Source organism: Aromatoleum tolulyticum (assembly GCF_900156155.1).
GTDB classification, from domain to species: Bacteria; Pseudomonadota; Gammaproteobacteria; order Burkholderiales; family Rhodocyclaceae; genus Aromatoleum; species Aromatoleum tolulyticum.
In genome coordinates this window covers 1-50,032 of the sequence record NZ_FTMD01000025.1, presented here as the reverse complement: position 1 = coordinate 50,032, position 50,032 = coordinate 1, and the positions used below count along the sequence as shown (strand labels likewise).

At 67.2% G+C, this 50,032-nt stretch carries 53 protein-coding genes; 26 read left to right on the top strand and 27 right to left on the bottom strand.

Translation table 11 applies throughout. The features are described 5' to 3' along the window. Both BW991_RS23065 and leuA read right to left on the bottom strand, forming a co-directional pair. A partial coding sequence (locus BW991_RS23065; RefSeq protein WP_139335883.1) for a transposase occupies window positions 1–265 on the bottom strand: 265 nt, incomplete at its 3' end. Window positions 266–852: 587 nt separating this feature from the next. Continuing rightward, window positions 853–2,550: a 2-isopropylmalate synthase gene (leuA, locus tag BW991_RS23060; RefSeq protein ID WP_076604460.1), complete on the bottom strand. Its 1,698-nt coding sequence runs from the start codon at window positions 2,548–2,550 to the stop codon at window positions 853–855. 169 nt (window positions 2,551–2,719) lie between these two features. On the opposite strand from leuA, the gene BW991_RS23055 reads away from it, so the two are divergent. The 3 genes from BW991_RS23055 (at window position 2,720) to BW991_RS23045 (ending at window position 4,430) form a co-directional block, all read left to right on the top strand. After that, a complete protein-coding gene (locus BW991_RS23055; protein ID WP_018992720.1) occupies window positions 2,720–3,190 on the top strand; it encodes an Lrp/AsnC family transcriptional regulator in 471 nt (156 codons plus the stop codon). A 180-nt stretch (window positions 3,191–3,370) separates the two neighbouring features. Then, the gene (locus BW991_RS23050) at window positions 3,371–4,006 is read left to right on the top strand and encodes a response regulator (protein WP_076604459.1); all 636 of its coding nucleotides are present in this window, start codon (window positions 3,371–3,373) and stop codon (window positions 4,004–4,006) included. A gap of 13 nt (window positions 4,007–4,019) precedes the next feature. Beyond that, window positions 4,020–4,430, top strand: a complete 411-nt coding sequence (locus BW991_RS23045) for a response regulator (RefSeq protein WP_076604458.1) — start codon at window positions 4,020–4,022, stop codon at window positions 4,428–4,430. Here BW991_RS23045 and BW991_RS23040 read toward each other — a convergent pair. Then, window positions 4,424–5,848 carry a CHASE3 domain-containing protein gene (locus BW991_RS23040; RefSeq protein ID WP_076604457.1) on the bottom strand — a complete coding sequence of 475 codons (1,425 nt, stop codon included), beginning with the start codon at window positions 5,846–5,848 and terminating at the stop codon, window positions 4,424–4,426. The genes BW991_RS23045 and BW991_RS23040 overlap by 7 nt on opposite strands. 202 nt (window positions 5,849–6,050) lie before the next feature. Here BW991_RS23040 and BW991_RS23035 point away from each other — a divergent pair, with 202 nt between their 5' ends. From BW991_RS23035 to BW991_RS22975, 13 genes are all read left to right on the top strand, one after another. After that, window positions 6,051–6,470, top strand: coding sequence for an EF-hand domain-containing protein (locus tag BW991_RS23035; RefSeq protein WP_076604456.1), 420 nt, complete (start codon window positions 6,051–6,053; stop codon window positions 6,468–6,470). A 132-nt stretch (window positions 6,471–6,602) separates the two neighbouring features. Beyond that, a complete protein-coding gene (locus BW991_RS23030; protein ID WP_076604455.1) occupies window positions 6,603–7,241 on the top strand; it encodes an MlaC/ttg2D family ABC transporter substrate-binding protein in 639 nt (212 codons plus the stop codon). Window positions 7,242–7,266: 25 nt separating this feature from the next. After that, window positions 7,267–7,575, top strand: coding sequence for a BON domain-containing protein (locus tag BW991_RS23025; protein ID WP_076604454.1), 309 nt, complete (start codon window positions 7,267–7,269; stop codon window positions 7,573–7,575). A gap of 23 nt (window positions 7,576–7,598) precedes the next feature. Further along, window positions 7,599–7,871, top strand: coding sequence for a hypothetical protein (locus tag BW991_RS23020; RefSeq protein ID WP_076604453.1), 273 nt, complete (start codon window positions 7,599–7,601; stop codon window positions 7,869–7,871). A gap of 61 nt (window positions 7,872–7,932) precedes the next feature. Continuing rightward, window positions 7,933–8,130 (top strand): glycine zipper 2TM domain-containing protein, encoded by a 198-nt coding sequence (locus BW991_RS23015; RefSeq protein ID WP_076604452.1) that lies wholly within the window; start codon window positions 7,933–7,935, stop codon window positions 8,128–8,130. A gap of 250 nt (window positions 8,131–8,380) precedes the next feature. Next, window positions 8,381–10,156 carry a glyoxylate carboligase gene (gene gcl / locus BW991_RS23010; protein ID WP_076604451.1) on the top strand — a complete coding sequence of 592 codons (1,776 nt, stop codon included), beginning with the start codon at window positions 8,381–8,383 and terminating at the stop codon, window positions 10,154–10,156. 112 nt (window positions 10,157–10,268) lie between these two features. Further along, complete coding sequence (gene hyi / locus BW991_RS23005) at window positions 10,269–11,048, top strand: hydroxypyruvate isomerase (RefSeq protein ID WP_076604450.1); 780 nt, start codon at window positions 10,269–10,271, stop codon at window positions 11,046–11,048. A 169-nt stretch (window positions 11,049–11,217) separates the two neighbouring features. Further along, window positions 11,218–12,102: a 2-hydroxy-3-oxopropionate reductase gene (gene glxR / locus BW991_RS23000; protein ID WP_076604449.1), complete on the top strand. Its 885-nt coding sequence runs from the start codon at window positions 11,218–11,220 to the stop codon at window positions 12,100–12,102. Between the two features lie 283 nt (window positions 12,103–12,385). Further along, entirely contained in the window at window positions 12,386–13,654 is a 1,269-nt protein-coding gene (locus tag BW991_RS22995) for a glycerate kinase type-2 family protein (protein ID WP_076604448.1), read from the top strand. A gap of 39 nt (window positions 13,655–13,693) precedes the next feature. Continuing rightward, a complete protein-coding gene (locus BW991_RS22990; protein WP_076604447.1) occupies window positions 13,694–14,095 on the top strand; it encodes a GlcG/HbpS family heme-binding protein in 402 nt (133 codons plus the stop codon). A gap of 197 nt (window positions 14,096–14,292) precedes the next feature. Beyond that, the gene (pyk, locus tag BW991_RS22985; protein ID WP_076604446.1) at window positions 14,293–15,711 is read left to right on the top strand and encodes a pyruvate kinase; all 1,419 of its coding nucleotides are present in this window, start codon (window positions 14,293–14,295) and stop codon (window positions 15,709–15,711) included. Window positions 15,712–15,824: 113 nt separating this feature from the next. Continuing rightward, entirely contained in the window at window positions 15,825–16,214 is a 390-nt protein-coding gene (locus BW991_RS22980) for a DoxX family protein (protein ID WP_076604445.1), read from the top strand. Between the two features lie 72 nt (window positions 16,215–16,286). Then, window positions 16,287–16,877, top strand: coding sequence for an NADPH-dependent FMN reductase (locus BW991_RS22975; protein ID WP_076604444.1), 591 nt, complete (start codon window positions 16,287–16,289; stop codon window positions 16,875–16,877). 37 nt (window positions 16,878–16,914) lie between these two features. Here BW991_RS22975 and BW991_RS22970 read toward each other — a convergent pair whose 3' ends face one another. From BW991_RS22970 to hyfB, 6 genes are all read right to left on the bottom strand, one after another. Further along, a complete protein-coding gene (locus tag BW991_RS22970; RefSeq protein WP_076604443.1) occupies window positions 16,915–17,478 on the bottom strand; it encodes an NADH-quinone oxidoreductase subunit B family protein in 564 nt (187 codons plus the stop codon). Further along, a complete protein-coding gene (locus BW991_RS22965; RefSeq protein ID WP_076604442.1) occupies window positions 17,478–19,022 on the bottom strand; it encodes a hydrogenase large subunit in 1,545 nt (514 codons plus the stop codon). Before BW991_RS22965 ends, BW991_RS22970 begins: the two co-directional genes overlap by 1 nt. Window positions 19,023–19,107: 85 nt before the next feature. Further along, window positions 19,108–20,562, bottom strand: coding sequence for a hydrogenase 4 subunit F (locus BW991_RS22960; RefSeq protein ID WP_076604441.1), 1,455 nt, complete (start codon window positions 20,560–20,562; stop codon window positions 19,108–19,110). Further along, on the bottom strand, window positions 20,562–21,221 hold the full coding sequence (locus BW991_RS22955; protein ID WP_170879164.1) for a formate hydrogenlyase: 660 nt from the start codon (window positions 21,219–21,221) through the stop codon (window positions 20,562–20,564). Before BW991_RS22955 ends, BW991_RS22960 begins: the two co-directional genes overlap by 1 nt. 1 nt (window position 21,222) lies before the next feature. Then, the gene (locus BW991_RS22950; protein WP_076604439.1) at window positions 21,223–22,170 is read right to left on the bottom strand and encodes a respiratory chain complex I subunit 1 family protein; all 948 of its coding nucleotides are present in this window, start codon (window positions 22,168–22,170) and stop codon (window positions 21,223–21,225) included. Continuing rightward, window positions 22,167–24,167: a hydrogenase 4 subunit B gene (gene hyfB, locus BW991_RS22945; protein ID WP_212566945.1), complete on the bottom strand. Its 2,001-nt coding sequence runs from the start codon at window positions 24,165–24,167 to the stop codon at window positions 22,167–22,169. The genes BW991_RS22950 and hyfB overlap by 4 nt, the downstream gene beginning before the upstream one ends. Before the next feature lie 113 nt (window positions 24,168–24,280). On the opposite strand from hyfB, the gene BW991_RS22940 reads away from it, so the two are divergent. Continuing rightward, on the top strand, window positions 24,281–24,466 hold the full coding sequence (locus BW991_RS22940) for a CopG family transcriptional regulator (RefSeq protein WP_076604437.1): 186 nt from the start codon (window positions 24,281–24,283) through the stop codon (window positions 24,464–24,466). Window positions 24,467–24,670: 204 nt separating this feature from the next. On the opposite strand, the gene BW991_RS22935 is transcribed toward BW991_RS22940, so the two are convergent. Together BW991_RS22935 and BW991_RS22930 are read right to left on the bottom strand one after the other, a co-directional pair. Beyond that, window positions 24,671–25,519: a UDP-2,3-diacylglucosamine diphosphatase gene (locus BW991_RS22935; RefSeq protein WP_076604436.1), complete on the bottom strand. Its 849-nt coding sequence runs from the start codon at window positions 25,517–25,519 to the stop codon at window positions 24,671–24,673. Between the two features lie 2 nt (window positions 25,520–25,521). Beyond that, entirely contained in the window at window positions 25,522–26,748 is a 1,227-nt protein-coding gene (locus BW991_RS22930; protein ID WP_076604435.1) for a glycosyltransferase family 4 protein, read from the bottom strand. 95 nt (window positions 26,749–26,843) lie between these two features. On the opposite strand from BW991_RS22930, the gene BW991_RS22925 reads away from it, so the two are divergent. The 4 genes from BW991_RS22925 to BW991_RS22910 all read left to right on the top strand — a co-directional run bounded on the left by BW991_RS22925 (window position 26,844) and on the right by BW991_RS22910 (window position 30,396). Then, window positions 26,844–27,101, top strand: coding sequence for a DUF3862 domain-containing protein (locus tag BW991_RS22925; protein WP_076604462.1), 258 nt, complete (start codon window positions 26,844–26,846; stop codon window positions 27,099–27,101). A gap of 189 nt (window positions 27,102–27,290) precedes the next feature. After that, window positions 27,291–28,493 (top strand): cation:proton antiporter, encoded by a 1,203-nt coding sequence (locus BW991_RS22920; protein WP_076604434.1) that lies wholly within the window; start codon window positions 27,291–27,293, stop codon window positions 28,491–28,493. Beyond that, complete coding sequence (locus BW991_RS22915) at window positions 28,490–29,617, top strand: YbdK family carboxylate-amine ligase (protein WP_076604433.1); 1,128 nt, start codon at window positions 28,490–28,492, stop codon at window positions 29,615–29,617. The genes BW991_RS22920 and BW991_RS22915 overlap by 4 nt, the downstream gene beginning before the upstream one ends. After that, complete coding sequence (locus tag BW991_RS22910; RefSeq protein ID WP_076604432.1) at window positions 29,614–30,396, top strand: gamma-glutamyl-gamma-aminobutyrate hydrolase family protein; 783 nt, start codon at window positions 29,614–29,616, stop codon at window positions 30,394–30,396. Before BW991_RS22915 ends, BW991_RS22910 begins: the two co-directional genes overlap by 4 nt. On the opposite strand, the gene BW991_RS22905 is transcribed toward BW991_RS22910, so the two are convergent. Then, window positions 30,393–31,373: a DMT family transporter gene (locus BW991_RS22905; RefSeq protein WP_084205211.1), complete on the bottom strand. Its 981-nt coding sequence runs from the start codon at window positions 31,371–31,373 to the stop codon at window positions 30,393–30,395. The genes BW991_RS22910 and BW991_RS22905 overlap by 4 nt on opposite strands. A gap of 307 nt (window positions 31,374–31,680) precedes the next feature. Here BW991_RS22905 and BW991_RS22900 point away from each other — a divergent pair, with 307 nt between their 5' ends. Both BW991_RS22900 and BW991_RS22895 read left to right on the top strand, forming a co-directional pair. Then, entirely contained in the window at window positions 31,681–32,883 is a 1,203-nt protein-coding gene (locus tag BW991_RS22900) for an ammonium transporter (RefSeq protein ID WP_076604431.1), read from the top strand. A gap of 269 nt (window positions 32,884–33,152) precedes the next feature. Continuing rightward, window positions 33,153–33,599: an SRPBCC family protein gene (locus BW991_RS22895; protein WP_076604430.1), complete on the top strand. Its 447-nt coding sequence runs from the start codon at window positions 33,153–33,155 to the stop codon at window positions 33,597–33,599. A 55-nt stretch (window positions 33,600–33,654) separates the two neighbouring features. On the opposite strand, the gene BW991_RS22890 is transcribed toward BW991_RS22895, so the two are convergent. After that, a complete protein-coding gene (locus tag BW991_RS22890) occupies window positions 33,655–34,230 on the bottom strand; it encodes a CHRD domain-containing protein (protein WP_139335992.1) in 576 nt (191 codons plus the stop codon). 594 nt (window positions 34,231–34,824) lie between these two features. On the opposite strand from BW991_RS22890, the gene BW991_RS22885 reads away from it, so the two are divergent. Next, on the top strand, window positions 34,825–35,577 hold the full coding sequence (locus tag BW991_RS22885) for a gamma-glutamylcyclotransferase (RefSeq protein ID WP_076604428.1): 753 nt from the start codon (window positions 34,825–34,827) through the stop codon (window positions 35,575–35,577). Here BW991_RS22885 and BW991_RS22880 read toward each other — a convergent pair. Then, window positions 35,570–36,664, bottom strand: coding sequence for an FUSC family protein (locus BW991_RS22880; RefSeq protein ID WP_076604427.1), 1,095 nt, complete (start codon window positions 36,662–36,664; stop codon window positions 35,570–35,572). The genes BW991_RS22885 and BW991_RS22880 overlap by 8 nt on opposite strands. A gap of 180 nt (window positions 36,665–36,844) precedes the next feature. On the opposite strand from BW991_RS22880, the gene BW991_RS22875 reads away from it, so the two are divergent. Then, window positions 36,845–37,522 (top strand): hypothetical protein, encoded by a 678-nt coding sequence (locus BW991_RS22875; RefSeq protein WP_076604426.1) that lies wholly within the window; start codon window positions 36,845–36,847, stop codon window positions 37,520–37,522. A 26-nt stretch (window positions 37,523–37,548) separates the two neighbouring features. Here the strand turns inward: BW991_RS22875 and BW991_RS22870 are convergent, their stop codons facing one another. Together BW991_RS22870 and BW991_RS22865 are read right to left on the bottom strand one after the other, a co-directional pair. Further along, window positions 37,549–38,628 (bottom strand): hypothetical protein, encoded by a 1,080-nt coding sequence (locus tag BW991_RS22870; protein WP_076604425.1) that lies wholly within the window; start codon window positions 38,626–38,628, stop codon window positions 37,549–37,551. Window positions 38,629–38,817: 189 nt separating this feature from the next. Further along, complete coding sequence (locus BW991_RS22865; RefSeq protein WP_076604424.1) at window positions 38,818–39,459, bottom strand: LysE/ArgO family amino acid transporter; 642 nt, start codon at window positions 39,457–39,459, stop codon at window positions 38,818–38,820. 96 nt (window positions 39,460–39,555) lie between these two features. On the opposite strand from BW991_RS22865, the gene BW991_RS22860 reads away from it, so the two are divergent. Beyond that, a complete protein-coding gene (locus BW991_RS22860) occupies window positions 39,556–40,458 on the top strand; it encodes a LysR family transcriptional regulator ArgP (RefSeq protein ID WP_076604423.1) in 903 nt (300 codons plus the stop codon). 41 nt (window positions 40,459–40,499) lie between these two features. Here the strand turns inward: BW991_RS22860 and BW991_RS22855 are convergent, their stop codons facing one another. The 11 genes from BW991_RS22855 to BW991_RS22805 all read right to left on the bottom strand — a co-directional run. Continuing rightward, window positions 40,500–40,895 (bottom strand): hypothetical protein, encoded by a 396-nt coding sequence (locus BW991_RS22855; protein WP_076604422.1) that lies wholly within the window; start codon window positions 40,893–40,895, stop codon window positions 40,500–40,502. 11 nt (window positions 40,896–40,906) lie between these two features. Beyond that, a complete protein-coding gene (locus BW991_RS22850) occupies window positions 40,907–42,214 on the bottom strand; it encodes a sulfite oxidase (RefSeq protein WP_084205210.1) in 1,308 nt (435 codons plus the stop codon). 132 nt (window positions 42,215–42,346) lie between these two features. Further along, entirely contained in the window at window positions 42,347–43,276 is a 930-nt protein-coding gene (locus tag BW991_RS22845; RefSeq protein WP_212566944.1) for an ABC transporter permease subunit, read from the bottom strand. Continuing rightward, the gene (locus BW991_RS22840; protein WP_076604420.1) at window positions 43,266–44,084 is read right to left on the bottom strand and encodes a taurine ABC transporter ATP-binding protein; all 819 of its coding nucleotides are present in this window, start codon (window positions 44,082–44,084) and stop codon (window positions 43,266–43,268) included. Before BW991_RS22840 ends, BW991_RS22845 begins: the two co-directional genes overlap by 11 nt. A 41-nt stretch (window positions 44,085–44,125) precedes the next feature. Then, window positions 44,126–45,154, bottom strand: a complete 1,029-nt coding sequence (gene tauA, locus BW991_RS22835) for a taurine ABC transporter substrate-binding protein (protein WP_076604419.1) — start codon at window positions 45,152–45,154, stop codon at window positions 44,126–44,128. Between the two features lie 206 nt (window positions 45,155–45,360). Further along, window positions 45,361–46,797: an NAD(P)/FAD-dependent oxidoreductase gene (locus BW991_RS22830; RefSeq protein WP_076604418.1), complete on the bottom strand. Its 1,437-nt coding sequence runs from the start codon at window positions 46,795–46,797 to the stop codon at window positions 45,361–45,363. Between the two features lie 29 nt (window positions 46,798–46,826). Then, window positions 46,827–47,258: a nuclear transport factor 2 family protein gene (locus BW991_RS22825; RefSeq protein ID WP_076604417.1), complete on the bottom strand. Its 432-nt coding sequence runs from the start codon at window positions 47,256–47,258 to the stop codon at window positions 46,827–46,829. Between the two features lie 161 nt (window positions 47,259–47,419). After that, window positions 47,420–48,241, bottom strand: a complete 822-nt coding sequence (locus tag BW991_RS22820; RefSeq protein ID WP_076604416.1) for a thiazole synthase — start codon at window positions 48,239–48,241, stop codon at window positions 47,420–47,422. 26 nt (window positions 48,242–48,267) lie between these two features. Further along, the gene (gene thiS / locus BW991_RS22815; protein WP_170879163.1) at window positions 48,268–48,477 is read right to left on the bottom strand and encodes a sulfur carrier protein ThiS; all 210 of its coding nucleotides are present in this window, start codon (window positions 48,475–48,477) and stop codon (window positions 48,268–48,270) included. A 13-nt stretch (window positions 48,478–48,490) separates the two neighbouring features. Continuing rightward, entirely contained in the window at window positions 48,491–49,501 is a 1,011-nt protein-coding gene (locus BW991_RS22810; protein WP_170879165.1) for a YeiH family protein, read from the bottom strand. 358 nt (window positions 49,502–49,859) lie between these two features. Beyond that, the coding region (locus BW991_RS22805; RefSeq protein WP_139335991.1) for a transposase at window positions 49,860–50,032 on the bottom strand (173 nt) is incomplete at its 5' end.

Sequence of the window (50,032 nt, the reverse complement as noted above, 5' to 3'; positions counted from 1 at the left end):
GAATGTTGTAGTCGAGCTGCTCGCAAAACTGCCGATCCGAGCGAATGGAGTACAGCGCGATCAGCAATTGCCCCTTGAGCAGGCGCTCGGGCGGGATCGACGGCCGTCCGACACTCGAATACAGCGCATTCAGATCCGCCGAAATGGCTGCGAGCGCCCGATCGGCGAGCTTCTTCACCCGCCGCAGCGGATGATCCGCGGGCACGCGCGACTCGGGCGAGAAGTAATGGAACATCGAGGACTGGGGATCGAGTTGGCCGCGCATCGCTGTCAGGACGGGAGTTTCGGGAATGCCTCTATGACAATCAACTCGTCAGTTCGTTCACTGGGTTTTGCATCACCCTGCTAACAGTTGTAGTAGGCCGAATCCGTCGATATTGAGCTAGACGGAATCGGCCTATCGTGACGTGAGACGCCGTGCCAGTGCTCCGTGTGCTGGCGTCTTGTGTGTCGGATTCACTGAACTTAGCCGAGCGGTATGCCCTTGTCAAATGCTCACGGCGTACCGCATCCAGCCTTGCGCAACCCCATGATTTCTCATGCGAAACGTCCGGCGCTACAAACTACGGTTCGGTCGATGAAAGGTGTCGGTCGGCGGTCGCAACAGGGCGAATCCTGATGCTCGATCAGTACGGTGCAGCGCGGGAAGTCTGCGAAGGGATAGACGGCCGTCGCGGGGGTGGGCCGCGCAGAGAGTGCGGGGAGGTCGCCGATGAACTCGACGCCGGGCAGGAGTGGCATGCGTGCTCGGGGCACGGCACGCGTGTTGAAACGGACGGGGGCGACGCCCAATTTGTCGCCCCCGCGATCGGCAGGGCACGGGCGCCGAAGCGCCCCCGCGCTTCCGCCCCGTCAGGCCGCGTGCGGCCTCTCCGTCGCGAGCGCCGCGCCGCCGGCGCGGTTCAGCGCGCTCACCATAGCCTTGATCGACGCGGTGACGATGTTCTCGTCGATGCCGACGCCGTAGCAATCGCCGCCCGCACCGGGCTTCGCCACTTCGATCAGCGCGTAGGCGCGGGCGTCGCCGCATTGGGCACTGCTGCCGAACGAGCGCTCTTCGTAGCTGCGCACCTGCAGCTCGATGCCAAGGCTGTGGAGCGCGCGCACGGCGGCGTCGATAGGGCCGTTGCCTTCGGCGACGAGGGTGTGTTCCTGACCATTGACGTCGAGCGTGAGGCGGATGCCCTGCGCGTCGCCGTGCTCGAAGAGGTGATGCGCGACGTAGCGCACCGTCTTGTCGTTGGTCAGGTAGGTTTCGGAGAACAGGCGCCAGATGTCGGCGGCCATGACTTCACCCTTGTGCGTGTCGGCGTGCTTCTGCACGACGGCGGCGAATTCGACCTGCAGGCGCCGCGGCAGGACCATGCCGTATTCGGTTTCGAGCAGGTAGGCGATCCCGCCCTTGCCGGACTGGCTATTGACCCGGATCACCGAGTCGTAGCTGCGTCCGACGTCTGCCGGGTCGATGGGAAGGTAGGGCACGTTCCACTGCTGATCCGCCTTGTGAGCGGCAAAGCCCTTCTTGATGGCGTCCTGGTGGGAGCCGGAGAAGGCAGTGAAGACGAGGTCCCCGACGTAGGGGTGGCGCGGGGAGATGGGGAGCTGGGTACAGTGCTCGACTGTTCTGGCGACGGCGTTGATGTCCGAGAAGTCGAGGCCCGGATTGACGCCTTGGGTGTAGAGGTTGAGCGCGAGCGTGACGATGTCGACGTTGCCGGTACGCTCGCCGTTGCCGAAGAGGCAGCCTTCGACGCGGTCGGCGCCGGCCATGAGGGCGAGCTCGGCGGCTGCGACGGCGGTGCCGCGGTCGTTGTGCGGATGCACGCTGATGAGGACGCTGTCGCGGCGCGCGACGTTGCGGTGCATCCACTCGATCTGGTCGGCGTGGATGTTGGGCGTGGCGACCTCGACCGTCGCGGGGAGGTTGAGGATGACCTTGTTGTCGGGGGTCGCGCCCCAGGCTTCGGTGACCGCGTTGCAGACCTCGAGCGCGAAGTCGAGTTCGGTGGCGGTGAAGGTCTCGGGGCTGTACTGGAGGGTGATCTGCGTTTCGGGCTGTTCGGCGGCGAGCTGCTTGATGAGCTTCACGGTCGACACGGCGAGCTCGACGATCTGCGGCTTGGTCATGCCGAAGACGGTGTCGCGGAAGGTTTCGGAGGTGGCGTTATAGACGTGCACGATGGCGCGCTTCGCGCCGCGGATCGATTCCAGCGTGCGGCGGATGAGCTCTTCGCGCGCCTGGGTGAGGACCTCGATGGTGACGTCTTCGGGGATGTGATTGCCCTCGATGAGCTCGCGCACGAAGTCGAACTCGATCTGCGACGCCGACGGGAAGGCGACTTCGATCTCCTTGAAGCCGATGTCGCACAGCGTGTGGAAGAGCTGCATCTTCTTCGCGGCGTCCATCGGCTCGAAGATCGACTGGTTGCCGTCGCGCAGGTCCGTGCTCATCCAGATGGGATGCTTGTCGATGACGCGGCCGGGCCACTGGCGGTCGGGGAGGTTCACCGGCGGGAAGGAGCGGTACTTGCGGGACGGGTCGGTCAACATGATGGGGTCCGGGGCTGAATGTCGTTGTCGATGGGAAGCATGTTACGCAAAAGGCGTTGGCAGAGGCTTGCGTTCTTGCAGTGCATCAACGTATTTTTTGGCAGATTATTGCGCTGTCGCAGCATTTGCGGATATATATACGAACACCCAACAACAATCCGGCAATCCCATGGAACTCGACCGCTACGACCGCGAGATCCTGCGCGTACTGCAGCAGGACGGACGCATCAGCAACCAGGATCTGGCCGACCGCATCGGCCTGTCGCCTTCGCCCTGCCTGCGGCGCGTGCGGGCGCTGGAGGAATCCGGCCTGATCGCGGGCTACCGCGCGCAGGTGAATGCGAAGGCGCTGGGCCTGACGCTGATGGCGCTGATCCAGATCTCGATGGACCGGCACACGCAGGAGCGCTTCACCGACTTCGAGGCGGCGGTGCTGGACATCCCGGAGGTGCTGGAGTGTCTGCTGATCACCGGGCAGGCGTCGGACTACCAGCTGAAGGTGGTGGTGCGCGACATGGACGCCTACCAGGAGCTGCTGCTCAACCGCATCACGCGCATTCCGGGCGTGACGGGGGTGCATTCGAGCTTCGTGCTGCGGCGGGTGGTGGACCGGCAGGCGCTGCCGGTGGGGGATGCGTAGGGAGGGAGGGGCCGAAGACCGAATGTATCAGAGGGGCCGGAGCGGCCCCGTGCGTTGGATTGGCGGGATACGCTTCGCTCCTCCCGCCCTACGTGGGGTGCGGGCGGGAGCATGGGGTGCGCGAACGGAAACGGGGTTTCGGCTGACTAATTCGGCAGGTGCAATTTTTGGGGAGGCTGAATGCTCAGGATCGCCATTGTCGATGACCACCAGATCGTGCGCGCGGGGTTTCGCGAGATGCTCGCGGACGAGCTGGACCTGGAGCTCGCCTTCGAGGCGGCCTCGGGGGAGGATGCGCTCGACGCGCTGCGCGAGACGGCGTGCGACGTCGTGCTGCTCGACCTCGCCCTGCCCGGCCAGAGCGGTGTCGACGTGTTGCGCGCGATCCGCCGACGCTTCGAGGGCGTACGCGTGCTGGTGCTGTCGGGCTTCCCGGAGGAGCGCTATGCGATGGCGATGATCCGCAACGGCGCCGACGGCTACCTGTGCAAGGACTGCGAGCGCGAAGAGCTGATCCGCGCGATCCGCACCGTGGCGGACGGCCGGCGCTACGTGTCGGCGCGCACCGCCGAGCTGCTCGCGGAGGAGCTGGCGGGCGGTGGTACGGCGCCGCCGCACGAGTCGCTGTCCGACCGCGAGCTGCAGGTGTTCCTGCGTCTGGCGCGCGGCGAGTCGGTGACGGACATCGCGGACTCGCTCGCATTGAGCGTGAAGACCGTGAGCACCTACCGGTCGCGCCTGCTGGAGAAGCTGGAGGTCGCGAGCAATGCGGAGCTCGCAGCCTACGCGATCCGGCACGGGCTGCTGGTGGAGTGAGGGCGGCAGGACGATGGCGCCGCACACTCACGCTCCGCTGAGAATCCTGCTGATCGAGGATTCGCCGCTCCTCGGCAGTCTGCTGAGCGCGATGCTGGAGGAGCTGGAGGGCGTCGCGGTCGTCGCCGTTGCGGGCGACGAGGCCGAGGCGCTGGCGGCGCTGGAGGAGCGGCGCCCGGACCTGGCGATCGTCGATCTCAACCTGCGCGAAGGCAGCGGGCTCGGGGTGCTGCGCGCGCTGCGGGCGAAGCCCGAGCGCTACGGCCGGCCGGCGACGGCGGTGTTCACGAACCACGCCCACGCGCACCTGCGCGAGCGCTGCCGCACGCTGGGGGTGGATCGCTTCTTCGACAAGGCACTGGAGATGGACGCCCTGCTCGACTACGTCGAATTCCTGCGCCGAGCGGCCACCGGGACTCACTGAGCGGCGTCGGTGGCCGGTTCTGGCTGCACGACACCCTCGTACGGCAGGCTCGCGCGGATTTGCGTGCCCTCTCCCGGACGGCTGTCGATCGCGAAGTCGCCGGCGAACATCTGTACGCGGTGGCGCATCCCCGCGAGGCCGTGTCGGCCGTGTGCCGAGTCCGCGTCGAAACCTGCGCCGTCGTCTGCCACGGCGAGTTGCAGACGCTCGGGACCGACCCGCAGCGACAAGTCGACATGACTGGCTTGCGCATGGCGGCGCACGTTGGTGAGCGCTTCCTGCGCGATGCGAAAGAGCGCGAGCGAGGTTTCGGGCGGCAGGATCAGGTCGCCGTCGGGCAGGTCGAGCGCGACCTGGATGCCGGTATTTTTCGCGAATTCCTCGCCCAGCGTGCGCAGCGCGGCGACGAGACCCAGCTCCTGCAGCAGCGGCGGGCGCAGATCGTCGATGATGCGGCGCTTGAGCGCGATGCCGCTGTCGAGCGTGCGCAACAGGCGGTCGAAGCGTTCGCGGTGCGGCGCGAGTACGGCCGGGTCGAGCTTTCGGGCGATCCACGCGACGTCCATGCGCACGGCGGTGAGCAAGGCGCCCAGCTCGTCGTGGAGTTCGCGCGCGAGCCGCGCCTTTTCGGCCTCGCGCGTGTTGGTGAGGTAGCTGGCGAGGTCGGAAAGCTCGGCCGTGCGGGCGCGCACCTGCCTTTCGAGGCGGACGTTTTCCTGCGCGAGCAGCCTCGTGATCTGTTCGCGCAGACGCACCTGGGCGCGCAACACGAGGAACAGGACCACCAGCAGCGCGAGCGCACCGCCTGCCAGCGTCGCGACGACCCAGCGGGTGCGGTCGACGTGGGCGATCGACGCCTCGAAGGACTGCTGGCCCTGCACGCGGGTGCGGCGCTTGATCTCGCCCAGCGTCTTGCGGATCTCGTCCATGTAGCGCCGGCCATCGGCGGAGGCCGAGCGGTCGATGAGCTGGCCGCGCTCGACTTCGTCGGAGAGGATGCGCATGCGCAGCGTGATGAGCCCGGTGAGCTGGGCGAGAATCTGCTCGTTCTCCGGCCCCTTGCCGAGGTCTAGGTGGATGTCGTCGAGCGTGTAGGTGACCGTCGCGAGGCTGTTGAGGTACGGCTCCAGATAGGCGCGGTTGCGCGTGAGCAGGTAGCCGCGCACGCCGTTCTCCGCTTCGACGAGCTGGATCATCAGGCTGTCGACGCGCCCGGTGCGCTCGGCGTGCCGTTGCAGGTCACCGAGTGCCTGCAGGCTGGTGCCGGCCTGCCAGAAGCTCGAGCCGAAGAGCGACAGCACCAGCACGCAGCCCAGCGCCAGCAGGCCGTGGCGGCCGAAGCGCGCGATGCGCTCGGCGCGCATGTATGCGCTAAGGGATGCGCGAAGGGACGCACCCAAGGGCGTGATCAGTTTCATAGCGAATCTCCACGACGGGCCGCGTGCGCCCCGTGTCTTGCAGGAATCGTCCTACACGCGATTCCGCCTCGTCCGACAGACCCTCTCCTGCGCGATCCCTAACATGGGTCTTGCTCGCAGCGAGCCCCGCACATGGCGCGAAGCAGCACCGCCCGGCGAGGCCGCGAACGAACGATAGCCCCACAACTGCAGGAGAAGAGCGATGAAAAACATTCTTACCGTGCTCGCACTGGCAGTCGCCGGCTCGCTGCCGGTCGCGGTGACGGCGGCAGACCCGGCGCAACCCGCGACACCGGCCCAGCGTGCAACGCCTGCAACGCCCGCGACACCGACGCAGTCCGTCACGCCGGCTGTGCCTGCGACCCCGGCCCAGCCCGCAACACCGGCAGGCGCCGCGAAGACCCCGCCGCAGGGCGTGTCGCCCGAGGCCGGCCGCACCGAGCTGCCGCCGATGTTCAAGGAACTGGACCAGGACAAGGACGGGCAGATCTCGAAGGACGAGAGCAAGCGCTCCGCCGAAACCCAGTCGAGCTTCGATTCAATGGACACCGACCACAACGGAAAGATCTCGCTGGTCGAGTGGAGCGCGGCCGACAAGGCGAAACAGCGCTCGAAACAGTAAGTACGGCCCGCGTCGGCTGAATTCCGCCCGGCGCGGCGCGGAGGGCGCACCGCTCCCACGAGCCCGCACTGCGCAACCGCCCGGCCGGGCGAATCGGCCGCACGACCGCCGTCCACTGCAAGGAGAGTCTCCATGCTTCGACAACTGAGAACCTGTCTCGTCTGCATGCCGCTGATGCTGGCGCCCGTGGCGCTCCACGCGCAGGAAAGCAGCCCCGATGCGCTCGTGAAGGGCGTGACCGAGGACGTGCTGACCGTGCTGCGCGAGGACAAGGCGCTGCAGGCCGGCGACCAGCGCAAGGCGATGACGCTGATCGAGGAGAAGATCGGCCCCCACTTCGACTTTCCGCGCATGACCAGTCTGGCAGTCGGCCAGGGGTGGCGCCAGGCGGCACCCCAGCAGCGCGAGGCGCTGACGCGTGAGTTCCGCACGCTGCTGGTACGCACCTACGCGAACGCGCTGACTTCATACAAGAACCAGACCGTGAGCTACAAGCCGGCGGCCCCGGCGCGCGAGGATGGCGCGGCGATGGTGCGCACGCAGATCAACCAGCCGGGCGGCCAGCCGATCGCCGTTGATTATCGGCTCGCGAAGAACGCCGGCCAGTGGAAGGTGTTCGACGTCAGCATCGACAACGTGAGCCTGGTGACGAACTACCGCGGAAGCTTCGCGGCCGAGCTGTCGAAAGGCGGCCCGGATGCGCTGATCCGCACGCTGCAGGAGAAGAACCGCGGCGCGGCGCCGCAGCCCGGCAAGGGCGGAAGTGCCTGATCGCCGATAACAAGGAGGACTCATCATGAAACGCATCATCGCCAGAACGACCCTGCTCGTAGCACTGATGACCGCGCTGACGGCCTGCGGCGGCTCGCCGACGCGCGAGAGCACCGGCGAATACATCGACGACAGCGTGATCACGACCCGGGTCAAGGCGGCCTTCGTCGAAGACAAGGCGGTCAATGCCCTGGACATCAAGGTCGTGACCTTCAAGGGCGCCGTGCAGCTCTCCGGCTTCGCGAACAACCCGCAGGAAGCGGACCGGGCCGTGCAGCTCGCCCGCAACGTGAAGGGCGTGACGTCGGTGAAGAACGACATCCGCCTGAAGTGAAACCCGCCACACAGGAGAACATCATGAGCGCCACGAAAACCTCCCGGCCCCTTGCCCGGCCACTGCTGATCGCGGCCCTGATGGCGCCGCTGCTGCTCACGGCCTGCGGCAAGAAGGAATCGGAATCGTCGATGCCGTCCGGTTCGGCAGCGCAGCCGACTTCGCCGCCGATGAGCTCGCCGGCGCCCGCGGCGCCGAGCGCGCCGACGCCACCGGCCACGTCAACTCCGCCGGCAGGCGATTCGACGTCGACGCCACCGGCCGCCCCCGCAACCGGCAGCGAACCGGCGAAGTAAGCGCGGCAACTCCGGCCCCGCCGGTGGATCCGGCGGGCCGGCCTTCCGCAAGGAGCAGATCATGAAAAGCCAAAGCCTGAAATCGATTCTCGTCGTCTTGGCCACCGCCCTCAGCCTGTCGGCCTGCTCGACGACCGGCGGCACCATCCTTGGCGCCGCGGTCGGCGCAGGCGTCGGCCATGCAGTGACTGGTTCGACTGCCGGCGCCGTCGGCGGTGCGGCCGTCGGCGGCATCATCGGCCACGAGGTCACCCACTGATCCCGACGACCACGACGCGCCGCCGCACGCCGCCTGACAGGCGACCACGGCAAGCGGCAGCCCCGATCCCCGCCCCCGGTACTCCGCCGGGGGCTTTTCATTTCCGGCGAGCCTTTGCCGACAACAATCCGATACTTTAAGTATCGACAGAAAGGACCTGCGCTCCAATTCATTCCGACTGCGTTCCTCCCTATCCTGCATCCAACACCAATCAACGGCCTCGCGCCGGAACAGGAAACAGGAGGAGACCATGGCCCGCATGAGAGCAGTCGACGCCGCCGCGGCGGTGTTGCGCAAGGAAGGGATCACAACGCTGTTCGGCATTCCCGGCGCGGCGATCAACCCGCTGTACTCGGCCATCCGCAAGGACGGCAACTTCAGGCACTACCTCGCCCGCCACGTCGAGGGCGCCTCGCACATGGCCGAGGGCTACACCCGCACCAAGGCCGGCAACATCGGCGTGTGCATCGGCACCTCGGGCCCGGCGGGCACCGACATGATCACGGGCCTGTACTCGGCGTCGGCCGATTCGATACCCATCCTCTGCATCACCGGCCAGGCGCCGCGTGCCCGCCTCTACAAGGAAGATTTCCAGGCGGTCGATATCGAGTCGATCGCGAAGCCGGTGACGAAGTGGGCGGTGACGGTGCGCGAGCCGGCGCAGGTGCCGCGCGTGTTCCAGCAGGCCTTCCATCTGATGCGCTCGGGCCGCCCCGGCCCGGTGCTGATCGACCTGCCCTTCGACGTGCAGATGGCCGAGATCGAGTTCGACATCGACACTTACGAACCGCTGCCGGTGTATAAGCCCGCCGCGACTCGCGCGCAAGCGGAGAAGGCGATCGCGATGATGAACGCCGCCGAGCGCCCGCTGATCGTTTCGGGCGGCGGCGTGATCAACGCCGATGCGGCCGCCAGGCTGCAGGAATTCGCCGAGATCATGGGCGTGCCGGTGATCCCGACGCTGATGGGCTGGGGCTCGATTCCCGACGACCATCCGCTGATGGCCGGCATGGTCGGCCTGCAGACCGCGCACCGCTACGGCAACGCGACGATGCTCGCGTCCGACTTCGTGATGGGTGTCGGCAACCGCTGGGCGAACCGCCACACCGGCTCGGTCGAGGTCTATACCGAAGGCCGCAAGTTCGTGCATATCGACATCGAGCCGACCCAGATCGGCCGCGTGTTCGGGCCCGACTACGGCATCGTCTCGGACGCCGGTCTGGCGCTCGACCGCCTGATCGAAGTCGCCCGCGAGATGAAGGCCGACGGGCGGCTCCCCGACCGTCGCCAGTGGGTCGAGGAGTGCCAGGGGCGCAAGCGCACGATGCTGCGGAAGACGCACTTCGACGAAGTGCCGATGAAGCCGCAGCGCGTGTACGAGGAGATGAACAAGTCCTTCGGTAAGGACACCTGCTACGTGACGACCATCGGCCTGTCGCAGATCGCCGCCGCGCAATTCCTGCATGTGTACAAGGAACGCCACTGGATCAACTGCGGCCAGGCGGGCCCGCTCGGCTGGACCGTGCCGGCGGCCCTCGGCGTGTGCGCAGCGGACCCGAAGCGCAAGGTCGTCGCGATCTCGGGCGACTACGACTTCCAGTTCATGATCGAGGAACTGGCGGTGGGCGCGCAGTTCAAGCTGCCCTACATCCACGTCGTCGTGAATAACGCCTACCTCGGCCTGATCCGTCAGTCGCAACGCGGCTTCGACATGGATTACTGCGTGCAGCTTGCGTTCGAGAACATCAACGCGCCGGAGACCGAAGGCTACGGCGTCGATCACATCGGCGTGGTCGAAGGGCTGGGCTGCAAGGCGATCCGCGTGAGGAAGCCCGAGGACGTGCGGCCCGCCTTCGCGCAGGCCAAGGCGTGGATGGAGGAGTTCCGTGTGCCGGTGGTGGTCGAGATCATCCTCGAACGCGTCACCAATATCGCGATGGGCACCGAGATCAACGCGATCAACGAATTCGAGGCGCTGGCCGAAGGCCGCGCCGATGCGCCGACCGCGCTGGCGCTGCTCGACTAAGACGTAGGGCGGAAAAGCCGAAGGCACCTTCCGCCGTATGTGCCGAATCAACCGCTGCATGGCGGAAGGCGCTTCGCTTTTCCGCCCTACGAAACACCGCGAGGAATCAACCATGCCCAAATTCGCTGCCAACCTGACGATGCTCTTCAACGAGGTCGGCTTTCTCGACCGCTTCGAGGCGGCCGCCGATGCCGGCTTCAAGGGCGTCGAGTACCTTTTCCCCTACGCCTTCAGCAAGGATGAACTCGCCGGGAAGCTCGAGCGCTTCGGCCTCACCCAGGTGCTGCACAACCTGCCGGCCGGCAACTGGGACGCCGGCGAGCGCGGCATCGCCTGCGACCCGGCGCGCGTCGGCGAATTCCAGGACGGCGTCGGCCGTGCGATCGAGTACGCCCAGGCGCTCGGCTGCAAGCAGGTGAACTGTCTCGCCGGCAAGACGCCCCCCGGTGTCGACGCGGGACGCGTGCGCGAGACCTTCATCGAGAACCTGCGTTTCGCCGCGGGCGAATTGAAGGCGGCGGGCATCCGCCTGCTCGTCGAGCCGATCAACACCTACGACATCCCCGGCTTCTATCTGAATCGCACGGCGCAGGCGGCGGAGATCCTCGAAGCGGTCGGCTCGGACAACCTCTTCATCCAGTACGACATCTACCACGCGCAGCGCATGGAAGGCGAACTGGCGAACACGATCAAGCGCCACCTGCCGCAGATCGCCCACATCCAGCTCGCCGACAACCCGGGCCGCAACGAGCCCGGCACCGGCGAGATCAACTACCGCTACCTGTTCGACTTCATCGACCGCAGCGGCTACGACGGCTGGATCGGCTGCGAATACAAGCCGGCCGCGACGACGCGCGAAGGATTGGGCTGGATCGAAGCGCTGACGCATTGAGGCTCTCGTAGGGCGGGAGAAGCGCAGCGCATCCCGCCAATCCAGCCGCCGAAGGCAATCCGAACGCCGCGTGGCGGCGTAGTTGACACATTCGGCCCGCGGCTCCTCCCGCCCTACGAAACCACCCCCACCCCACAGCGACCCTATAAACAAGCCAAGGAGAAAGATCATGGCAAACATCGGATTCATCGGACTCGGCATCATGGGCACCCCGATGGCCCAGCACCTCATCGACGGCGGCCACACGCTGTTCGTCAATACCCACGGCAAGATGCCGCGCACGATCATCGACGCCGGCGCGACCGCCTGCGAGACCGCACGCGAAGTGGCGCAGAAGTCGGATTTCATCATCCTGATGGTGCCCGACACCCCCAACGTCGAAGAGGCGCTGTTCGCCGCCAACGGCGTCGCCGAGGGCCTGACGGCGGGCAAGATCGTCATCGACATGAGCTCGATCAGCCCGGTCGCGACCAAACAGTTCGCGCAGAAGATCAACGACCTCGGCTGCGAATACCTCGACGCCCCCGTTTCCGGCGGACAGGTCGGCGCGAAGGCCGGCACGCTGTCGATCATGGTCGGCGGCAAGCACTCGACCTTCGAGAAGGCGCTGCCGCTGTTCCAGCTGATGGGCAAGAACATCACGCTGGTCGGCAAGAACGGCGACGGCCAGACCTGCAAGGTCGCGAACCAGATCATCGTCGCACTGAACATCGAGGCGGTCGCCGAGGCGCTGCTGTTCGCGGCGAAGAACGGCGCCGATCCGGCCCGCGTGCGCGAGGCGCTGATGGGCGGCTTCGCTTCGTCGCGCATTCTCGAGGTGCACGGCGAACGCATGATCAAGCGCACCTTCGACCCGGGCTTCCGCATCGAGCTGCACCAGAAGGACTTGAACCTCGCGCTGACCGTGGCGCGCCAGATCGGCATGTCGCTGCCGAACACGGCGACCGCGCAGGAGCTGTTCAACGCCTGCGCCGCGCACGGCGGCGCCGGCCGCGATCATTCCGCGATGGTGCAGGCGCTGGAGAAGATGGCGAACTTCGAGATTGGTCAGTGAGCAATCAATGAGCGGACGTTATTGAGGCGGTAATCGAATGCCGCCGTTCGCCCTGAGCTTGTCGAAGGGCACTGGCAGGGCTTCGACAGGCTCAGCCCGAACGGTACCCGGTTGCCGAGCGCTGACGGGCATCGGCGGCGCATACGCGTAATTCCGGATGTTCCCCGCACTCAACGCGAGGGAACATCCGGTCGCGGCTTGCCGACAAACGCCCAAACGCACTGTCAAGCAGCGGGCGCGCTGCCACCCTCCCCAGCCCTCCTTACCAGATACGGATCCCGCCATGAGCACTGAACCCGACATCCGCGCCCTGCTGCGAGAGATGTTCACCGCGGCCGTGCAGGCCGCCCAGCCCGAGCGCTGCATCCCCCGCCACCTCCCTGCGCCGCCGAAGGGCCGCACCGTCGTCATCGGCGCCGGCAAAGCCTCGGCCGCGATGGCGCAGGCGCTGGAACGCAGCTGGCCGGGGCCACTCTCCGGCCTCGTCGTCACCCGCTACGGCTACGCCGTGCCGTGCGAGCGCATCACCATCGTCGAGGCCGCCCACCCCGTGCCCGACGCCGCGGGGCTCGCCGCCGCGCGCGGCATGCTGGAAACCGTGAAGGGCCTCACCGAGGACGACCTCGTGATCTGCCTGATCTCGGGCGGCGGCTCGGCGCTGATGCCGCTGCCGGCCGAAGGCATCACGCTGGAGGACAAGCAGGCGATCAACCGCGCGCTGCTGAAATCCGGCGCGACGATCTCCGAGATGAACTGCGTGCGCCGCCACCTCTCCGCGATCAAGGGCGGGCGGCTGGCCGCAGCCTGCCATCCGGCGCGCGTCGTGAACCTGCTGATCTCCGACGTGCCCGGCGACAACCCGATCGACATCGCCTCCGGCCCCACGGTCGGCGACCCGACGAGCTGTGCCGACGCGCTGGAGATCGTCGCGCGCTACGGCATCGATCTGCCTGCGGCCGCGCGCACGCAGCTCGAAAGCGGCGCCGGCGAATCGATCAAGCCGGGTGACCCGCGCCTCGCGCGCGTGACGACCACCCTCATCGCCACGCCGCAGATGGCGCTCGAAGCCGCCGCGAAGGTCGCTGCCTGCGCCGGTTACACGCCGCTGCTGCTCGGCGACAGCATCGAGGGCGAAGCGCGCGACGTCGGCAAGGTCATGGCCGCCATCGCACTGCAGGCGCGCCGCCACCGCCAGCCGGTCGCAGCTCCCTGCGTGCTGCTGTCCGGCGGCGAGACGACCGTCACGGTGCGTGGCGAGGGCCGCGGCGGACGCAACGTCGAATTCCTGCTCGCACTCGCGGTCGCCCTCGACGGCGAACCGGGCGTATATGCAGTCGCGGGTGACACCGACGGCGTGGACGGCCTCGAAGAGATCGCCGGTGCCTTCGTCACCCCCGACACCCTCTCGCGCGCCTGGGCGCAGGGCATCCGCCCGCGCGACAGCCTCGCGAACAACGACGGCCACGGCTTTTTCGAAGCGTTGGGCGACTCGCTCGTGACCGGCCCGACGCTCACCAACGTCAATGATTTCCGCGCGATCGTCGTGCTGTAACGCCGACGCCGCACCATTACTCATCAGGAGAAAACTGCAATGAAGACCATCAAGGCCCTCACCCTCGACGACGTCAAGCGCATCGCCGCCGCGGCCGAAGCCGAGGCGCTCAGGAACGGCTGGGCCGTGACGATCGCCGTGTGCGACGCCGGCGGTCATGCGCTGTGGCTGCAGCGCCTGGACGGCGCGCCGCTGTCGAGCGCGCTGATCGCCCCGGAAAAAGCGCGCACCAGCGTGATGGCGGGCAAGCCGAGCAAGGCGCTGGAGGATATGATCAACGGTGGCCGCTTCGCGGCGCTGGCGATGCCGGTCGTGCCGTTGGAAGGCGGCGAGCCCATCGTCGTCGATGGCGCGGTGATCGGCGCGGTCGGCGTGTCGGGCGTCAAGGCCTCGGACGACGCGCAGATCGCGCGCGCGGGCATCGCCGCGCTGGGCCAGTAACACAATTGAATTAGGGATCGCTGACGGGCTCCTTGTTCCTCCCCCTTGAACGGGGAGGAACAGGGGTTTCGCGGAGCACCGCTACGCGCCTGCGGAACGGCGGAGCGAAGCGGAGACTCCCGGGAGCGGCCGCACCACACTCAGCCTGACTTCACGTCAATGAATGCCGGGCCCGGAGAAACAATGAGGAGACACCCATGAGACGCCATCGCCAGTCGCGCATCCTCGCGACGCTCGGCCCGTCGAGTTCCACCCCCGAGCGCATCCGCGCGCTGGTCGACGCCGGTGCCGACGTGTTCCGCCTGAACTTCAGCCACGGCGCCCACGCCGACCATGCCGAGCGGCTGCGCCAGATCCGCGACATCGAGCGCGAGGTCGGCCGCCCGATCGGCATCCTGATGGACCTGCAGGGACCGAAGCTGCGCATCGGCAAGCTCGCCTCAGGCAAGGTCATGCTCGCGGCCGGCAGCCGCTTCCGTCTCGACCTCGACGCGACCGAGGGCGACGCCACGCGCGCCAACCTGCCCCACCCCGAAATCTTCGCCGCGCTCGAAACCGGTACCGAGCTGCTGCTCGACGACGGCAAACTGCGCCTGCGCGTGGATACCTTCGGCCCCGACTTCGCGGACACCACGGTGCTCGTCGGCGGCCCGCTGTCCGACCGCAAGGGCGTCAACGTGCCCGGAGTCGTGCTGCCGATCTCGCCGCTCACGCCCAAGGATCTCGCCGACCTCGACTACGGTCTGTCGCTGGGTGTGGACTGGGTCGCGCTGTCCTTCGTGCAGCGCCCCGAGGACGTCCGCGAGGCGCGCGAGATCATCGGCGAGCGCGCATGGATCATGGCCAAGCTGGAAAAACCGGCCGCGATCGAACGGCTGGACGAGATCGTCGCGCTCGCCGACGGCATCATGGTGGCGCGCGGCGACCTCGGCGTGGAACTGCCGCCGCAGCAGGTGCCCATCCTGCAGAAGCGCATCGTCCGCGCCGCCCGCGCCGCCGGCAAGCCGGTCGTCGTCGCGACGCAGATGCTCGAATCGATGATCAGCACCCCGGTGCCCACACGCGCCGAAGCCTCCGACGTCGCTACCGCGATCTACGACGGCGCCGACGCCGTGATGCTGTCGGCGGAATCCGCCTCGGGCCAGTACCCGATCGAGGCGGTGACGATCATGGACCGCATCATCACCGAGGTCGAGCAGGACCCCGAATGGCGCGTGGGGCTGGATGCGAGCCACATGCCCGCACAGGCAAACACGCCCGACGCGATCTGCTGCGCGCTGCGCGACGTCACCGCGCTGCTCAACCCGGCGGCGACCGTCGCGTATTCCAGCAGCGGCTTCAGCTGTCTGCGCGCGAGCCGCGAGCGCCCGAGCACGCCGATCCTCGGCCTCACGCCGCATCTCGCGACCGCCCGCCGCCTCGCCCTTGTGTGGGGCGTGCATCCGGTGCCGTTCGAGGACGTGCATGACGTCGCGGAGATGGTCGAGCACGCGAGCGCCGCGGTCGTCACGCACGGCTTCGCACAGCCTGGCGACGCCGTCGTGATCATCGCCGGGCTGCCCTTCGGGCGCAGCGGCAGCACCAACCTGCTGCACGTCGTAAAGATCCCGAAGTAACCCCTGCCGGTAGCGCCCCGCAGGCCGTTCCGGACCGGGACGGCCTGAAAATGCGTCACATTTCGACTACATCCATAGGAGGGCGACACGCCCGATCCTGAAAGGAGAAGTCGATGAAAGACGCAACCGTGCTCGTCGCGCGCATTCTTCTCGCGTTCATGTTCATCATCGCCGGCTGGGGCAAGCTCGGCGCCGGCTACGCCGGCACCCAGCAGTACATGGCTTCGATGGGTGTCAGCGGCGCCCTGCTGCCGCTCGTGATCTTCGCCGAACTCGGCGGCGGCTTGGGCGTGCTCTTCGGTGCGCTCACCCGGATTGCGGCCGCCGGGCTTGCCGCGTTCTGCATCCTCAGCGCATTGTTCTTCCACACCGACTTCGCGAACCAGATGCAGTCCATCATGTTCATGAAAAACTTCGCGATCGCGGGCGGCATGCTGATGCTCGCCGTGCATGGCGCGGGCACGTGGAGCCTCGATGCATGGTGGCAGGCGCGCAGGAAATGAACCGCCGGGGCGCTCCCCGATCGTAGGTGAATATTCGACCGATTCAAGACGACCACCTCAGGAGACGCCCCGATGCCTACCGTCCGACTCCTCGCCATGCCCGGCAGCGCCCGCCGCGGTTCGTGGAACCGCCGCCTGCTTGGCGTGCTCGTGCGCGGCGCCGAGCAGGCCGGCGCCGAAGTCACGCTGTACGAGCCGCATGACCACGTGATGCCGCTCTACGACGGCGACCTCGAAGCCGCCGAAGGCATCCCGCCGGCGGCCGCACGCCTGCAGGCGCTGTTCGCCGAGCACCACGGCCTGCTGCTCGCGACGCCGGAATACAACGGCTTTTTTCCGCCCTTGGTGAAGAACACTTTCGACTGGCTGTCGCGCCCCCTGCCCGACGGCTCCGGCAAACCCGGCACGGTGCATGTGCGCGGCAAGCCCGCAGGAATCGTCGCGGCATCGCCCGGCGCGCTCGGGGGCATCCGCTCGCTGCAGCACACGCGGCAATACCTCTCCAACCTCGGCTTCCTCGTCGTGCCCGATCAGGTCGGCGTGCCCAAGGCGGATACCGCCTTCGACGCCGAAGGCGAACTGCATGATGCGCGCGTGCGGACCTCGGTCGAGGCCGTCGGCGCGGCGGTCGCGCGACTCGCGCTGAAGATCGCCGCCGGCTGACCGGGCACGCTCGGGGCACTGCGCCCCGGCTGCGGCGTCAGTTGAATCCGGGCGCGAAGTCGGCCTGCGCGGCCTCGCCCTCGCCGACCGGCGGGCGCGCGCGCACCGCGGCCAGGATCCCCGCGAGGAGCTCCGCCGGGGGCGGCGGACAGCCCGGCACGGTGACGTCGACCGGGATCACGTTCGCCACGCCGCCGCGACTCGCGTAGCTCTCGCCGAAGATGCCGCCGTTGCAGCCGCAGTCCCCGACCGCGACGACCAGCTTGGGCGCCGGCGTCGCGTCGTAGGTGCGCCGCAGCGCGACCTCCATGTGGCGCGACACCGGTCCGGTCACGAGCAGCATGTCGGCATGGCGCGGGCTGGCGACGAAGCGGATGCCGAGGCCCTCGATGTTGTAGTAGGGGTTGTTCAGCGCATTGATCTCGAGCTCGCAGCCGTTGCACGACCCGGCATCGACGTGCCGGATCGCCAGCGCACGGCCGAGGATCGCGAGGAGCTCGTCATGGATCAGGTGCGCGGGGCGGCGCGCGCCCGCCAGCGGTTCGGGCGGCGGTTCGGTGATACGGCCGCGGCGCGCAACGTATTTCAGGATGTGCCACATTACAGATCCTGCCCCGAATAGCTGAGATTGAAGGACTTGTTGATCAGCGGGAAGTCCGGAACGATGTTGCCGATGATCGCGTGCTCCAGCACCGGCCAGTTCTGCCACGACGGATCGTGGCAGTGGCAGCGCGCGATGCGCCCCTGCGCGTTGGTCTCCAGCGCGACGAACACCTCGCCGCGCCAGCCCTCGACCCAGCCGGCGCCGACGCCGTCCCGCATTGCGAGGACCGGCTCGTGGATCGCACCGCCCGGCAGCCCGGCGAGCAGCGCGTCGATCATGCGCAGCGACGCGAAGCACTCCTCGAAACGCATCGCCACGCGCGCCGCGACGTCGCCGTTGCGATGCGTACAGGCCGTGACCGCGAGCCCGTCATACGGCGGCCACGGAAAATCCGCGCGCAGGTCGGCCGCCTGCCCGCTCGCGCGTCCGGCAAGCCCCGTCAGCCCCAGGCGCTGGGCGAGTTCCGGCGTGACCCGGCCGGTCGTCACGAGACGGTCCTGCAGCCCGGAGTGCTCGTCGTAGATGTCCTTCAGCTCGGCGACTTCGCGCGCGATGTCCGCGACCTGGCGGCGCAGTTTCGTGCAGGCGTCCGCGTCAAGATCGCGCGCGACCCCGCCGGGACAAACGCCGTCCATCATCAGGCGGTGGCCGAAGCATTCGCGGTTCAGGCGCAGCCAGTCCTCGCGCAGGCGCGAGAACTGCGCGAGGGCGAAGCCGAACGCGGCGTCGTTGCCGAGCGCGCCGAGATCGCCGAGGTGATTCGCGACACGCTCGCGCTCGAGCATCACCGCCCGCAGCCACACCGCGCGCTCGGGCGCCTTCGCGCCGACCAGCGATTCCGCTGCCATCGCATAGGCCCACGCGTACGCGACGGTGCTGTCGCCCGACACCCGCCCGGCGAGGCGCGCACCCTCGTCGGTATCCATGCCCATGAAGCGGCGCTCGATGCCCTTGTGCTTGTAGCCCAGCCGCTCCTCGAGCCGCAGCACCTTCTCGCCGACCACCGAGAAGCGGAAATGCCCCGGTTCGATCGTGCCGGCATGCACCGGCCCGACCGGGATCTCATGCACGCCGTCGCCCTCGACGACAACGAAGGGATAGGCATCGGCCTGCGCCTCGAAGCGCTCCTGGCCGGTGTTCTCGAGGCGCAGCGGAAAATAGTCCGCCGGCCACGCGCCGTGACGCAGCCACGGGCGGCCGTCGCCCGCATCCTCGGCCTCTATCCCGACCAGATCGCGCGCGGCGCGCTGCATGCGGATCGCGGCGGGAAAGAAGCGCGAGATGTCCGGGTAGACCGGCTTTGCCGCATCCAGGCCCAGCTTCACCCACAGCAGTCCGTCCGCGCTGGCGTACGCCGCCGACACCGCGAAGCCGTCGCCCACAGCACGCTCGTCGCTGCCCCACAGGCTCACGAGCCGCCCCTTCGCCTCCGCCACGGCCAACGCCAGCGCGCTCCACTGCGCGGCATGCACCCGTGCGCCGAAGGTCGGGACGGGGGCGTCGAGCCGTTCGAAGCGGCAATCGAGTCCGAAAACTTCCACTCAGGCCTCCCGCCGGGCCGCCCCAAGGGAGGCCTGCGCCCCCTCGGGGGGCAACGAACAAAGTGAGCGTGGGGGTTGTTGCACTCTAGCCTCCGATCATCTGAGCCGCCTGCCGGTACCAGCCGTCGAGGTAGGGCGGGATGTAGAGCCCGAGCATGAGCGCGAGCCCGAGATGGACGAACACCGGCAGCAGCGCCGGCGGGTGGGCGAGCGGGCGCAGCGAGGTCTCGCCGAACACCATCGGCTGCACGCGCCCGAAGATCGCCGCGAACGCGACGCCCAGCGCGACCAGCAGGAAGGGCGTGGCCCACGGCGCTTCGCGCATTGCCGTCGTCAGGATCAGGAACTCGCTCGCGAACACGCCGAAGGGCGGCATGCCGAGGATCGCCAGCGAGCCCAGCATCAGGCCCCAGCCGACCGTCGGACTCACCTTCAGCAGGCCGCGGATGTCCTCCATCACCTGCGAACCGGCCTTCTGCGCGGCGTGGCCGACGGCGAAGAAGATCGCCGACTTCACCAGCGCATGCACGGTCATGTGCAGCAGTCCGGCGAAGTTCGCAATCGGGCCGCCCAGGCCGAACGCGAAGGTCATCAGGCCCATGTGCTCGATCGACGAATACGCGAACATGCGCTTGACGTCGCGCTGGCGCGACAGGAAGAAAGCCGCGACGACCACCGTGACGAGGCCGAAGCCGATCATCATCCGCCCCGGCAGACCGTTCGCGAGCGCGCCGTCGGCGAGCACCTTGCAACGCAGCACCGCGTACAGCGCGACGTTCAGCAGCAGGCCCGACAGCACCGCCGAGATCGGCGTCGGGCCTTCCGCATGCGCGTCGGGCAACCAGTTGTGCACCGGCACCAGACCCACTTTCGTGCCGTAGCCGACGAGCAGGAAGACGAAGGCCAGCGACAGGATCTGCGGGTCGAGAAGATGCTTGGACTGGGCCAGGTGCGTCCACAGCAGCGCCCCTTCGCCGCCGCCGATCGCGCGCTCGGCCGCGAGGTAGAGCAGGATTGTGCCGAACAGCGCCTGCGCGATGCCCACACCGCACAGGATGAAGTACTTCCACGCTGCCTCCAGGCTCGCCGGGGTGCGATACACCGACACCAGCAGCACCGTCGTCAGCGTCGCCGCCTCCATTGCCACCCACAGGATGCCGAGGTTGTTGGTCGTCAGCGCGACCAGCATCATGCCGTTGAACAGCTGGTACATGCTGTGGAAGAGGCGCATCCGGCCGGGGGTCATCTTGCCGTGGTCGCGCTCGATGCGCATGTAGGGGCGCGAGAACAGCGAAGTCGTGAAGCCGACGAAGGCGGTCAGGGTGACGAGGAAGACGTTGAGCGGATCGACGAAGAACCACTCGCCCCACGCCGTGAGCGGCCCGTCGCGCACGACGATCGCCGTGAGCCACACGGACGCGGCGAGGGTGAGCAGGCTCATCGCCGCGTTCAGGTCTCCGGCCCGCTCGCGGTCGCCCCACAGCGCGAGCAGCACGCCGCCGAGGAGCGGAAACGCGAGGACGAAAAGGAGCGGATCCATCAGTCTTCCTTCAGCTTTTCGAGATGGCGGATGTCCAGGCTGTCGAACTGCTCCCTGATCTGGAACATGAACACGCCGAGGATCAGGATGCCGACCAGCACGTCGAAGGCGATGCCCAGCTCGACGATCATCGGCATGCCGCTGGTCGCCGCGGTGGCCGCGAAGAACAGGCCGTTTTCCATCGACAGGAAGCCGATCACCTGCGGCACCGCCTTCGCGCGCACGATCATCATCAGGAAGGACAGCAGCACGCACGCGAGCGCAATGCCGAGCGTGCCGCGCGCGATCGAGGTCGACAGCCCCGCGATCGGCGCCGCCAGATTGAACGCGAAGATCACCAGCACGATGCCGATCAGCATCGTCGTCGGGATGTTGAACAGGGTCTCGACGTCCCAGCGCACGTTGAGCCGCAGGATCACCCGGTGCAGCAGGATCGGGATCAGCACCACCTTGAGCACGAAGGTCAGCGCCGCGGAGAAGTACAGGTGGTGCTGGCCGGTGAGATAGCCGACGATCAGCGTCGCCGCCGCCAGCGCCGCGCCCTGCAGCGTGAATAGGTGGATCAGCGTCAGGATGCGGCGCTGCGCGATCATCGCGAACGCGAGCACGAGCAGCACGACCGCGAAGAGGTTGATCGACTGGGAAAGTAGACTGTTCACCTCAGGCCCCCAGCAGCACATGCACCAGCAACGCGATCACCGCGAGCAGGAAGGCCGTCGCGAGGAACTCCGGCACGCGGAACAGGCGCATCTTCGCGTTGATCGTCTCGATCAGCGCGAGCAGCACGCCGCCGACCGCGAGCTTCACCACCAGCATCGGGATCGCAAACAGGATCGCGACCGGCGTCCCCGCCTCGGCCACGCCCCACGGCACGAACAGTGCAAGCCCGATGCACGAATACGCGAACAGCTTCAGCGACGCCGCCCACTCGACCAGCGCCAGATGGCGCCCCGAGTATTCGAGGATCAACGCCTCGTGGATCATCGTCAGCTCGAGGTGGGTGGCCGGGTTGTCCACCGGCACGCGCGCGTTCTCCGCCAGCGACACCATCGTGAACGCGACTCCCGCCACCGCCAGGCTCGGATAGATCGCGAAGGGCTGGTGCGCGAGCGTTTCGACGATCATCGCGAGCGAAGTCGACTGCGTGATCAGCGAGGCCGAGAACAGCACCATCAGCAGCGCCGGCTCGGCGAGGAAGCCGATCAGCATCTCGCGCCGCGCGCCGAGCGTGCCGAACGAGGTGCCGATGTCCATCGCCGCGAGCGAAATGAACACGCGCGCGAGCGCAAACAGGCCGACCAGCGCGATCGCGTCGGCCGCGGGCGCCAGCGGCAGGTCGGTCGACAGCGTCGGCGCGATGCCGCACGCGAGCGCCATGCAGCCGAACATGATGTAGGGCGCGACGCGGAAGATCGACGTTGCGTGCTCGGCGACGACCGATTCCTTGTTGAACAGCTTATGCAGCACGCGATAGGGCTGCAGCAGCCCCGGCGCGCGCCGCCCCTGCAGCCACGCGCGCCACTGGTTCACCCAGCCCGTCAGCAAGGGCGCCAGCGCCAGCGCGAGGAGAATGGCGAGCAGCTGCGCGAACAGGCCGACGATGCTCATGATTTCACCACCAGCAACAGGACGATCAAGGTCACGAAGCTGTACAGCAGGTAGATTGCGATGCGCCCCTGCTGCAGCCGCCCGACGCCGCGCGCGATGCCGGACGTGAGCCGCGCGACCGGCAGGTACAGCCAGTGCCAGAAATGATCCTCGATCGTGACGCGGTAATGCGGTTTTGCGTCGAACGGTGACGGCAGCTCGCGGCGCATGCGGAAGAACGGTTCGAAGATCTGGCGGATCGGCTGACCGAAACCCTCGGCGGTATCCTGCATGCGCGCAGTCTGCGCCGGATAGCCGCAGTCCCATGCGGGCGCGCGGCGCAGACGCCCGTGATAGAGCTTGCGCACGAGCACGACCGCGAGCAGCACCGCCAGGCTGACGACGCCGAGAAACACGAGCGGACTGTAGCTCGCGCGGTCGGGCGAACTGGGCGACAGCAGCAACCAGCCGTTCGCGCGCACCGTCTCGGCAATGCCGCCGCCAACCAGCAGCCGCGTGACCGGGTCGATGAGGCCGATCGCCGCCACCGGAAACAGGCCCAGCAGCACGCAGCCCGCGCCGAGCCACACGAGGCCGGCGCGCTCGAGCGGCGAGGCCGGGTGCGCGTCGGCGAGCTTGGGCTCGCGCGGCTGACCGAGGAAGATCACGCCGTAGAACTTCACCATCGTGTAGCCGGCGAGCGCGGCAACCAGCGCGATGCCCGCGGCGAGCACCGGCACGAGCATGTTGAGGAAGGAGTCCGGCAAGCCCGTCGTGAACAGGAAGCTCTGCAGCAGCAGCCATTCGGACACGAAGCCGGAAAACGGCGGCAGGCCCGAACTCGCGAGCACGCCGACGAGCGACAGCCACGCGACCCAGGGCATGCGCCGCATCAGGCCGCCGAGCTTGCCGAGGCTGCGCTCGCCGGTCGCGTGCAGCACCGAGCCGGTCGCGAGGAATAGCAGGCTCTTGAAGAAGGCATGGCCGACGACGTGATACAGCGCCGCGGTCAGCGCCAGCGCGGACAGCGCCTTCATCCCGTAGGCGTTGAACAGCACGCCGAGGCCGATGCCGACGAAGAGCAGGCCGATGTTCTCGATCGACGAATACGCGAGCAGGCGCTTCATGTCCGTCTGCACCGCGCTGAACACCACCCCGTACAGCGCGGTCGCGAGGCCGACCGCCAGCAGCAGCACGCCCCACCACCACTGCTGCGCGCCGAGCAGGTCGAAGCTCACGCGCAGCAGGCCGTAGATCGCGGTTTTCAGCATCACGGCGCTCATCAGCGCGGACACCGGCGACGGCGCCGCCGGATGGGCCTCCGGCAGCCACACGTGCAGCGGCAGGATGCCCGCCTTCGCGCCGAAGCCGAGCGTCGCGAGCAGGAAGGCGACCGAGGCCCACAGCGGCGACAGCGACTGCGCACGCATGTTGGCAAAGGTGTAGTCGCCGGTGTTGGCCTGCAGCACGCCGAAGCACAGCAGGATGCCGATCGCGCCGATGTGGGCGATGAGCAGGTACAGGAATCCGGCCTCGCGGATCGCCGGCACGCGATGGTTCGCGGTGACGAGGAAGAACGAGGACAGCGCCATCGTCTCCCACATCACCATGAAGGCGTAGGCGTCGTCGGCCAGCACGACCAGCGCCATGCTGGCGAGGAAGAGATGGTATTCGAGGCACATCAGTCCGGGCGGCGTACCTTCGCCGTGGCGGAAGTAGCCCGCAGCGAAGACCGAAACACCGACCGAGATCGCGCCGATCACGAGCAGGAAGAAGGCCGACAGCCCGTCGAGCCGCAGGTGGAAAGGCAGGTCCGGCAGGCCCAGCGCGAGCACCGCGGTTTCCGGCGTACCGAGCAGCCCGGCCAAGGCGAGCCCCGCGAGCGCGACCCCCAGCGCCGCGCCGGCAGGAAAGAGCACGCGGGCGACGAACGCGGTATTGCGCAGCACGCCGATCCCGGCAAAGCCCAGTACGAGCCAGCCGGCAACGACGATCAGGATCCAGTCGAGAAGCAGCACGCGCCCTCCCCCGCGGAGTGTGTTATTGCGTTCGCATCTGTTGCACATTACATTATTAGTAGTGATGCTTTCAATGTTAATTTGATGTTAATCGCTGCAGTGGCCGACGCGTGATGAAAGAGAATCGAACCGCCCGCCTGACCTTGCTGATCGACCCGGAGAAGAAGAAGCTCTTCGAGGAAATCTGCGCCAGCAAGGACCTGACGCCCTCACAGGTCGTGCGCCGCCTGATCCGCCAGTACGTGCAGGAGAATGCCGGCAACCGGACGCTGCCGGAGTGGCTGAAGGACAACGACTGAGGGCTGTGTAGGCCGGCGCCGACGCTCGGGACGCCGGACGCGCCCCTGTAATCCGTATCCGTGCCCGTTGGATGCGGATGCCGTAGGGCGGATGAGCCGCGCAGCGGCGTTATCCGCCGAATGCGAGGCGTGCGAGCGTGACCGCTGCATGGCGGAAGGCGCTGCGCTTTTCCGCCCTACGATCCGTTCATGCAATTGATCTGGTCAGGGCACGCGTCGACGCACGTCGCCCGACGCCGCCGGGTCGGCCATGCGGGCGGTCACCAGCCCCGGCAGCTCCCCCCGGTCGAACACCGGCTGTGCCGCAGCGTACGCTCGCGGCAAGCCCCAGCGCACCACTTCCATGCGCCCGTCGAGGTGCTCGACGATCGCGGTGCAGCTATCCACCCAGTCGCCGCAGTTCAGGTAGCGCACGCCTTCGATCTCGGTGTCCGCCGCCCAGTGGATGTGACCGCAGATCACCCCGTCCAGCCCCTTGCGCCGGGTCGCGTGGGCGATCGACGCCTCGAAGTCGAAGATGAAATTCACCGCGCGCTTCACCTTCTGCTTCGCATAGCCCGCCAGCGACCAGTAGCCGGGACGACGCAACACGCGGCGCACGCGCGACAGCCACAGGTTGATGCGCACCAGCGTGTTGTATGCAGCGTCGCCCAGCAGCGCGACCCAGCGGTGGTGACGCGTGACCTGGTCGTATTCGTCGCCATGCACGACCCAGTAGCGGCGGCCATCGGCAGCCTCATGCACCCACTCGGATTCCACGCGGATGTCGCCGAACGCGATCCCCGCATACTCGCGCAGCGCCTCGTCGTGATTGCCGGGAACGAGGAACACCTTGCAGCCCTGGCGTGCGCGGCGGAGCACCTTCTGCACCACGGTGTTCTGCATCACGTTCCACTGGATGCCGCGGTTCATGGCCCAGAAGTCGACGATGTCGCCGACCATGTAGAGGTAGTCCGACGGGTGCTCGCGCAGGAAATCGAGCAGAGGCCCCGCCTGGCACGCGCGGGTGCCGAGATGGACGTCGGAGATGAAGACGGAACGTACCTGGGGCATCGCTAGCGCACCGTGGCTTTGAAGGGAAGAAAATCGGGAAGCGCGGCCTGCGCCTCGTCCACCACGCGCTGCAGCGACGTCGTGAAGCGGTCGTTGATGCGCTCCCAGTCGAGCGATTCGCTGCGCCGGCGGGCCGCTTCGGCGATCCGCGCGCGCAGACCCCGGTCGGACGCGGCGACCACCGACTCGGCCACGAAGGCCGCCGCCGCACCGGGCCGCACGAGCAATCCGTCGCCGCCGCTCGCGATCACCTCGGCGGCCGCTGCGCAGTCGTAGGCCACGACGCACAGTCCGCTCGCCATCGCCTCCAGCGTGACGTTGCCCCAGGTTTCCGACAGGCTGGGGAACAGGAACAGGTCGCCCGACGCGTAGTGCGCGGCCAGATCCTCGCCGCGGCGCGCGCCGGCGAACACCACGTCGGGGTTGCCCTCCTGCAGGGACTTGCGCAGCGGCCCGTCGCCCACGATCACCAGCCGCGCGTCCGGCGTCCGGCGGCGGATCGCGGCGAAGGCCTCCAGCACCAGCCGCAGGTTCTTCTCGGGTGCGACGCGCCCCACCCACACCACTGCCAGCTCGTCCGCAGCGACGCCCCAGCTCGCGCGCAACGCCGCGCTGCGACGCGCGGGGTTGAAGAGTTCCGTATCCACGCCGCGCGCGATCACCTCCACGGAGCGGTAGCCGCGCGCGCGCAGGTCCTGCGCCATCGCGCGCGTCGGCACGAAGGTCACGGCGGTGCGGTTGTGCATGCGCTTGAGCCACGCGGCGACCGGGCGCTCCAGCCAGCCGACGCCATAGTGCGCACTGTAGCTGTCGAAGTTGGTGTGGAAGTCAGACGTCACCGGAATGCCGAGACGGATCGACGCCGACACCGCCGACCAGCCCAGCGGGCCCTCGGTCGCCACATGCACGAGGTCCGGCCGCTGGCGCGACCACAGGCGGAAGAGCCGCGTGCGCGCGGGCAGCCCGAAGCGCAAGCCCTCGTAGTTCGGGATCTTCATCCCGTGCGCCAGCACCTCCTCGAAACCCGGGCCGTCCGCCGCCCGGTCCGACAGGGCCTGGCGCGGGCGCACGAGCTGCACCCGGTGCCCGCGCGCGATCAGGCCATCGACCATGCGCCCCAAGGTCATCGCCACGCCGTTGATCTCCGGCGCCCACGTCTCGGTGACCAGCGCGATGCGCAAGCTGGGCCGCAGACAACGTTCTTCGGTCACGAAATCGACGTCTTTCATGAACCCGAACGCTAACGGCCGGAAACGAAAAACTCGTGACCGATGGATTAAGCTTCGGTTACATGCCCCTTTCCTCAACCGGACACACGATCGACATGAAACGCATCGCACTCATCGCCCTTGCCGCCCTCGCCCTGACGCTGGGGGCTTGCAGCAAGCTGACCGTAGAAAACTACGACAAGCTCAAGATGGGCATGACCTATAACGAGGTGAAGCAGCTGCTCGGCGCTCCGGACAAGTGCAGCGACCTGCTCGCGGTGAAAAGCTGCACCTGGGGCAACGACGCCCGCTATGTGCAGGTGAATTTCGTCGCCGACCAGGTCGTGCTGTTCAACTCGGCGAACCTGCGCTGAGATCGGTTCCGCCCGGCCGACCGCGAACGGACGCCGGGCGGGGGACGCAAACAGTTACATTTGCACAAATTTATATTTCTAAAATAGTATTAATTTTCTCGATGCCTCTCCACCCTCCCGGATAAATCGCTCCCCCGCCACTGTCGGAGGGAGATAGAACACCACACCGGCTTCGGAGGACTCCCCTTGATGGACCTGCTGATCTGGCCGGACTGGCCACTGGCGCTTGGCGCCCTGTTCCCTGTTGCGATCGCCCTCGTGCTCACCGCCCTCATCGGCGAGGCCGGCGGACGCTTCGATCTGCCGCGCGTGAGCGGCTATGCCCTCGCCGGCCTCGTGCTCGGCCCGCTTGCGCTGGGCTGGTTCGACACCAACGACCTTGCCGGCAACCGCCTGGTGATCGACTTCACGATCGCGCTGGTGCTGTTCGAACTCGGCATCCGCCTCGACCTGCGCTGGCTCGCCGCGAACCGCTGGGTCGTCGCAACGAGCGCAGGCGAAATGGCACTGACCTTCGCACTCACCTTCGGTGCGCTGTGGGCCGCAGGCACCGGCACGGGTATCGCCCTGGCCGTCGCCGCGATTGCGGTCGGCACCTCGCCGGTGATCCTCATGCACGTGACCAACGAGCTGCGCGCCTCCGGCCAGACCACCGACCGCCTGCTCGCGCTGTGCGCACTCAACGTCGCGGTGTCGGTGATCCTGCTCAAGCTCCTCGTCGGCGCCCTGCACGGCGTGCACTCGGGCTGGCAGCTCGCGCTGCTGCACCCCCTCTACCTGCTCCTCGGCTCGGCGCTGGCCGGCGCGGTCATCGCCGCGGCCTATCTCGGGCTGCGCAGACTGGTCGACCCCGCCACCGAACAGGGCCTTGTCGCGATGATCGCGCTGCTGCTCGCCGCCATCGCACTGCTCAGCGCACTGCGCCTGCCTACCGCGCTCGCGCCGCTGTTCGCCGGCGCCCTCGTCAAGTGGCGCGACCGCCGCCCCCATCTGTGGCCACAGCAGTTCGGCAGCTTCGGCGGCGTGCTGGTGATCGTCGCCTTCATGCTCGCGGGCGCTGCCGTCACCGCGGGCGAACTCCTCGCCGGCGCCGGAGTCGGACTCCTCGCGATCCTCGCCCGCGCGGCGGGCAAGCTCGGCGGCGCCATCGCATTCGGCCCGCCCAGCGGACTCGACCTGCGCAAGAGCCTCGCCCTCGGTGTCGGCCTGATGCCCCTGTCGATGCTCGCGCTGCTGCAGGCCGAGGATGTGCGCCTGCTGTATCCCGAATTCGGCTCCCGCCTGCTGCCCATCGTGATCGCGATGACGGTCGTGCTGGGGCTGCTCGGGCCGATCGCGACCCGGCGGGCACTGATCCGCGTCCGTGAAACCCGCCGCGGAGAAATGTCATGAGCCTGGAAAACTTTGCCTCCTCGCGCGCCCTGTCGCTGGGCGTCGAACTCGAACTGCAGCTCGTCAGCACACACGACTACGACCTCGTTTCCTCCGCAGAGGACTTGTTGCGCGCGATGGCGAACAAGGATGTACCGGGCGAGGTGAAGCCCGAAATGACCTGCTCGATGATCGAGGTGTCCACCGGTATCTGCAGCGATTACGCCTGCGTCGCCGAAGAGCTGGAAGCGCTGCGCGCCGCGCTCACCGACGCCGCACGCAAGCTCAACATCGGCATCTGCGGCGGCGGCACCCATGCCTTCCAGGACTGGAGCGAGCGCCGCATCTTCGACAAGCCGCGCTTCCACTACCTCTCCGACCTGTACGGCTACCTCGCCAAGCAGTTCACCGTGTTCGGCCAGCACGTGCACATCGGCTGCCCGGGGCCGGACGCGGCGCTCTACCTGCTGCACGGCATGTCGCGCTATATCCCCCACCTGATCGCGCTGTCGGCCTCGTCGCCCTACGTGCAGGGCAAGGACACGGGCTTCCAGTCCGCCCGCCTCAACTCGGTGTTTGCCTTCCCGCTGTCGGGTCGCGCGCCCTTCGTCGAGACCTGGCAGGATTTCGAGGCCTATTTCCGCAAGATGAGCGACACCGGCGTCGTCCAGAGCATGAAGGACTTCTACTGGGACATCCGCCCCAAACCCGAATACGGCACCATCGAAGTCCGCGTGATGGACACCCCGCTCACCGTCGGCCGCGCCGCCGCGATCGCCGCCTACATCCAGTCGATCGCCCGCTACCTGATGATCGAGCGTCCCATCCGGCTTGCCGAAGACGACTATCTCGTCTACACCTTCAACCGCTTCCAGGCCTGCCGCTTCGGCTTCGCCGGAACCTACGTGCATCCGGAAACGCATGAGCACCGCTCGGTCGCAGAGGAAATCGAGGCCAGCTTCGCGCGCATCGAGCAGCACGCCATCGAGCTCGGCTGCGACGGCGCGCTCGGCGAGCTGCTGCGCCAGGTGCGCGAAGGGCGCAACGACGCGGCCTGGCTGCGCGAACGCCACACCGGCGGCGAGTCGCTGCCCGAACTCGTGATGGCTCAGTGCGCGCGCTGGATGGGAGGAGAAGCGATGTGAGCAGGGCGCCGCTGCGCATCGGCCTTTCGGCCCGCCTGCTGCATACGCCGCCGGCGGAACTCGGCTTTCCGGGAAAGACGCTGCAGTACCTGGAACAGTCGATGGCCCACTGGATCATGTCGCACGGCGCGCTCGTCCTCATGGTGCCCACCATAGGCCAGCACCTCGGCCTGCGGCGGGCACAGATCTCGGTGCACGACTACGTCAGCGTGCTGGACGGGCTCGTGCTGCAGGGCGGCGCCGACGTCAGCCCCACCACCTACCGCCAGGAGCCGCTGCGCCCCGAATGGACCGGCGACCGCGTGCGCGATCTCTACGAGATCGAACTGCTGTGGGAATTCGTCATCCAGGGCAAGCCGGTGCTGGGCGTATGCCGCGGCGCACAGCTCATCAACGTCGCGTGCGGCGGCACGCTGTGGCAGGACATCTCGGAATACGTGCCCGGCGCTGCCGCGCACCGCGATGTCGACCTCTACGACAAGCACCACCACGAGATCGAGCTCGTCGCCGGCAGCCACCTCGCCACGCTCTACGACGGCACCGCCGGCGGCCTCGTGAACAGCATCCACCACCAGGCCGTGCGCGACCTCGGCTCCGACCTGCGCATCGAAGCCTACTCGCGCGGCGACAACGTCATCGAGGCGATCCGCTGGCAGGGCAACGGCTACCTCTTCGGCTGCCAGTGGCACCCGGAATTCCACGGCAGCGCAGGCGGCCTGCTCGACGGCAGCCCCATCCTGCAGGACTTCCTCGACGCCGCCGAACGCGCCAGGGGCTAGTCCCCGCCCTCGCGCCCCACCGCAGACGAGCCGACAGTAGCGCCCGCCGCCGGCGCAGCCCCCTCCCGCGCCCCATCGGCTCGCGCCGCCAACGCATTGCGCCCGCGCATCGCGATCGCGCTGATCGCCAGCAGTGCCACGACGATGCACACCATGCCCCAGGATTCGCTCGCGTTCGGCCGCTCGCCGAGCTCCATCGCGCCGCTCAGCACCCCCACCACCGGCACGGCCAGCGACGACAATCCTGCCAGCCCCGCCGGCAGGCGGTCGAGGATGAACAGCCACATCAGCCACGCCAGCCCCGTCGCGAACAGCGCGTTATAGACCAGCGCCCCGATGAAATACGGAGTCACCTGCGGAGCCTCGGACGGCAGGAGCCATGCGATCAGGCACAGTACAAGCGAGCCCAGCAACATCTGCCATGCCGTCAATGACAGCAGATCGACCTCCACGTTGGCGCGCAGCCGCTTCGCCGACACGGCGCTCGCGGCCCACACGAGTCCGGCCAGGACCGCCAGCAGCGTGCTCTGCATGTCCCCGCGCAGCGTCCACGGCTCGAGGATCAGCAAGAGCCCGCCCAGCGCCAGCGCCACCGCCATCCATTGCGAGCCGCGCATCCGCTCGCCGAGGAAGGCGCGCGCCAGCATCAGCAGCCAGAACGGCATCGTATAGACCAGCACCGCCGTCTTGCCCGCTCCGCCGCTCACCAGCGCCCACTGGATCAGCGCCGTGAAGGCCGCCGTCTGCAGCAGACCCAGCCACAGCGTCCCACCCAGCGCGACCGGCCGCAACGGGCGGCGCCGCAGCGCGAGCACCGCGAACAGGGCGAGCGAGCCGAAGAAGGTACGCATCGCGGAGAAATCGAAGGGATCGACATAGCGCATTACCTTCTTCATCACCACGTAGTTGTAGCCCCAGATGATGGACAGGACGAGCAGCGCGCCAGCCGCCACCAGCAGTTTCCGATCTCGATTCATTGGCGATTCCAGGCGCCGGGCGCCGCGTTAAGTGCAAACCTAAATTTTTGTACGCAATTCATGACGATATTGTGCACCAAAACAAAGACTCCTGCGCCCCAACATGTCGCACGGGCGCGCACCACCCTGAACTAGCGACTACCGGTTACGCACCATTGTCGTGCGTCGATGCGCCGTGATGCACCATGAACGGGACACTGTTGCGTGACTCAGTCGCATCTAGTTTGCAAGCCATTGACTTAACTAATATATTTTTCCGGCACGTGAGTTGCTTCAGCGCACCGACCACGCCACCCGGAGCACATTAATGGAGCAGTTCAAAACATCCACCGACGTCCTGTTCGTCTTGCTCGGCGCCATCATGGTGCTTGCAATGCACGCCGGCTTCGCCTTCCTCGAACTCGGCACCGTGCGCAAGAAGAACCAGGTCAACGCCCTCGTGAAGATCCTCAGCGACTTCGCGATGTCGACGCTGGCCTACTTCCTGATCGGCTACTCGCTGGCCTACGGCAACGGCTTCTTCGTCAATGCCGAACAGCTCGCCGCCAACTCCGGCTACGAGCTGGTGAAATTCTTCTTCCTGCTGACCTTCGCGGCCGCAATTCCCGCGATCATCTCCGGCGGTATCGCCGAGCGCGCGCGCTTCGTGCCGCAGCTCATCGCCACCTTCCTGATCGTCGGCATCCTCTACCCCTTCTTCGAAGGCATCGTGTGGAACGGCAATCTCGGCCTGCAGGACTGGCTCGAAGGCGCGTTCGGCGCAAAGTTCCACGACTTTGCCGGCAGCGTGGTCGTGCATGCCTTCGGCGGCTGGATCGCGCTCCCCGCCGTGCTGCTGCTCGGCGCCCGCCGCGGCCGCTACCACAAGAACGGCCAGATCTCGGCGCACCCGCCGTCGAGCATCCCTTTCCTTGCGCTGGGCGCGTGGATCCTCGCCGTCGGCTGGTTCGGCTTCAACGTCATGAGCGCCCAGCGCCTCGACGCCATCAACGGCCTTGTCGCCCTCAACTCGCTGATGGCCATGATCGGCGGCACTCTTGCCGCCCTCGCGGCCGGCAAGAACGACCCCGGCTTCGTGCATAACGGCCCCCTCGCCGGCCTCGTCGCCGTGTGCGCCGGCTCCGACCTCATGCACCCGCTTGGTGCGCTCGCCGTCGGCACCATCGCCGGCGTGCTCTTCGTGCAGCTCTTCACTATCGCCCAGAACCGCTGGAAGATCGACGACGTCCTCGGCGTGTGGCCCCTGCACGGCCTGTGCGGCGCCTGGGGCGGCATCGCCGCGGGCATCTTCGGCAGCAAGGCACTCGGCGGCATCGGCGGCGTCAGCTTCGCCGCCCAGCTGGTCGGTACCCTCGGCGGCATCGTCATCGCGCTCGCGGGCGGCGTCGTGGTGTATGGCCTGATCCGCGCCACACTCGGCCTGCGCCTCGACCCCGAAGAGGAATTCGCCGGTGCCGACCTCGCGATCCACAAGATCTCCGCGACGGCGGAGCACGAGACGTCGTGGTGAGGCGGAAAGAGAAAATCAGTTTGCCCGGAGCGGAATGAAGCCGGCCGGGCCGGCGTGATGAAGATGGCGCGACCCTGGTCGCGCCATTTTTTTGCCCCTTGCGTGCGCGGCGCGATCGTCACCGCACGCAAGATCGATGTCGTGACCGGGGAAGTCAATCGAACTTGCGTCCCGTGCGGGAGCAAGCCCTCGCTTTTTCGCCCTGCGGTTCTATGGTACGAGAAGCGGCGACAACAGCCGCGTATCCACCCCCGACGAAAGGAGAGATCATGCCTACCGGTACCGTCCGTCTGCACCGCGTGCTGCGCGCAAAGCCCGAGAAGATCTACCGCGCCTTCCTCGATGCGGAGGCCCTCGCGCGATGGCTGCCGCCCAACGGCTTCACCTGCAAGGTCGACCATCTGGATGCCACGGTGGGCGGCACCTTCAGGATGGCGTTCAGGAATTTCAGCACGGGCAACGGCCAGTCCTTTGGCGGCAGCTATCTGGAGCTGGTGCCGCACGAGCGCATCCGCTACACGGACAAGTTCGACGACGCCAACCTGCCCGGCGAGATGGTGACGACGGTCTCGCTGCGCCCGGTGGCCTGCGGCGCGGAGGTGAACATCGTGCAGGAGGGCATCCCGGAGGCGGTTCCGGTGGAGTTCTGCTACCTCGGCTGGCAGGAGTCGCTCGAGCATCTGGCGCGGCTCGTCGAGCCCGAAATTCCGGACTGACGCCCCGCCCTGCCCCTTCCGCGGGACAGGGCGCGGCGGTCATCGATCAGGCCGATTACTGGATCAGTCCACGCAGCTCCCCTGCGGGCGAATCGCCGGTGAGTCCGGGGGTCTGGTTGTTGGTGCCGTCGAGATCGCTGGTATGCACGACGATGGTCGCCCGCCGCTCCGTGATCGCCTTGATCAGGCCGGCGACGCCGGTGCTCCCCGGATTACCGGGATCGAAAGCGAGCGGGCCGACCAACTGGGCATTGGTCATGATGAAGCCGGCACTCAGGCTGCCCTCGCTCATGTCCGCAACATTGCTGTTCGGCGTCCCCGGGACGGTCGGCACGAACCAGAATGCAATCGGCCCGACCGGCTGATTGTTGGCGACCGGCCCCGAGCCGGCGATGTGGATGTGGGCCATGAACAGGTTGCTGAGGCCGGCGACGTTCATCCTGAAGCGGATGGCGGTGCCGGTCTCGTGCTCGATCACGTCGAAATCCGCCTGGCCGGTCGCCCGCGTGGCAATGGCATTGCCGGCGAGATCGCCGCCCACGAGTTGCGCCCTGAAGTGCAAAGGGTCCTGAGCGTGGGCGGCGGTAACGAGCCCGAGCGTCAAGGCAAGCGCGGTCAAAGTCTTACGCATGTTGGGTGTCCTCCTTGGGTGACATCTCCGTTGATCAACACGACGCCACGGCCTGCCGCATGACACGGCTCGGAATGATTTCCCCAAGCGGTATCGGGACCACGCGCCCGCCGCTGTGTCGCCATGACTGTAAACACCCGCGCGCGGCATTTATTCCCGCTCATTAGCCGAAGCGAAAATTCACCCCGGGCTCGCACGCCCCCAACGCCCGTTTCGCAGTCACAGTGGCGACCACGGTTTCCTCGCGCATTTGCAGGGTCCGCCATACCTCCGCCCTGCAGTCAAACGCCCGCCCCCGCCAGACGACCGGATCCCGACCATTACGAGTGGCTGCGTCCCGGCACGCAACTGTTGCGATATCAGCAATCGAATATTTGCGATTGTTGTCTTTTTTGCCACGCTCCGCGCACGTAAAGTTCTACCAACGCCGCAAGCAAGCGGCTCGACGAATCACCCCGCTCCGTTATCCAGCAAATTCGCCCCCCACGTCGGCGATGACGTGACCATCACGATCTCGCTCGAAGCGGTCAAGGGCTGAGCGAAACCTTCGCCCGCAGGCGGGGGACGACCGCCTTCCAGCACCAGGGGAAATCGATGAATGACGCGTTCCGCTACCTCCCCGAGTTGCACGGCAGGATCATCGGCGCGGAAGACTCCGGACTGCGCATCTCGAACGAGATGCTCGCCGCGTGGGATGTCCAGGCGCACGCCCGCGGCCTCGGCGCGAACTGGCGGGTGTCGGACGAAGCGCTCGAAGCATCCCGCCGCGCCACGCTCTCAGCCATCGCCGCGTCGCAGGATCTGTGGATCTTCGCCTACGGATCGCTGATGTGGGATCCCGGCTTTCACTTCGCCGAGGTGCGCCGCGCCTCGCTGCCGGGTTACGAGCGCCGCTTCACGCACAAGACGACGATCGGACGCGGATCTCCCGAACACCCCGGCCTGGTCCTGTCGCTGGAACCGCGGGCGGGACGCTGCGATGGTCTGGCCTTCAGGATCGAACGCTCGACGCTCGAGCGGGAATCCCTCATCTTCTGGCGCAGGGAAATGATTCTGGGCGGGTATCAGCCCCGCATCCTGCCGGTTTCGACGCCCCAGGGCGCCCTCGATGCCCTGGTGCTGGTGTCGGACCCCGCGGACGAAACCGGGGCATCGGAAATGCCACTGCATGAAGTGGCAAACGTGATCATGCATGCCTGCGGCAATCGCGGCAGCAATCTCGATTACCTCCGCCAGGTCGTGGCGCAGCTCGATCGCCTGTGCGTGACGGACGACTATGTCAGGCGCCTTGCGTGCCTGGTCGGCATCGACGCGCGCACCGGATGCGTGGCGACGCCGGCTAGCTGAAGAGGCGCGCGGGAACCAGCCGCCGCATCTGCGCACCGACGACGGTGCGGAACCGCGGGCTGTGCAGGCAGATGCCGCCCGCGAAGCCGACCAGGCAACCGAGCAGGGTGTCGAAGAAGCGCGCCTGGATCAGTTCGGTGGCCGAGCCGTGCCCCAGCGTCGCGGCCTCCGCCAGCAGGATGGTCAACGGCGTGATGAAGATTGCCGCAAAGCCGTAGTGGCGCACGACGGCGGTTTCGACGACGAAGGCCAGCCCGATCATCACCAGCGAGATGGACCATTTGTCCAGCGGCAGGCTCAGCAGCCCCCACGACACGAGCATGCCGATGGCGGTGCCGAGAAGGCGATGCAGCTGCTTGTCCCACACGGCGCGCAGGTTCATGCCCTGCATCACCGCGAGGCAGCTCACGGGCACCCAGTAGGCCCGTTCGAGTTGCAGCAGCTGCGCGAGCGCGAGCGACACGCCGACGCTCAGGCCGATCACGACCGAGTCGAACACCACGAAATCGAAGGTCGGCGCGGGCAGCGGCTCGACCGGCCGGGGATCGCGCCGGCGCAGGATGTACACGCTGTAGAAGAACGCGATCAGGCTCGCCAGCAGGCAGCCCATCGCGAACAGCCCGACCTTGAGCGGCACCTCCAGGATGCCGCCGGGCGAATACGCGCCGATCGACGCCGCCATGATGAAGAACAGGCTCCCCGGCGGCCCGACGCGGTAGAAGCGGCACACCATCGTGACGAGGATCGCGGTGAAGGTCAGCACCATCATCATCACCGGCGGCACGAGGTGGCTCATCACCCCCAGCGCGTAGCTGGCCGTCATCGCGAACGCGCTCGCCATCAGCGCGACCATGCGGTGATGCAGCGGCGTTTCCGGCAGATACAGGAAGACCAGCCCGCCCAGCGACGAGATCAGGCCGTAGTCCATGCGGTCGAACCAGGCGCCCACCAGCAGCGGCAGGCCCGTGGCCAGCGCCGCGGCGAACGGCATCTGCCAGGGGCGGTCGCTCGGCTTGATCGTCATGAGCTGGCGCAACTCGTCGCGGAGCAGCGCCGCGACCCTGCTCCAACTGCCGGGGACTGTCATCGGTCGGGATCTTCGAATTCGGACGCGAGGATGCAAGGGTAGCGCACTTCCGCTGCGGCGCAGCGTCGGCACCGGGGCTCCGCGGCGGCGGCTCGATCCGTACGGCATGCATTCGTGCCGCGAACCGATCGGGGAGGATTCCATCTAAATGTTTCCACCAACCCCAGGAAGGAGGAATTCATGCATGACACGAAGAAGACGGTGAGGATTCTGGCGGGAGCCCTGGTCATGTGGGGCGCGTCGCTGCCTGCGATGGCGGTCGACATGTCGTTCTTCGTCACCAGCGCGGGCCCCGGCAACGGGGCGAATCTCGGTGGGCTCGAAGGCGCCGACCGGCATTGCGAGAAGCTCGCCGCGACGGCCGGAGCCGGAAAGCGCACCTGGCGCGCCTATCTCAGCACGCAGGCGGCAGCAATCAATGACACCAATGTCGTGCACGCACGCGATCGCATCGGCACCGGCCCCTGGTTCAATGCCAAAGGCGTGCTGATCGCGCGCAATGTCGACGAACTGCACTCGCCGCACTCCAATCTGACCAAGGCCACCCTGCTGGACGAGAAGGGACAGATGGTGAACGGCCGCACCGAAAAACCCAACCGCCATGACATCCTCACCGGCTCGCGCCCCGACGGGACGGCCTTCCCGCCCAGCCCGCCGTTCCATGACATGACCTGCGGAAACTGGACGAAGGGCGGCGACGAAGGCATGGCGATGACCGGCCACCACGACCGCGCCGGCCCGACCGGAGACGCGTGGGCGACATCGTGGAACTCGGCCCACCCGACGCAGGGCTGCAGCCAGAAGGCGCTGCAGAGCACGGGCGGCGACGGCCTCCTCTACTGCTTCGCCGAAAAGTGAACGCCGCGGGGGCGGAACGGCCCCGCCTACCGGCACAGGCAACCGGGGACGATCTGCTCCTCGTAGCTGCAGCATCCCCGGTCGGTCGTCCCGTCTGCCGACAGGCAGAATCTCCCGCCGAAGCCGATTCTTGCCCGCAGCCGGGCATTGTCGGCGTTGGCACCGCAGCCCACCGACGACAACCTGCCCGCCGCGATCTCCGCCGGCGAGCCGTCGCCGTTCACGCACGCGCGGTTGGCGATGACGGCGCTCACGGCACATTGTTCCCACGACGGCCGCTCCGACTCCGCCGCCGGCAACGCACACCTCCGAAGTTCCTCGCGCCGCATCACGGCCACGTCGTCGCGCTCGGCGCGGGTCGCCTGTGTGCACCATTCCCGGTGTACGGCGGGATTGCCCTGCCAGTGCGCCCCCGAGAAACCGCAGTTGCGCGCGACCATCTCGTTGTATCGGGCAACCGCCTCCTCGGCATAGCTGTCGCACGCCCCGCCGAGCGTGCGCGCGCGCGTTTCGTACGCGCGATTGTCGAGATCGGCCTGCTCCCGCTCCGCCGGCTCGACGCACACATGGTCGGTCGGCGAGGCTTCGCGCCACACGTACCCGGGCAGGCAGGCGCGGCTGCCACGCGTGTTCGCGGCGTTGGCGTTCTCCTCGCGCACGCGCTGCCGCGCGGCTGGATCGACGCACACGAAATCCGTCGGCGACGCCTCGCGCCACACGAAGCCCGGCAGGCAGGTGTCCAGCCCCTCGGGGCCGCCGGTACGGTTGCGGCGTCTGTCGGCCAGTTCGTTTTCACGGCGCGCCCTTTCGCGCCCGGACGGCGTGACGCAGGTGGTGTCGCCGGCATAGGCCTCGCGCGCGACGAAGCCCGGACTGCAGACCCCCGGATTCAGGCTCCCCGGCGCCCGGCGCGAGGTCGCGAGGTCGTTGTCGCGCCGTACCCTGTCGCGCACTTCGGGCGTCACGCACACGTAGTCGCCGGGGAAGGCATCGCGCCATACGTATCCGGCATCGCATTGCCAATCGGCCGCGGTCGCCGTCGGGACGGCAGCCGGGCACAGTGCCAGGCACACAACGATGCGCGCCGCCAAGCGCAGGCTCGCCAAGGAATCCCCTCCTCGTAGTCGCACGGATGTCGCGGCGGGGGCGTGCGCGTCACGCCGCCGTCGGATTCATATCGAAGAATAGACGACTGCATGATATGTAATCCGCCTGACCGGGAAAATCCCGGCACCGCGCCACGAAGCGTACGTTTGTCGCCGGCAATGAACCCGCACGGCGCCAACGCCGCGTCCCTATCGCCCGGCGCGGATCTCGCCGATGGCCGCAACGCCGTTTCCCTGCAGCAGACTGAGCGCCAGCGCGAACATCACCAGCGCCATCAGGGCATCGAGCACGCGCCACGCCAGCGCACGGTCGAAGAGCGGCGCCAGCACGCGGGCGCCGTAGGCCAGCGCGAAGAACCACAGCAGGCTGGCGGCGGCCGAACCGGCACCGAACACCCAGCGCCCCTGCTCGCCGTGCTGGTTCGCGAGGCCGCCGAGCAGCACCACCGTGTCGAGATACACGTGGGGATTCAGGAAGGTGAAGCCGAGGCAGGTGGCCACGGCCGTCGCGAGCGGTACCGGCGCCCCGGTTTCGACGTGCAGACGCTCGCCATGCCAGGCGCGCCGGGCGGCGAGCCCGCCATAGATGAGCAGGAAGATCGCACCGCCGTAACGCGCAAGGCTCAGTACGACCGGACTGGACTGGATCAGGGCGCCCAGGCCCGCAATCCCGGCGCCGATCAGCAGCGCATCGGAGAGCGCGCAGATCAGCGTGATCGGCAGCAGGTGCTCGCGCCGGATGCCCTGCTGCAGCACGAAGGAATTCTGCGCGCCGATCGCGACGATGAGCGCCATGCAGGCGAGGAATCCGGCCAGAAATTGGGTTTCCATGAAGTGGGCTCGACGAAGGTTGTCGAGCCCACTCTAGCGGGCGAGAATCGCTCAGAAAAACTAAACTTTCTAAGTTATCGTTAATTTTTCTGAACCATGAAGATCGACAATGCCCAGCTTGCGGCCTTCGCCATGGTGGTCCGCGAAGGCTCGTTCGAAGCTGCCGCCCGCAAGCTCCACGTCACGCCCTCGGCAGTGAGCCAGCGCATCAAGCTGCTGGAGGAACGTCTCGGACAGGTGCTGATCCGGCGCGCCACCCCCTGTCAGGCGACCGAAGCCGGAAAGACGCTGGTGCGCTACACGGAAGAGCTGGCGCTGCTCGAGTCGGAAATGCTCGGCACGCTGGGTAGCACCGGTGCGACGGCGCAGGCGAGCCTGCGGATGCCCATCGCGGTCAATGCCGACTCGCTGGACAGCTGGTTCCTCGGGGTCTTCGACGCAATGCCCGCCGAACCGCCGGTCAGCTTCGATCTGCGCGTCGAGGACCAGGATCATTCGGCCGCGCTGCTGCGCGACGGTACCGTGATGGCGGCCGTCAGCGCGAGCCCGGCGCCGATCCAGGGCTGCACGGTCGAACCCCTCGGCGTGATGCGCTACCTCGCGGTGACCTCGCCCGCCCACGTCGCCCGCCATTTCCCGGCCGGCGTCGATGCGGCCAGCCTCGGCAGCGCGCCGATGCTGCGCTTCAGCCTGAAGGACGCGCTGCAGCAGCAGTTCATCGCGCGCTTCACAACCGACGCATTGCAGCCGCCAACCCACATGGTGCCCTCGGTGCATGGCTTCGTCGCGCTGGCCAGGCGCGGTCTGGGCTGGGGCATGGTGCCGGAGCATTTCGCGCAGTCGGCCATCGCGGCGGGCGAACTCGTCGAGATCGCGCCCGGCAACTACCTCGACGTGCCGCTCCACTGGCACCGCTGGCGCCTGGGCTCGCAGGCGCTGAACGCCCTGACCTCAGCGGTGCGGGCGGTCGCGCGGAATGCCTTGCGCCAGCCGCCGTAAGAGCGATTTTCTGCCAGCGGGGCCGGGTGGGTCGCGCCTGTTCATCTTGCCGCCGCTGCCGAGGGCAAAGGCGGCATCAACTCCGCAGCGAGGGGCGGCAGTTTCAGCATGCTGCCCGTCTGCGCCTTGATGCCGTATTGCGCGGCGAGGTAGTCGAGAATCTCGCCCTCGAACGAGCCGAGGTCGAACAGACCCTGGGTCCGTTGCATCCAGCGGATCGTTTCGACCCAGCCATCCCGCGTCTTGCCAGACTGTGTCACCAACTTTGCGGAATGGCAGAGCGTACAGTAGGCCTTGACGAGCGGGAAACCGGGGGCAATGGCGAGCCCGGTTTCGGCGTCGGTCGGCGGCGCGGACGCGCCCTGCGCGTGTGCTGCCGGCAAGGCCAGCACCAGCAGCAGTGTGCCCAGCGCATTGCGGAGGAAATTCGGCTTCATCGCCCTCCTCCTCAGATGCTGCGCAGGGCGATGCGGTGGATCTGGTTGTTACCGTAGCCGCCGGTGTTCCAGCCCGGGGCAACGATCGGCTGCGTGATCCCGCTGTCATCGGTGGCGCGCGCCCAGATTTCGTAGTAACCCTTCTTCGGTAGTTTCAGCGCGATGCGGAAACGGGTTGGCGCGAAGCGGTTGCGCGCACGACCGAGCTTCGCCGGAAGCCAGCTCTGGCCAAAATCGTAGGACACTTCCACGCTGCGGACGCCGCGTTCGGCGGTCCATGCCTGGCCCCGTACCTCGATCTCCGTGCCCTGCGGGTGCTGGCTGCCCGACTGAGGAAAGGTGATCAGCGACTTGACGGGCATCTTTTCCAGAATGCAGTAGTCGTCCGACTGCTCGCCCGGCGCGATCGGATTGCAGGCGACGCGGTAGTCGTGACCGCCCATCTTGGTGCCGTCATGCACCTTGTCACGCACCGCAATGCGCTTCAGCCACTTGCCGGTGACCGAGCCCGGCACACCGCCGGCCACCAGACGCAGCGGAAAGCCGTGCACCTGACGCAGCGGTTCGCCGTTCATGGCCCAGGCCAGCAGGGTCTCGTCCTCCATCGCCTTGGCGATCGGGCAACCGCGCGAGATCACGGGGCGCTTGCTGTCGCCAGACAGGTGCAGGTCGTCGCCCTCGTAGCCGATATAGACGGCCTTGTCGGTGACGCCTACCTCGCGCAGCACGTCGGCGAGGCGCACGCCGGTCCATTCGGGAAAGCCGACGCCGCCGTAGGTCCATTGGCTGCCCTTGGCCGGCGGCTGAAAGCCGGAGCGGCCGTTGCCGCCGCATTCGAGGCCGATCTGCAGCGTCACCGCCTTGAAGCGCGACTCGAGTTCCTTCAGCGTGAATTCGCGCGGTGCCCTGACCGCCTCGCCGTCGATGCGCAACACCCAGGCGTCAGCGTCGGCCATCGGCGCGGGGACCAGGCCGTTGTTGCGCACGAACAGCTTGTCGACCGGCGTGACGTCGTCGTCGAGCAGATGCGCCGGCGTCTCGGCGACGAAGGGTCGGTCGCCGAGAACGATGAGGTCGGGGCGCTTGCCGAAGACCTCCAGCGAATCCTTGCCCGGCGCGTCGCCCTCCGCCAGTGCGACCGGAATTATGCCGTCTGGAAGGAAGCGGCCGAACGGCAAGTGCGCGCCGATCGCCGCAGACACCGCCAGCAGGGTTCCCTTGCGGATGAAGCGCCGTCGCCCGGGCAATGCCGGAGTGCCTGATTCGGTCGGCTCCGAAGGCTTTGCGAGTGGGGCGATGATTTTTTCGTTTGTATGCATGACTCATCCAGGTAGAAATGGCGATTCATCGCGCCGGGCACCCGGCGGGTAACCAGAATCGCGGCACAAGGAAACTCGCCTACAGAGCCCGAGGCGAGTTCTCCTTGCCACACGTGGAAATCAGCTTCCTCGTTACACCTTCCCTTTCCACGGCACCATCAGGCGCTCGACATAGCGCATCAACACGTCGAAGGCGAAGGCGAAGAGGCCGATGACGAGGATGCCCATGATGACGATGTCGCTGGCGAGGAACTCGGCGGCGTTGAGCACCATGAAGCCGAGACCCTTGGTGGAGGCGACCATCTCGCCGGCAACCAGGGTCGACCAGCCCACACCGATGCCGATGCGCATGCCGGTGAACACTTCGGGGATCGCCGCTTTCAGGATCACGTGGAAGATCACCTGGGTGCGGCTCGCGCCCATCGAGTAGGCGGCGTGGATCTGCTCCATCGACACCGAGCGCACGCCGGAGCGGGCGGCGATGGCCATCGGCGCGAAGATCGCCAGGAAGATCAGGTAGACCTTCGAGAACTCGCCGATGCCGAACCAGATGATGACCATCGGCAGGTAGGCGAGCGGCGGCAGCGGGCGGTAGAGCTCGATCGGGGGATCGAACACGCCGCGCGCGACGCGGTTGACGCCCATCAGCACGCCGATCGGGATCGCCGTCAGGCAGGCGAGCAGGAAGGCGCCCATCACGCGGGCGAGGCTTGTCAGCGCATGTTCGAGCAGCGTCGCGCCGGCGAAGCCTTCGGTCGAGACGGCGACGAACTTGTCGATCACGGCCAGCGGCGACGGCAGGAAGAGCGGCTTCACCCAGCCGGCGGACGTGACGAGGAACCACAGCCCGAGCAGCATCGCGATCGTGACGGAGCTGATCATCGAGCTACCGCCCTGCCCCGGTGCGCCGAAGGCCTGGCCGGGCTTGACCGAGCGCGTCGCGAACAGCCGCGTGAGCAGTCCGGGCGTCGCGGCGCGTTCGTTCGGAATGTGCATCGCGATGGCGCCCCCTTGTCCTGCCGAGGGCGCGAGACGCGTGGCGGTGTTGGATTTACGCAGCATGGGCCACCTCCTGTTCCGTGGCGTTGCCGCGTTCGTCGCCGTAGATGATGCCGAGCACCTTCTCGCGCATCTTGATGAAATCCGGGCTGGACTTGACCGCACGGGCGTCACGGCACTCGAGGAAGCGGCGGTTGAAGTCGAGGTCGTAGGTGTGGGTGATGCGCCCGGGGCGCGGTGACATCACGATCAGGCGGCTGGCGAGGAACAGTGCTTCCTCGACGCTGTGGGTGATGAAGAAGAACATCTTGTTGGTCTTCTGCCACACGTCGAGCAGCAGTTCCTGGATCGTTTCGCGTGTCAGCGCGTCGAGCGCGGCCATCGGTTCGTCCATCAGCAGCATCGCGGGATTGCAGGTGAGCGCGCGGGCAATGCCGACGCGCTGCTGCATGCCGCCCGAGAGGTGGTAGATCATGTGCTGGTGGAAGTCCTGCAGGCCGACGAGCTTGAGGTTGCGGGCGGCAAGCTCGCGCCGTTCGGCCTTGGGCACGCCCTGCAGCTTGAGGCCGAACTCGGTGTTCTCCATCACGTTGAGCCAGGGCAGCAGTGCGTGCTTCTGGAACACGACGCCGCGGTCCGAGCCGGGACCTTGCACGCGCCGGCCGCCGAGCTGGATCTGGCCGGAGGACGGCGAGATGAAGCCCGCCATCAGGCTCAGCAGAGTCGTCTTGCCGCAGCCGGAGGCGCCCAGTGCGACGACGAAGTCGCCGCTGTCGATGGTGAGGTTGATGTTGTCCAGCGCATGTACCTGCTCCCCGGGGCGATGCCCCGGGTAGACCACGCTGACGCCCTGGATGTGAAGGCTGTCCATGCGAATTCTCCTAGTGCTCTGTGGGGGCCGGGACGGACGGCTCAGTTCAGCTTCAGGGCCGCTTCGGCGTACTTCGGCGTCACGTACTTGCCGTAGTCGGGGGCGAGCACGTCGATACGCTTCTGGTCCTTGAGGAATTCGGCGGTCGCCTTGAGCGCCCTGGCGACCCCGCCCTGCTGGCCGCCGGCGAGCCACGCGCTGGAGGCCTGCTCTTCGAGCGACGGATAGCGGTAGAGCCTGAGCGCCGCCGCGGCATCGTTGGCGTTGCCGCCGATGGCCTTGACGATGGACTTCACCTGCGGGGAGTCGGCGGTCCAGGCCTGCGGGTTGTTGCGGTAGGAGGCGTCGGCATCGGCGATGGCCTTGACGAACCTCACCATGAACTCGGGATTGGCCTCGGCCCAGCTACGGTTCACGGCCATGCCGTCGAAAGTCGCCTTGCCCTTCTTGCTCAGTTCGCCGGAGGTGATCATGACCTTGCCCGACTGCTTGATACGGGAGAGCGCCGGATCCCAGACGTAGGCGGCGTCGATGTCGCCGCGCTCCCAGGCGGCGGCAATCTGGTTGGGCTGCATGTTGAGCACCTGCACCTCGGAGGGCTTCAAGCCCCACTGCTCGAGGGCATACATCGTGTGGAAGTGGGTGGTGGAGACGAAGGGGGTGCCGAGCTTCTTGCCCTTGAGGTCTTGCGGCTTGTCGATGCCCGAGCCGTCGCGTACGACCAGGGCTTCCGCCTCATTGATGTCATCGAGGATCCAGAAGAGCTGGATGTCGACGTCGCGGCTCACCGCGGCGGTCATCGGGCTGGAGCCGATCACGCCGATCTGCACGTCGCCGGACGTCATCGCCGTGGCGACTTTTGCGCCGGAGTCGAACTGCCGCCACTTGACCTTGTAACCGGTCGCCTTCTCGACGCTGCCTTCGGCGATGGCGACGAGCAGCGGGCCGACGATCTGCTGGTAGGCGACAGTGACCTCTTTCTGCTCGGCAAAGGCGCTTCCGGCGACGATGGTGGTGCCTGCGAGTACCGAACCTACGATGCGTCCAACAATACGCTTGATGCTGTTCATGGCTTGTCTCCTTCTGTGGTGTGTCTTCGGCCGCTGCGCACGCTCTCGTGGGCGCTCTGTGTCGCCGCGGCTAGGCTGCTTGAAACTGCGGTATGCGCTAGGCACCTCCCTCGAACTGCAAGATCTGGATTGACCGGGCCCCTGGCGGCGCGGAAATCCGCGTCACCACAGGCTGGATATGAGGCGGGACGGAAAAGCCGGCGGGCTTAGAGGACTTCGTCCTTGAAGTGGTACCAGCGGTACAGCCACCACTGGCCGAAGCGCCGGAAGGGCGCGAACATTTCCGATTCGACCACCTCGCGCACGTTCGGGAACGGCAGCTTCGAGCGGAAGATCGGGAGTTCCGGCGTGCGGATGCCGGCGATGTTCTCCGCCAGCCGCCGGCCGGCCTGCGCCGAGTACATGACGCCATTGCCGCCGTAGCCGAGGGCGTAGTAGATCGTTTCCTTCGGGTCCGGCTGGTAGATGCGCGGCATCATGTCGTGGCTGACATCCACCCAGCCCCACCACGAGTAGTCGATCTGGATGCCTTCGAGCGCCGGAAATTTGCGATGCAGGTCGCGGATCAGGAACTGCTTGTACTTGTCCTCGGGCGCGTCGCGGCCGCTGATCGCGCTGCGGCTGCCGATCTGCACGCGGCCATCGGGCATCAGGCGGTAGTAATGGCGCAGGATGCGGGTGTCGGTGATGACCTGGGTCGTGCGGAAATTGCACGCGTCGATTTCGGCCTTGGTCAGCGGACGCGTGACGATGGAGTTCGACAGGATCGGCAGCAGGCGATTCTTGACCTCGCGGTGCAGGCCGTTCGACGTATAGCCACCCGTGGCGATGCCGACCGCGCGGGCACGCACGATGCCGCCGGGGGTGCGCAGGTAATGCACGCCGTTCTTCGTCTCCCAGCCCATCACGGGGCTGGCCGGGTGCACCTTGACGCCCAGCGCGCGCGCCTTTTTCAGGTAGCCGAAGGCGAGCTTGCCGGCGTGGATGCCGATGCCCTCGGGCTCGTGCATCGCCCCCGCGGCTTCCTTGTCGTCGACGTATTCGCGCTTCACGGTGTCGGCGTCGAGGATGCGTGCGTCGTACTTGAAGACCTCGCGCAGGAGCTTCGCCTCCTTCTCCAGCACCGGCATCACGCGCGGCTTGTGCGCGATGTAGAGGTGGCCGCCGGGCTGCGGCTCGCAGTCGATGTCGCTGATCATCTCCTTGAAGTACGCCATCGCGTCGCACACTTCCTCGTGCAGGCGCAGCGCGGTGTCGAGACCGTAGCGCTCGATCCACTGCGAGCGCTTGAGCCGCCCGGAGGCGCACTGCGCCTGGCCGCCATTGCGCGTGCTGCAGCCCCAGGCGGTGCGGTTGGCTTCGAGCACGGTCGCCTTGATGCCGTGCTTCTCGGCGAGCGAGATCGCCGCGGTCAGGCCGGTGAAGCCGGAGCCGATGATCGCGACATCGACGTCGAGGTCGTGCGTCACCGGGCCGTCGTCGGCGGGCGGCTCACCGGCGGTGCCGATCCAGTAGGTCGGCGCGTAGTCGCGCCCCTGTCCCGGCGTCACCGCAACGAGCGGGTCGTAGGCCGGATCATAGGGCTGCGCCGGCGCGGTAGCGCGCCCGCTGGTTACGATCCGCTTCTCTGCAATGGCTTCCATGTCCCGACTCCTGATGTGCCTGGGGATGCTCAGTTGCTCACTCGGTTGGCAACAGCGGCGACCGGCGGGCGGTCCTTGCGGTAGGCGTTCTTGACCGCGATCTTGCCGTCGCGGAAGGTGAAGACGTCGACCATGCGCGCCTCGATGCGGGTGCCGTCGGCCTTGGTGCCCGCGAAGGTCGATTCCGATACGCCGCGGTCGCCGCACACGAAGTGTTCGCCGTCGAGCCAGGCGGCATCGGGGAAGGTCTGCCACGCGAGCTCGAAGCCCGCGCGTACCGCGTCGCGACCGACGAAGCTCTTGCCGAACAGCTCCGGCCCGGCTACCGCGTGGAACACGCAGTCCGCGGCCATGAAGCTCATCAGGGCCTCGATGTCGTGACGGTTCCAGGCGTCGGCGAAGGCTTTCAGCGTGTCGGCGGTGGCTTCGCTGCGGATCGGGGTGGCGGTGAGGCTGCTCATGAAAGTCGGTCTCCGAAGATCTGATTTTTGGTTAATACGAAACGTCTTGTACCGTTTTTTGAAACTTGATTTACATTAGGACTGCACCGATACGCTGTCAAGAGATATTTCATATATCGGTACGTTTTTGTATATTTTTCGAAATCTAAACGTATTTTGGCTCACGCGATGCGACCGGCCATCGGCGACGACGGCGAGGCGGCAAAGCGGCGCGGCATGCGGCCCGCGAGGAAGGCCTCGCGCCCACCCTGCACCGCCAGGCGCATCGCCCGCGCCATGCGTACCGGCTCGCGCGCGTGGGCGATCGCGGTATTCATCAACACCCCGTCGCACCCCAGCTCCATCGCGATCGCCGCGTCGGACGCGGTGCCGACGCCGGCATCGACGATCACCGGCACCCGCGCCTGCTCGATGATCAGCGACAGGTTCCACGGGTTGAGGATGCCCATGCCCGAGCCGATCAGGCTCGCCAGCGGCATCACCGCGACACAGCCGATGTCCTCCAGAATGCGCGCCTGGATCGGGTCGTCGCTGCAATACACCATCACCTCGAAGCCGTCCCTCACCAGCGCCTCGGCCGCTTTCAGCGTCTCGGGCATGTTCGGGAACAGCGTCTTGTCGTCGCCGAGCACCTCGAGCTTGCACAGCGGGTGGCCGCCGAGCAGTTCGCGCGCGAGCTGCAGGGTGTACACGGCGTCCTTCGCGTTGAAGCAGCCGCCGGTGTTGGGCAGGATCGTGAAACGATCGGGCGGCACGGCGTCGAGCAGGCTCGGCTCGTTGGCGTGCTGGCCGATGTTCACGCGGCGGATCGTCACCGTGACGATCTCGGTGCCGCTCGCGTCGACCGCGGCGCGGGTCTCGTCGAAATCGCGATACTTGCCGGTGCCCACCAGCAGGCGCGACGCGTAGGTCCGCCCCGCGATCGTGAGTCCCGCGTCGGTCGCGGCAGGCCGGATTTCATCCGGGGTGTCGTTCAAGTTCATTCCGTTCGCTCCTCGTCTATTTGTTTTTAGCCGCCGCCGATCGCAACGACGACCTCGACGCGATCCTCCGGCTTCAGGATGCGGCCGGCCCATCCCGGCGACGGGATCACCTCGCGATTCACGGCGACCGCGACGCGCTTGCCCAGCAGGTCCAGGCTCGCGATGAGGTCGTGCAGCGTGCGGCCGGCGCGCAGCATATGCGCAGCGCCGTTCAGTTCTATCGTTACGCTTACCACGGTCAGTCCTCCGTCATTGCGCCGCGATCAGGCGCGCGGCGAAGACCACCGCCAGCATGTAGGCGGCGACGAACAGCGCCTCGCCCGACAGCAGCACGATCGGCTTCCAGCCCAGTTCGGCGAGCTTTTCGAGTGAAGTCTTCACGCCCAGCGCGGCGATCGAGATCACCAGGCACCAGCGCGACAGCGTCGAACTCGCCTCGACCAGCTCGTGCGACAGCAGGCCCAGGCTGTTGAGCGTCGCCAGCGCCGCAAAGGCGACGAGGAAGAGCGGCAGGATGGGCGTCTTCGTGCCGACACCGCCGTTGGCCTTGCGCCGCTCGCCGTGGAACACCAGCGCGAGCACCACGACCACCGGCATCAGCATCGCGACGCGGAACATCTTCGCGAGCGTCGCCGCGTCGCCGACCTCGGGCGAGATGATCAGTCCCGCACCGACAACCTGCGCCACGTCGTGGATCGAGCCGCCGAGGAACAGCCCCGCCTCGCTCACCGACAGCCCGGTGGCCTTCACGACCAGCGGGTACAGCACCATCGCGACGGTCGAGAAGATCGCCACGCCGATCGCGGTGAGCAGCGTGTAGCGCTCGGTTTCGCGCGTCGCGGGCAGGGTCGACGAGATCGCGAGCGTCGCCGAGATGCCGCAAATGCCGGTGCCGCCGCCCGACAGCAGACCCAGCAGGGGCGGCAGGCCGAGCACGCGGGCGAGCAGCAGGCCGAAGCTGATGGTTAGCAGCACCGCGCCGACCAGCGCGCCGACGCCGATCAGGCCCAGGTCGCTGACGTCGCTCGCGACGATGCGGGCCCCCAGCAGCGCGACGCCGAAGCGCACGAGCTTCTTCGCCGAAACCTCGATGCCCGGGATGCACTTGTCGCTGTCGGACAGGAAATGGAACGCGATGCCCAGCAGCAGCGCATAAAGAAATTGGGGTCCGCCGTAATGCTCGGACACGAAAGTCGCCGCGACCGCGATCACGGCGCACAGCATGAATCCCGGCATCAGCACGCGCACCTCGCTGAACATCACGGGCGGCGCAATTGTCGTTTGAGTGGTCATTGGATCGGGGTCCGGTGGGGATTCTGGATTCTGCTCGGGCACCTTGTTCCTCCCCCTTCAAGGGGGGCGGAGCAGGGGTTTCAGCGAGCACTGCTCGCTGCCTGCAGAGCGGTGAGGCAACGCCGAGACTACCGGTCAGGAGGGGGATGGGTTTCTGCGACGGTTACCTAACAGGGTGATGCAAAAACGCGCGACACGGTGTCAACCGGGGGGGCACGGATTGATTTTCATGACGACTTCCTCGCCGGAATTGGATTTTCAATTCGGCTCGAATTGCCCAAGCGGCCACCGGCGTGTGCCGTGGAGGCCCTTTTTGCTCCGCAGTTCACGCCTTCACCCCCGAATCACTCAATTTCGCGATTCTAAGCAGGTTGTACGCCGCGCCAGAGATGAAGGCCGCCATCTGGGTCTTCGCCTGCCCGATGAATCGACTCTTGCGCATTCCACCGACCGTTTTAAGCCAGCCGAAGATTTCCTCGACCCGTTTGCGCTTGCGTT

What these genes read in the sequence shown, in the direction of transcription:
- BW991_RS23020 (WP_076604453.1), top strand. Translation starts at nt 7,599, where the DNA reads ATGAGCGCCACGAAAACCTCCCGGCCCCTTGCCCGGCCACTGCTGATC.
- glxR (WP_076604449.1), top strand. Translation starts at nt 11,218, where the DNA reads ATGGCAAACATCGGATTCATCGGACTCGGCATCATGGGCACCCCGATG.
- BW991_RS22990 (WP_076604447.1), top strand. Translation starts at nt 13,694, where the DNA reads ATGAAGACCATCAAGGCCCTCACCCTCGACGACGTCAAGCGCATCGCC.
- BW991_RS22830 (WP_076604418.1), bottom strand. Translation starts at nt 46,797, where the DNA reads ATGGAAGCCATTGCAGAGAAGCGGATCGTAACCAGCGGGCGCGCTACC.
- BW991_RS22950 (WP_076604439.1), bottom strand. Translation starts at nt 22,170, where the DNA reads ATGAGCATCGTCGGCCTGTTCGCGCAGCTGCTCGCCATTCTCCTCGCG.
- BW991_RS22840 (WP_076604420.1), bottom strand. Translation starts at nt 44,084, where the DNA reads ATGGACAGCCTTCACATCCAGGGCGTCAGCGTGGTCTACCCGGGGCAT.
- gcl (WP_076604451.1), top strand. Translation starts at nt 8,381, where the DNA reads ATGGCCCGCATGAGAGCAGTCGACGCCGCCGCGGCGGTGTTGCGCAAG.
- BW991_RS23040 (WP_076604457.1), bottom strand. Translation starts at nt 5,848, where the DNA reads ATGAAACTGATCACGCCCTTGGGTGCGTCCCTTCGCGCATCCCTTAGC.
- BW991_RS23055 (WP_018992720.1), top strand. Translation starts at nt 2,720, where the DNA reads ATGGAACTCGACCGCTACGACCGCGAGATCCTGCGCGTACTGCAGCAG.
- hyi (WP_076604450.1), top strand. Translation starts at nt 10,269, where the DNA reads ATGCCCAAATTCGCTGCCAACCTGACGATGCTCTTCAACGAGGTCGGC.
- BW991_RS22935 (WP_076604436.1), bottom strand. Translation starts at nt 25,519, where the DNA reads ATGCCCCAGGTACGTTCCGTCTTCATCTCCGACGTCCATCTCGGCACC.
- BW991_RS22915 (WP_076604433.1), top strand. Translation starts at nt 28,490, where the DNA reads ATGAGCCTGGAAAACTTTGCCTCCTCGCGCGCCCTGTCGCTGGGCGTC.
- BW991_RS22940 (WP_076604437.1), top strand. Translation starts at nt 24,281, where the DNA reads ATGAAAGAGAATCGAACCGCCCGCCTGACCTTGCTGATCGACCCGGAG.
- BW991_RS22825 (WP_076604417.1), bottom strand. Translation starts at nt 47,258, where the DNA reads ATGAGCAGCCTCACCGCCACCCCGATCCGCAGCGAAGCCACCGCCGAC.
- BW991_RS22980 (WP_076604445.1), top strand. Translation starts at nt 15,825, where the DNA reads ATGAAAGACGCAACCGTGCTCGTCGCGCGCATTCTTCTCGCGTTCATG.
- BW991_RS23025 (WP_076604454.1), top strand. Translation starts at nt 7,267, where the DNA reads ATGAAACGCATCATCGCCAGAACGACCCTGCTCGTAGCACTGATGACC.
- BW991_RS23030 (WP_076604455.1), top strand. Translation starts at nt 6,603, where the DNA reads ATGCTTCGACAACTGAGAACCTGTCTCGTCTGCATGCCGCTGATGCTG.
- BW991_RS22880 (WP_076604427.1), bottom strand. Translation starts at nt 36,664, where the DNA reads ATGACAGTCCCCGGCAGTTGGAGCAGGGTCGCGGCGCTGCTCCGCGAC.
- BW991_RS22850 (WP_084205210.1), bottom strand. Translation starts at nt 42,214, where the DNA reads ATGCATACAAACGAAAAAATCATCGCCCCACTCGCAAAGCCTTCGGAG.
- BW991_RS22975 (WP_076604444.1), top strand. Translation starts at nt 16,287, where the DNA reads ATGCCTACCGTCCGACTCCTCGCCATGCCCGGCAGCGCCCGCCGCGGT.
- leuA (WP_076604460.1), bottom strand. Translation starts at nt 2,550, where the DNA reads ATGTTGACCGACCCGTCCCGCAAGTACCGCTCCTTCCCGCCGGTGAAC.
- BW991_RS22905 (WP_084205211.1), bottom strand. Translation starts at nt 31,373, where the DNA reads ATGAATCGAGATCGGAAACTGCTGGTGGCGGCTGGCGCGCTGCTCGTC.
- BW991_RS23045 (WP_076604458.1), top strand. Translation starts at nt 4,020, where the DNA reads ATGGCGCCGCACACTCACGCTCCGCTGAGAATCCTGCTGATCGAGGAT.
- pyk (WP_076604446.1), top strand. Translation starts at nt 14,293, where the DNA reads ATGAGACGCCATCGCCAGTCGCGCATCCTCGCGACGCTCGGCCCGTCG.
- tauA (WP_076604419.1), bottom strand. Translation starts at nt 45,154, where the DNA reads ATGAACAGCATCAAGCGTATTGTTGGACGCATCGTAGGTTCGGTACTC.
- BW991_RS23050 (WP_076604459.1), top strand. Translation starts at nt 3,371, where the DNA reads ATGCTCAGGATCGCCATTGTCGATGACCACCAGATCGTGCGCGCGGGG.
- BW991_RS22810 (WP_170879165.1), bottom strand. Translation starts at nt 49,501, where the DNA reads ATGTTCAGCGAGGTGCGCGTGCTGATGCCGGGATTCATGCTGTGCGCC.
- BW991_RS22885 (WP_076604428.1), top strand. Translation starts at nt 34,825, where the DNA reads ATGAATGACGCGTTCCGCTACCTCCCCGAGTTGCACGGCAGGATCATC.
- BW991_RS22860 (WP_076604423.1), top strand. Translation starts at nt 39,556, where the DNA reads ATGAAGATCGACAATGCCCAGCTTGCGGCCTTCGCCATGGTGGTCCGC.
- BW991_RS22820 (WP_076604416.1), bottom strand. Translation starts at nt 48,241, where the DNA reads ATGAACTTGAACGACACCCCGGATGAAATCCGGCCTGCCGCGACCGAC.
- BW991_RS22930 (WP_076604435.1), bottom strand. Translation starts at nt 26,748, where the DNA reads ATGAAAGACGTCGATTTCGTGACCGAAGAACGTTGTCTGCGGCCCAGC.
- BW991_RS23015 (WP_076604452.1), top strand. Translation starts at nt 7,933, where the DNA reads ATGAAAAGCCAAAGCCTGAAATCGATTCTCGTCGTCTTGGCCACCGCC.
- BW991_RS22875 (WP_076604426.1), top strand. Translation starts at nt 36,845, where the DNA reads ATGCATGACACGAAGAAGACGGTGAGGATTCTGGCGGGAGCCCTGGTC.
- BW991_RS22995 (WP_076604448.1), top strand. Translation starts at nt 12,386, where the DNA reads ATGAGCACTGAACCCGACATCCGCGCCCTGCTGCGAGAGATGTTCACC.
- BW991_RS22970 (WP_076604443.1), bottom strand. Translation starts at nt 17,478, where the DNA reads ATGTGGCACATCCTGAAATACGTTGCGCGCCGCGGCCGTATCACCGAA.
- BW991_RS22845 (WP_212566944.1), bottom strand. Translation starts at nt 43,276, where the DNA reads ATGCTGCGTAAATCCAACACCGCCACGCGTCTCGCGCCCTCGGCAGGA.
- BW991_RS22920 (WP_076604434.1), top strand. Translation starts at nt 27,291, where the DNA reads ATGGACCTGCTGATCTGGCCGGACTGGCCACTGGCGCTTGGCGCCCTG.
- BW991_RS22925 (WP_076604462.1), top strand. Translation starts at nt 26,844, where the DNA reads ATGAAACGCATCGCACTCATCGCCCTTGCCGCCCTCGCCCTGACGCTG.
- BW991_RS22960 (WP_076604441.1), bottom strand. Translation starts at nt 20,562, where the DNA reads ATGGATCCGCTCCTTTTCGTCCTCGCGTTTCCGCTCCTCGGCGGCGTG.
- BW991_RS22895 (WP_076604430.1), top strand. Translation starts at nt 33,153, where the DNA reads ATGCCTACCGGTACCGTCCGTCTGCACCGCGTGCTGCGCGCAAAGCCC.
- BW991_RS22865 (WP_076604424.1), bottom strand. Translation starts at nt 39,459, where the DNA reads ATGGAAACCCAATTTCTGGCCGGATTCCTCGCCTGCATGGCGCTCATC.
- BW991_RS22855 (WP_076604422.1), bottom strand. Translation starts at nt 40,895, where the DNA reads ATGAAGCCGAATTTCCTCCGCAATGCGCTGGGCACACTGCTGCTGGTG.
- BW991_RS22900 (WP_076604431.1), top strand. Translation starts at nt 31,681, where the DNA reads ATGGAGCAGTTCAAAACATCCACCGACGTCCTGTTCGTCTTGCTCGGC.
- BW991_RS22890 (WP_139335992.1), bottom strand. Translation starts at nt 34,230, where the DNA reads ATGCGTAAGACTTTGACCGCGCTTGCCTTGACGCTCGGGCTCGTTACC.
- BW991_RS23035 (WP_076604456.1), top strand. Translation starts at nt 6,051, where the DNA reads ATGAAAAACATTCTTACCGTGCTCGCACTGGCAGTCGCCGGCTCGCTG.